The organism is Stenotrophomonas sp. YJH_SMC_20 (assembly GCF_059367845.1).
The window spans coordinates 55,569-112,360 of sequence record NZ_JCAFRG010000001.1 but is presented as its reverse complement, the minus strand read 5'-3'; the positions used below and the strand labels follow the sequence as shown (position 1 = coordinate 112,360).

46 protein-coding genes, 3 tRNA genes and 2 pseudogenes (2 of these 51 cut by a window edge) are annotated in these 56,792 nt (G+C 67.3%); 22 read left to right on the top strand and 29 right to left on the bottom strand.

What is annotated here, in order from left to right:
* The 3 genes in view from AC5P6A_RS00520 to AC5P6A_RS00510 are tightly spaced (at most 7 nt apart) and all read right to left on the bottom strand, a layout consistent with a single transcriptional unit that may run on beyond the window.
* On the bottom strand, positions 1-881 hold the 5' portion of the coding sequence (locus AC5P6A_RS00520) for a fimbria/pilus outer membrane usher protein (RefSeq protein ID WP_346714693.1). Its footprint begins 1,486 nt before the window's first position; only the first 881 of its 2,367 coding nucleotides appear in the window; its start codon is at positions 879-881; its stop codon lies beyond the left edge, outside the window.
* Between the two features lie 7 nt (positions 882-888).
* Positions 889-1,638: a fimbrial biogenesis chaperone gene (locus tag AC5P6A_RS00515; RefSeq protein ID WP_346714694.1), complete on the bottom strand. Its 750-nt coding sequence runs from the start codon at positions 1,636-1,638 to the stop codon at positions 889-891.
* Complete coding sequence (locus tag AC5P6A_RS00510) at positions 1,638-2,168, bottom strand: Csu type fimbrial protein (RefSeq protein WP_019659113.1); 531 nt, start codon at positions 2,166-2,168, stop codon at positions 1,638-1,640. Before AC5P6A_RS00510 ends, AC5P6A_RS00515 begins: the two co-directional genes overlap by 1 nt.
* A gap of 242 nt (positions 2,169-2,410) precedes the next feature.
* Here AC5P6A_RS00510 and map point away from each other — a divergent pair, with 242 nt between their 5' ends.
* From map to AC5P6A_RS00475, 7 genes are all read left to right on the top strand, one after another.
* A complete protein-coding gene (map, locus tag AC5P6A_RS00505) occupies positions 2,411-3,196 on the top strand; it encodes a type I methionyl aminopeptidase (RefSeq protein WP_032955117.1) in 786 nt (261 codons plus the stop codon).
* 20 nt (positions 3,197-3,216) lie between these two features.
* A complete protein-coding gene (locus AC5P6A_RS00500; RefSeq protein ID WP_026346923.1) occupies positions 3,217-5,826 on the top strand; it encodes a [protein-PII] uridylyltransferase in 2,610 nt (869 codons plus the stop codon).
* Complete coding sequence (gene dapD / locus AC5P6A_RS00495; protein WP_233653056.1) at positions 5,826-6,887, top strand: 2,3,4,5-tetrahydropyridine-2,6-dicarboxylate N-succinyltransferase; 1,062 nt, start codon at positions 5,826-5,828, stop codon at positions 6,885-6,887. The genes AC5P6A_RS00500 and dapD overlap by 1 nt, the downstream gene beginning before the upstream one ends.
* 191 nt (positions 6,888-7,078) lie before the next feature.
* Complete coding sequence (locus tag AC5P6A_RS00490) at positions 7,079-7,450, top strand: arsenate reductase (RefSeq protein ID WP_021204138.1); 372 nt, start codon at positions 7,079-7,081, stop codon at positions 7,448-7,450.
* Positions 7,447-8,574, top strand: a complete 1,128-nt coding sequence (gene dapE / locus AC5P6A_RS00485; RefSeq protein ID WP_021204137.1) for a succinyl-diaminopimelate desuccinylase — start codon at positions 7,447-7,449, stop codon at positions 8,572-8,574. The genes AC5P6A_RS00490 and dapE overlap by 4 nt, the downstream gene beginning before the upstream one ends.
* A 379-nt stretch (positions 8,575-8,953) precedes the next feature.
* Positions 8,954-10,645 (top strand): asparagine synthase B, encoded by a 1,692-nt coding sequence (gene asnB, locus AC5P6A_RS00480; protein ID WP_164143962.1) that lies wholly within the window; start codon positions 8,954-8,956, stop codon positions 10,643-10,645.
* Positions 10,646-10,768: 123 nt separating this feature from the next.
* Positions 10,769-12,157 carry a cation:proton antiporter domain-containing protein gene (locus AC5P6A_RS00475; RefSeq protein WP_429001261.1) on the top strand — a complete coding sequence of 463 codons (1,389 nt, stop codon included), beginning with the start codon at positions 10,769-10,771 and terminating at the stop codon, positions 12,155-12,157.
* 123 nt (positions 12,158-12,280) lie between these two features.
* Here the strand turns inward: AC5P6A_RS00475 and AC5P6A_RS00470 are convergent, their stop codons facing one another.
* Positions 12,281-14,608: a penicillin acylase family protein gene (locus AC5P6A_RS00470; RefSeq protein WP_171952257.1), complete on the bottom strand. Its 2,328-nt coding sequence runs from the start codon at positions 14,606-14,608 to the stop codon at positions 12,281-12,283.
* 123 nt (positions 14,609-14,731) lie between these two features.
* On the opposite strand from AC5P6A_RS00470, the gene bfr reads away from it, so the two are divergent.
* Positions 14,732-15,220 (top strand): bacterioferritin, encoded by a 489-nt coding sequence (bfr, locus tag AC5P6A_RS00465; RefSeq protein WP_171952256.1) that lies wholly within the window; start codon positions 14,732-14,734, stop codon positions 15,218-15,220.
* A 331-nt stretch (positions 15,221-15,551) separates the two neighbouring features.
* On the opposite strand, the gene parC is transcribed toward bfr, so the two are convergent.
* Positions 15,552-17,795: a DNA topoisomerase IV subunit A gene (parC, locus tag AC5P6A_RS00460; protein WP_021204132.1), complete on the bottom strand. Its 2,244-nt coding sequence runs from the start codon at positions 17,793-17,795 to the stop codon at positions 15,552-15,554.
* 59 nt (positions 17,796-17,854) lie between these two features.
* Positions 17,855-18,736 carry a helix-turn-helix domain-containing protein gene (locus AC5P6A_RS00455; RefSeq protein ID WP_346714695.1) on the bottom strand — a complete coding sequence of 294 codons (882 nt, stop codon included), beginning with the start codon at positions 18,734-18,736 and terminating at the stop codon, positions 17,855-17,857.
* A gap of 172 nt (positions 18,737-18,908) precedes the next feature.
* On the opposite strand from AC5P6A_RS00455, the gene emrR reads away from it, so the two are divergent.
* Genes emrR through emrB form a run of 4 tightly spaced genes read left to right on the top strand, consistent with a single transcriptional unit; the run spans position 18,909 to position 23,629 of the window.
* Positions 18,909-19,352 (top strand): multidrug efflux system transcriptional regulator EmrR, encoded by a 444-nt coding sequence (gene emrR / locus AC5P6A_RS00450; protein WP_019659100.1) that lies wholly within the window; start codon positions 18,909-18,911, stop codon positions 19,350-19,352.
* The gene (emrC, locus tag AC5P6A_RS00445) at positions 19,349-20,842 is read left to right on the top strand and encodes a multidrug efflux transporter outer membrane subunit EmrC (protein ID WP_019659099.1); all 1,494 of its coding nucleotides are present in this window, start codon (positions 19,349-19,351) and stop codon (positions 20,840-20,842) included. The genes emrR and emrC overlap by 4 nt, the downstream gene beginning before the upstream one ends.
* 11 nt (positions 20,843-20,853) lie before the next feature.
* Positions 20,854-22,035, top strand: coding sequence for a multidrug efflux MFS transporter periplasmic adaptor subunit EmrA (emrA, locus tag AC5P6A_RS00440; RefSeq protein WP_021204129.1), 1,182 nt, complete (start codon positions 20,854-20,856; stop codon positions 22,033-22,035).
* A 7-nt stretch (positions 22,036-22,042) separates the two neighbouring features.
* The gene (gene emrB / locus AC5P6A_RS00435; protein ID WP_019659097.1) at positions 22,043-23,629 is read left to right on the top strand and encodes a multidrug efflux MFS transporter permease subunit EmrB; all 1,587 of its coding nucleotides are present in this window, start codon (positions 22,043-22,045) and stop codon (positions 23,627-23,629) included.
* A gap of 111 nt (positions 23,630-23,740) precedes the next feature.
* Here the strand turns inward: emrB and AC5P6A_RS00430 are convergent, their stop codons facing one another.
* The 3 genes from AC5P6A_RS00430 to AC5P6A_RS00420 all read right to left on the bottom strand — a co-directional run bounded on the left by AC5P6A_RS00430 (position 23,741) and on the right by AC5P6A_RS00420 (position 25,376).
* A complete protein-coding gene (locus tag AC5P6A_RS00430; protein ID WP_019659096.1) occupies positions 23,741-24,019 on the bottom strand; it encodes a hypothetical protein in 279 nt (92 codons plus the stop codon).
* Between the two features lie 322 nt (positions 24,020-24,341).
* Positions 24,342-24,426: transfer RNA gene (locus AC5P6A_RS00425), tRNA-Leu, on the bottom strand.
* Between the two features lie 50 nt (positions 24,427-24,476).
* Positions 24,477-25,376, bottom strand: coding sequence for a LysR family transcriptional regulator (locus AC5P6A_RS00420; RefSeq protein ID WP_308305096.1), 900 nt, complete (start codon positions 25,374-25,376; stop codon positions 24,477-24,479).
* Between the two features lie 99 nt (positions 25,377-25,475).
* Between AC5P6A_RS00420 and AC5P6A_RS00415 the strand changes: the two genes are divergently transcribed.
* The gene (locus tag AC5P6A_RS00415) at positions 25,476-26,222 is read left to right on the top strand and encodes a sulfite exporter TauE/SafE family protein (protein WP_021204127.1); all 747 of its coding nucleotides are present in this window, start codon (positions 25,476-25,478) and stop codon (positions 26,220-26,222) included.
* A 56-nt stretch (positions 26,223-26,278) separates the two neighbouring features.
* On the opposite strand, the gene AC5P6A_RS00410 is transcribed toward AC5P6A_RS00415, so the two are convergent.
* Together AC5P6A_RS00410 and AC5P6A_RS00405 are read right to left on the bottom strand one after the other, a co-directional pair.
* A tRNA-Leu gene (locus AC5P6A_RS00410) sits at positions 26,279-26,363 on the bottom strand.
* A gap of 204 nt (positions 26,364-26,567) precedes the next feature.
* Positions 26,568-26,652 (bottom strand) — tRNA-Leu (locus tag AC5P6A_RS00405).
* Between the two features lie 359 nt (positions 26,653-27,011).
* Here AC5P6A_RS00405 and rnr point away from each other — a divergent pair.
* The 3 genes and pseudogenes from rnr to rlmB form a co-directional block, all read left to right on the top strand.
* Positions 27,012-29,240 (top strand): annotated as a pseudogene (rnr, locus tag AC5P6A_RS00400) (ribonuclease R); the annotation flags it as partial.
* Positions 29,241-29,325: 85 nt separating this feature from the next.
* Complete coding sequence (locus tag AC5P6A_RS00395; protein ID WP_019659092.1) at positions 29,326-29,820, top strand: GFA family protein; 495 nt, start codon at positions 29,326-29,328, stop codon at positions 29,818-29,820.
* Between the two features lie 93 nt (positions 29,821-29,913).
* Complete coding sequence (gene rlmB, locus AC5P6A_RS00390; RefSeq protein WP_019659091.1) at positions 29,914-30,657, top strand: 23S rRNA (guanosine(2251)-2'-O)-methyltransferase RlmB; 744 nt, start codon at positions 29,914-29,916, stop codon at positions 30,655-30,657.
* 82 nt (positions 30,658-30,739) lie between these two features.
* On the opposite strand, the gene AC5P6A_RS00385 is transcribed toward rlmB, so the two are convergent.
* From AC5P6A_RS00385 to AC5P6A_RS00375, 3 genes and pseudogenes are all read right to left on the bottom strand, one after another.
* Positions 30,740-32,179, bottom strand: coding sequence for an efflux transporter outer membrane subunit (locus AC5P6A_RS00385; protein WP_346714697.1), 1,440 nt, complete (start codon positions 32,177-32,179; stop codon positions 30,740-30,742).
* Positions 32,176-34,134 (bottom strand): MacB family efflux pump subunit, encoded by a 1,959-nt coding sequence (locus AC5P6A_RS00380; protein WP_134729469.1) that lies wholly within the window; start codon positions 34,132-34,134, stop codon positions 32,176-32,178. The genes AC5P6A_RS00385 and AC5P6A_RS00380 overlap by 4 nt, the downstream gene beginning before the upstream one ends.
* Positions 34,131-35,375, bottom strand: a pseudogene (locus AC5P6A_RS00375) (efflux RND transporter periplasmic adaptor subunit). The gene AC5P6A_RS00380 and the pseudogene AC5P6A_RS00375 overlap by 4 nt, the downstream one beginning before the upstream one ends.
* Before the next feature lie 204 nt (positions 35,376-35,579).
* On the opposite strand from AC5P6A_RS00375, the gene AC5P6A_RS00370 reads away from it, so the two are divergent.
* The 3 genes from AC5P6A_RS00370 to AC5P6A_RS00360 all read left to right on the top strand — a co-directional run bounded on the left by AC5P6A_RS00370 (position 35,580) and on the right by AC5P6A_RS00360 (position 40,925).
* On the top strand, positions 35,580-36,308 hold the full coding sequence (locus tag AC5P6A_RS00370; protein WP_134729471.1) for a response regulator: 729 nt from the start codon (positions 35,580-35,582) through the stop codon (positions 36,306-36,308).
* Between the two features lie 6 nt (positions 36,309-36,314).
* On the top strand, positions 36,315-37,721 hold the full coding sequence (locus AC5P6A_RS00365; RefSeq protein WP_495222195.1) for an ATP-binding protein: 1,407 nt from the start codon (positions 36,315-36,317) through the stop codon (positions 37,719-37,721).
* Positions 37,722-37,898: 177 nt separating this feature from the next.
* Complete coding sequence (locus AC5P6A_RS00360) at positions 37,899-40,925, top strand: two-component regulator propeller domain-containing protein (RefSeq protein ID WP_180877514.1); 3,027 nt, start codon at positions 37,899-37,901, stop codon at positions 40,923-40,925.
* Between the two features lie 95 nt (positions 40,926-41,020).
* Here the strand turns inward: AC5P6A_RS00360 and rnt are convergent, their stop codons facing one another.
* The 15 genes from rnt to AC5P6A_RS00285 form a co-directional block, all read right to left on the bottom strand.
* A complete protein-coding gene (gene rnt / locus AC5P6A_RS00355) occupies positions 41,021-41,605 on the bottom strand; it encodes a ribonuclease T (protein ID WP_005408782.1) in 585 nt (194 codons plus the stop codon).
* 185 nt (positions 41,606-41,790) lie between these two features.
* Positions 41,791-42,312, bottom strand: a complete 522-nt coding sequence (locus AC5P6A_RS00350) for an HvfX family Cu-binding RiPP maturation protein (RefSeq protein WP_021204120.1) — start codon at positions 42,310-42,312, stop codon at positions 41,791-41,793.
* A gap of 31 nt (positions 42,313-42,343) precedes the next feature.
* Positions 42,344-43,099, bottom strand: coding sequence for an HvfC family RiPP maturation protein (locus AC5P6A_RS00345; RefSeq protein ID WP_134734947.1), 756 nt, complete (start codon positions 43,097-43,099; stop codon positions 42,344-42,346).
* Positions 43,092-43,967, bottom strand: a complete 876-nt coding sequence (locus AC5P6A_RS00340) for an HvfB family MNIO-type RiPP peptide maturase (RefSeq protein ID WP_164143956.1) — start codon at positions 43,965-43,967, stop codon at positions 43,092-43,094. Before AC5P6A_RS00340 ends, AC5P6A_RS00345 begins: the two co-directional genes overlap by 8 nt.
* Positions 43,954-44,310 (bottom strand): HvfA family oxazolone/thioamide-modified RiPP metallophore, encoded by a 357-nt coding sequence (locus AC5P6A_RS00335; RefSeq protein ID WP_058979473.1) that lies wholly within the window; start codon positions 44,308-44,310, stop codon positions 43,954-43,956. The genes AC5P6A_RS00340 and AC5P6A_RS00335 overlap by 14 nt, the downstream gene beginning before the upstream one ends.
* 259 nt (positions 44,311-44,569) lie before the next feature.
* Entirely contained in the window at positions 44,570-45,277 is a 708-nt protein-coding gene (gene phoU / locus AC5P6A_RS00330; RefSeq protein WP_005408787.1) for a phosphate signaling complex protein PhoU, read from the bottom strand.
* 65 nt (positions 45,278-45,342) lie between these two features.
* The gene (gene pstB, locus AC5P6A_RS00325; RefSeq protein WP_005408788.1) at positions 45,343-46,173 is read right to left on the bottom strand and encodes a phosphate ABC transporter ATP-binding protein PstB; all 831 of its coding nucleotides are present in this window, start codon (positions 46,171-46,173) and stop codon (positions 45,343-45,345) included.
* 19 nt (positions 46,174-46,192) lie between these two features.
* On the bottom strand, positions 46,193-47,056 hold the full coding sequence (pstA, locus tag AC5P6A_RS00320; protein WP_005415894.1) for a phosphate ABC transporter permease PstA: 864 nt from the start codon (positions 47,054-47,056) through the stop codon (positions 46,193-46,195).
* Entirely contained in the window at positions 47,056-48,024 is a 969-nt protein-coding gene (gene pstC / locus AC5P6A_RS00315; protein WP_019659079.1) for a phosphate ABC transporter permease subunit PstC, read from the bottom strand. Before pstC ends, pstA begins: the two co-directional genes overlap by 1 nt.
* An 82-nt stretch (positions 48,025-48,106) precedes the next feature.
* The gene (gene pstS / locus AC5P6A_RS00310; RefSeq protein WP_180877515.1) at positions 48,107-49,195 is read right to left on the bottom strand and encodes a phosphate ABC transporter substrate-binding protein PstS; all 1,089 of its coding nucleotides are present in this window, start codon (positions 49,193-49,195) and stop codon (positions 48,107-48,109) included.
* A gap of 409 nt (positions 49,196-49,604) precedes the next feature.
* On the bottom strand, positions 49,605-50,621 hold the full coding sequence (pstS, locus tag AC5P6A_RS00305; RefSeq protein WP_005415897.1) for a phosphate ABC transporter substrate-binding protein PstS: 1,017 nt from the start codon (positions 50,619-50,621) through the stop codon (positions 49,605-49,607).
* A gap of 222 nt (positions 50,622-50,843) precedes the next feature.
* Entirely contained in the window at positions 50,844-52,055 is a 1,212-nt protein-coding gene (locus AC5P6A_RS00300; protein ID WP_049411264.1) for an OprO/OprP family phosphate-selective porin, read from the bottom strand.
* 196 nt (positions 52,056-52,251) lie between these two features.
* Positions 52,252-52,941, bottom strand: coding sequence for an endonuclease III (gene nth / locus AC5P6A_RS00295; protein WP_155029213.1), 690 nt, complete (start codon positions 52,939-52,941; stop codon positions 52,252-52,254).
* Positions 52,941-53,294, bottom strand: coding sequence for a hypothetical protein (locus tag AC5P6A_RS00290; RefSeq protein ID WP_005408795.1), 354 nt, complete (start codon positions 53,292-53,294; stop codon positions 52,941-52,943). The genes nth and AC5P6A_RS00290 overlap by 1 nt, the downstream gene beginning before the upstream one ends.
* Positions 53,295-53,298: 4 nt before the next feature.
* Complete coding sequence (locus AC5P6A_RS00285; protein ID WP_346714698.1) at positions 53,299-54,081, bottom strand: enoyl-CoA hydratase/isomerase family protein; 783 nt, start codon at positions 54,079-54,081, stop codon at positions 53,299-53,301.
* 168 nt (positions 54,082-54,249) lie between these two features.
* Here AC5P6A_RS00285 and AC5P6A_RS00280 point away from each other — a divergent pair, with 168 nt between their 5' ends.
* The 3 genes from AC5P6A_RS00280 to AC5P6A_RS00270 all read left to right on the top strand — a co-directional run.
* Positions 54,250-54,951 carry an FKBP-type peptidyl-prolyl cis-trans isomerase gene (locus AC5P6A_RS00280; protein ID WP_005408797.1) on the top strand — a complete coding sequence of 234 codons (702 nt, stop codon included), beginning with the start codon at positions 54,250-54,252 and terminating at the stop codon, positions 54,949-54,951.
* A gap of 177 nt (positions 54,952-55,128) precedes the next feature.
* Entirely contained in the window at positions 55,129-55,932 is an 804-nt protein-coding gene (locus AC5P6A_RS00275; RefSeq protein WP_134734943.1) for a CoA pyrophosphatase, read from the top strand.
* Positions 55,929-56,792 carry the 5' portion of a sulfurtransferase gene (locus AC5P6A_RS00270; protein WP_346714699.1) on the top strand. It continues 39 nt past the right edge of the window, so the window shows 864 of its 903 coding nt (coding positions 1-864); its start codon is at positions 55,929-55,931; its stop codon lies off the right edge, out of view. The genes AC5P6A_RS00275 and AC5P6A_RS00270 overlap by 4 nt, the downstream gene beginning before the upstream one ends.

Here is a 56,792-nt window from a genome sequence, read left to right as displayed (position 1 = left end):
CCGGTGCCGCTGATACCAGGCTGTGCCGCCAGCTGGAAGGGACCGACCGGGACCTGTCCGCTGTACTGGCGCAGGCCATCCACGTACAGCTCGACCGTGGAGGGCACCACGGCCTGGCCGAGGAAGCTCGGCGTGGGCGTCAGTACGCGATAGGGCTGCAGCCCGTAGTTGCGACCGATCTGCACGCCACCCAGGCGCACTGGCCGGGTCCAGTCGACGAAGCCGCTGTAGAAGTCGCCGACCTCCAGCGTCGTTGCGCTGTCGGGGAAGTCCAGGCTCCAGCGGGTGTCCAGGCGCACGCTTTCGCCGCGCCAACGGCGATCACCGGGTTGCTGGTAGCGGCGGCTGATGGCGGTGTTCTCAAAAGTCCCGTTGCCGATGCCGAACACGCGCAGCTCCGAGCTCAGGCTGAGGTTGCCGAGCGTGTCCACCCGGCTGCCGTATACGTCGTAGTTGAGCAGCACGCCCGGCGAGGCAGTGCCAGTCGGCGCACGCGCCTGCGGCCGGCTGAGCACCGTGGTCGGCAGGGTCAGCTGGTCCAGCGGCACATCCAGCGCCAGGGTCTGCATGTGCGCGTCGTAGCGCACCACCGCGCCACTGATCTGGTCCAGGTAGACCGGTACCTCGCCGCTGGCATTGAAGCCGAGCTGGCGCAACACCTCGGGGCTGGCCTGAAGCCGGCCGCGGTTCTCGATGAACGGCAGCAGGCCGCGTGGCGTGCTGTTGAGCGACACATCCAGGTACAGCGTCTGGCTGGCGGTCAGTGGGGTCGGGGGCGGCAGGGTGGCATCGGCCGACACGCCGGAGACATCAACGGCCGCGCCGGACGCATCGGCGGCCTCGGTCGCCGCGGGAGCCAGGGCAGCCAGCAACGCGCCCATCAAGGCCTCAGCGAGCCGGTGGGGGCGACAGTGGCGTCTGTTCCGACTCGCCATTGAGCTTGGCCGTGATCTGGTCGTTGTCGCGGTCGATCGCCACGCGCTCGATCGGCCAGCGCATCACCTGGCCCGGCAGCACGTAGCCCAGCAATCCGGGATGGACGATGCGCGGACGCGTGGCGCTGCCCAGCGCAAGATCGGCGATCTGCGCGTAGCTGTCACTCGTATTGGCCACCTCCACGCCATTGCGGCCATCCGCCAGTGTCACCAGGCGAGCCTGCAACTGTGGGGCGAGGGCGCCGGCCGAAGGCTGCACGAACACGGGGATCGAATAGCGCAGGACGAACTGCATGCCCTCGGCACGCGTGGCCAGGTCCGGGATCTGGTCCACGATCAATCGGTAGTGCCGTTGTGCAGGCGGTGGCTCGTTGTCCGGACGCATCACCCGCACCAGTTGCTGCTGGCCCGCAGCCAGTTCCTGCATGGGCGGTGTGGCCATCAGCTCATCGGTGGGCAGCAGCCGTTCCTGGCCGTCCTGCTGCACCCAGCGGAACACGCGCACCTGCAGCTTCACCGGCGCGGTGCCGCTGTTGGTCAGCCATAGCTCAGCCGCACGCTGGCGCGCCTCCAGCTGCAGGCTGGTCGGCGCGACCTGCAGGCTGGTGGCGCCGGCGGTGGCGGTGGCCAGCAGGCACAGGGCGAGCAGCGCCACGCCGGTGGCGCGCCACGGGCGGAGTCCGGCCATGCGGGCGTGCTCCATCAATAGGTGATCGTGGCGGTAACCGTATCCAGGTAGCTGCCGGTGGCCGGGTTGTTGGTGCTCAGGTTCAGGATCTGGCCGTAGACGACGTACGGCACGGCCAGGCCGGTGCCGATGCCGGCCTGGGTATTGGTGCCGGTTGTGGATCCCCAGACCAGGGTATGCGCGGCATCCTGGTAGAGCTGGTAGCCGACATAGTTGTTGGCGGTCACGGCGGCATTGGTGTTCTTCATGCGCCGCGTGGTGACGTCGTTGGCGGTGCCCGCGTTGGCGCCCGCATTCAGCGCGATCGTGTACGGCGTCAGCGCCGAACACTGCGCGGTGACCGTGCCCTGGCCGAGGGTGGGCGTGGCGGTGGTCGACGCCGCCGTGCCGAAGTCGACGTTGGTAGCGGCCGCGGCCGTGATGGTGCAGGCCTTGGTGACCACCAGCGTGACGTTGAAGGTGGTGGTATCTGCGGCCAGGGCCGGGCTGGACAGCAGGAGGCCGGCGAAGGCCCAGGCAAGCGGAGAACGAAGCGCGGATCGCATGGACAACCTCCCTGACCCGAAGGTCCGTTGAACAAGGCGAAGGCGGCACGATCGGCACCGCTTCGGCGACGGTGACCCCAGCTTAGGTGGCGTAAGTGTCTGTAATCTGTGATAAACAGGCGGGCGAAAGGGTGGAGGGCATCACGCTTTCATTTTCCTTGCCGAAAGCGTGCATGGCCCGGTGCATGGCCCGGAATGCCAGTTGGGTGGCGTTCGTTCAGATTGCGGCCGGATCGGCGATAATGGGTGCCATGAGCGTGAATCTGAAAACCCCGCAGGAAATCGAGATGATGCGCATCGCCGGCCGCTTGGCCAGCGAAGTGCTGGACATCGTCACCCCCCACGTCAAGCCCGGTGTCACCACCGAGGAGCTGGACCGCATCTGCCACGACCACATCGTCAACGTGCAGGGCGCCATTCCGGCCAACGTCGGCTACCGCGGCTTCCCGAAGACCGTGTGCACCTCGGTCAACAATGTCATCTGCCACGGCATCCCCAGTGAAGGGAAGGTGCTCAAGGATGGCGACATCATCAATATCGATGTCACCGTCATCAAGGACGGTTGGCACGGCGACACCAGCCGCATGTACTTCGTCGGCACGCCGTCGGTGATGGCCCGCCGCCTGGTGGAAACCACCTACGAAGCCATGTGGCGCGGCATCCGCGCCGTGCGTCCGGGCGCCACCCTGGGCGACATCGGCCATGCCATCCAGAGCTATGCCGAAGGCGAGCGTTTCAGCGTGGTGCGCGAGTACTGCGGCCACGGCATCGGCAAGGTCTACCACGATGAGCCGCAGGTGGTGCATTACGGCCGCCCGGGCCAGGGCCTGGTGCTGCAGCCGGGCATGACCTTCACCATCGAACCGATGATCAACGAGGGCACCCGCTACAACAAGGTGCTGCCGGATGGCTGGACCGTGGTGACCAAGGACCGCAAGCTGTCGGCGCAGTGGGAGCACATGGTCGCGGTCACCGAGACCGGCGTCGACGTGCTGACCCTGTCGCCGGGCGAGTCGCAGGTTTCCTGACGATGCTGCCGGCGAGTTCGCTGCTGGACACGCCGGCCGCGTCGCTCAACGACCCGGACTGGGCCGCTGCGGCGCGGCAGGCGCTGCAGCAGGCCGACGCACGCCTGTACCGCCGCTTCGACCAGGGCGACAACATCGAGCGCCTGCTGGCGTTGCGTGCGCGCGCTGCCGACCACTTGATCCGCCTGGCGTGGCAGCGTTGCCTGCCGGCCGGCAGCGGCCTGTCGCTGTTCGCGGTAGGCGGCTATGGCCGCGGTGAACTGTTCCCGCGATCGGACATCGACCTGCTGGTGTTCGGCGATCCGCCGGCGCAACTGGCGCACGAAGCGGCCCTGGCGCGGCTGTTCGCGCTGCTGTGGGACTGCGGGTTGGCGGTCAGCCATGCGGTGCGTTCTGCATTGCAGTGCCGCGAGGCGGCGGCTGACCAGACCGTGCTGACCGCGCTGATCGAGGCGCGTCCGATCCTGGCCGATGACGCCGCCCGCCGCGCGCTGCGCGAGGCCATCGACGATCGCGAACTGTGGCCGGCACGCACTTTCTTCCTGGCCAAGCTGGAAGAGCTGCGCAACCGTCACCAGCGCTTCGGTGATACCGCCGACAACCTGGAGCCGGACCTGAAGGATGGCCCCGGTGGCCTGCGCGATCTCAACACGCTGGGCTGGATGGCACTGCGCGCGTTCGGCGTGCGCGACCTGGAAGCCCTGGTCGGGCTCGGCCATCTGGGTGCCGACGAAGCCGCAGCGCTCAAGCGCGAACGTGCCGTGCTGGCGCGACTGAGGTTTGGCCTGCACCTGGTAGCACGTCGCCCGGAAGAGCGCCTGCGTTTCGATTACCAGAAGACCCTCGCCGCGCGCCTGGGCTTCGAAGACGACGCCGAGAGCCTCGGTGTCGAGAAAATGATGCAGGGCTTCTACCGCGCCGCGCTGGTGGTGCGGCGGATCAGCGACCGCCTGCTGCAGCGCTTCGAGGAGCAGTTCGACGGCGAGGCGCAGCCGGAGCCGCTGACCGTGGGCTTTTCCCTGCGTCGTGGCTACCTGGCCGCCAACGAGGCCGACTGGCCGCAGGGCGACATTGGCCAAGTGTTCGCGCTGTTTTCCAGCTGGGCCAACAACCCGCAGGTGCGCGGCCTGCACTCGCTGACCGCGCGTGCGCTGGCCGAGTCGCTGCCGCTGCTGCCGGCCTATGACCAGGCCGACGCCGACGCACGCGAGCACTTCCTTGCCCTGCTGCGTGGCCAGCGCCCGGTCGACACGCTTTCGCGCATGGCGCGGCTGGGCGTGCTTGGCCAGTGGATTCCCGCGTTCGCCCAAGTCAGCGGGCGCATGCAGTTCGACCTGTTCCATGTCTACACCGTCGACCAGCACACGCTGATGGTCCTGCGCAACATCGGCCTGTTCGCCAGCAGCCGTGCCGACGAGCGCTTCTCGATCGCGCACGAAGTGTGGCCGCGCCTGCGCAAGCCGGAGCTGCTGCTGCTGGCCGGCCTGTTCCATGACATTGCCAAGGGCCGCGGCGGCGACCACTCCGAGCTGGGTGCGGTGGACGCGCGCGCGTTCTGCCAGGCACATGCGCTCAGTGGCACCGATACCGAACTGGTCGCCTGGCTGGTCGAACAGCACCTGCGCATGTCGGTGACCGCGCAGAAGCAGGACATTGCCGACCCGGTGGTGATCCATCGCTTCGCCACCCTGGTCGGCAGCCGCGACCGCCTGGACTACCTGTATCTGCTGACCTGTGCCGATATTGCCGGCACCAGCCCGAAACTGTGGAACGCCTGGAAGGATCGCCTGCTGGCCGACCTTTACTTCGCCACCCGGCGCGCGTTGCGCGAAGGGCTGGAGCATCCGGTGCCCGCCGCCGAGCGTGTGGCCGAGGCGCGTGACAGCGTGCGCGCACTGGTGCGCGAGCAGGGTTACGACGATGCCACCATCGACCGCCAGTTCGCGGTGATGCCCGATGAGGGCTTCATCCGCCTGCGCCCCGAGCAGCTGGCCTGGCAGGCCGCTGCGCTGGTGCCGGTGAAGCAGGGCCAGACCCTGGTCAAGGTCCGCCGGATCAGTGTCGACGACCCCGCGCTGGAAGTGTTCGTGCACTCGCCCGACCGCGACGGCCTGTTCGCCGCGATCGTGATGACCCTGGACCGCAAGGGCTACGGGATCCACCGTGCACGCGTGCTGGACGGCCCGGCCGACACCATCTTCGATACCTTCGAAGTGAACCCGGCCGACACGTTTGCCGATGGCAACAGTGCCAATCTGGAAGCGGCGCTGCGCGAGGCCCTGAGTGGCGACCTTGCGCGGCTTCGGCCGTCACGCCGGGTGGTGCCGCGGCAACTGCGTCATTTCCGTTTTGCGCCGCGCATCGAATTCCGCGATGAACCGGGCGCAACCCGTTTTGCCCTGGTCGCCCCCGACCGTCCCGGCCTGCTGGCCGATGTGGCGTTCGTGCTGCGCAACCAGGGCCTGCGCGTGCATGATGCGCGCATTGCGACATTCGGCGAACGCGCCGAAGACACCTTCGTGATCAGTGACGAACACGACCTCCCCCTGACTGAACCTGCCCGGCAGCAGCTGCATGACGCGATGCTGGCCTGCCTGGACCCTGATCGAAACGCCGGAGACCCCGCCTGATGGCCACCAAGCCTGTTAAGAAGACTGCTGCCACCGCCAAGAGCGCAGCGGCCAAGAAAACTGCCGCCGTGCCGGCCGCGAAGAAGGCTGCCGCGCCGAAGAAAGCCGCGGTGGTGAAGGCGCCGGCGAGGAAGGTGGCGGCACCGAAGAAGGCCCCGGCCAAGAGCGCAGAAGCCGCACGCGCCGAAACCATCGCCCGCAAGTCGCTGCGCAAGCCGGTCGCGCCGGGCGTGGAAGAACTGAAGTTCGGCATCGAAAGTGCCTTCGAACGCCGCGCAACGCTGACCCTGCACGAACTGGAAGGCTCGACCAGGCCGCTGGTCAACCGTGTGATCGACGGCCTGGAGAGCGGTGAATTCCGCGTCGCCGAGCCGGACGGCCAGGGCGGCTGGAAGGTCAACGAGTGGCTGAAGAAGGCGGTGCTGCTGTATTTCCGTGTCAACGACATGGCGGTGGTCGATGCACGCCCGGCACCGTTCTGGGACAAGGTCGAATCGCGCTTCGCAGGCTATGACGAAGCGAAGTTCCGCCGAGGCGGCGTGCGCGTGGTGCCGGGCGCGATTGCTCGCCGTGGCACGTATTTCGGCAAGGATGTGGTGCTGATGCCGAGCTTCACCAACATCGGCGCCTATGTCGGCGAAGGCACCATGGTGGACACCTGGGCCACCGTCGGTTCCTGCGCGCAGATCGGCCAGCACTGTCATCTGTCCGGCGGTGCCGGCATCGGCGGCGTGCTGGAGCCGCTGCAGGCCAGCCCGACCATCATCGAGGACCATTGCTTCATCGGTGCCCGCTCGGAAGTGGTTGAGGGTGTGGTGGTCGGCCACCACAGCGTGATCGGCATGGGCGTGTTCCTCAGCCAGAGCACCCGCATCTACAACCGCGCCACCGGTGAGATCAGCTACGGCTACATCCCGCCGTACAGCGTGGTGGTGTCCGGCTCGCTGCCGAGCAAGGACGGTACCCATTCGCTGTACTGCGCGGTGATCGTCAAGCAGGTCGATGCCAGGACCCGCAGCAAGACCAGCGTCAACGACCTGCTGCGCGGCCTGGCCGACTGAAGGTGACTGCGCCGGAGGATCCGGCGCAGTACGCGAGCTACCGGCATCCTCCCGACGTCCTGTTCGGGCGGATGCTGCCGCGCCTGCCGCGTGCGCCGCGCTGTGGCAGGCGACCCACCGTGCCGCGCCGTTCCGGGTCGTGTCCGAGCGCCTGTTGTGAGATTCTGGCCCTCTGTTTTCCAGCATCACAGATGGCCATGAGCACCACTGTCTACGGTTTGAAGAACTGCGATACCTGCAAGAAGGCGACCAAGTGGCTGGACCGCTTCGGCGTGCCGTACACCTTCGTCGACTACCGCGACAACAAGCCCAGCCCGGAAACGCTTCTGGAATGGGCCGCGCAGCTGGGGGGGCTGGCGGCGATGGTGAACAAGTCCTCCACCACCTGGCGGCAGCTGCCGGACAACCGCAAGGCCGCGGACTCCGAGGCCGAATGGAAGCTGCTGCTGCGTGAGTACCCGCAGCTGATCAAGCGCCCGCTGGTGGTCACGGCCGACGGCAAGGCCAGCCAGGGTTTCAGTGACAACGGCTTCAAGGCCCGCTTCGGCGTGGGCCAGTCATGAGTGCCGTCCTCGACCTGGCCTGCGAGCTGATCGCGCGCCCCTCGGTTACCCCGGACGACGCCGGCTGCCAGGCACTGCTGGCGGCGCGGTTGAAGCAGGCAGGGTTCCACTGTGACCAGCTGCGTCTGGGTGAGGTCGACAACCTGTGGGCGACCCACGGCCAGGGTGCGCCGGTGCTGGTGCTGCTGGGCCATACCGACGTGGTGCCCACCGGCCCGCGCGAGGCCTGGACCAGCGATCCGTTCACGCCGCAGATCCGCGATGGCGTGCTGTATGGCCGTGGCGCCGCCGACATGAAGGGCAGCGTGGCCGCGTTCGTGGTGGCCGCCGAGCAGTTCGTCGCCGCGCATCCCGATCACCCCGGCACGCTGGCGGTGCTGCTGACCAGCGACGAGGAAGGCGACGCGATCGATGGCGTGCGCCACGTCGCGCGCCTGTTCGCCGAGCGCGGCCAGCGCATCGACTGGTGCATTACCGGCGAGCCATCATCGACAGCGGCGCTGGGCGACCTGCTGCGCGTCGGGCGTCGCGGCAGCCTGTCGGCCAAGCTGCGCGTGCAGGGCGTGCAGGGTCACGTGGCGTATCCGGAGAAGGCACGCAACCCGATCCACCAGGCGGCGCCGGCCCTGGCCGAGCTGACGGCGCGACGCTGGGACGAGGGGTACGAGAGTTTCCCGCCGACCAGCCTGCAGATCTCCAACATCCGTGCCGGCACCGGCGCCAACAACGTGATTCCCGGGGAGCTGGAGGTCGATTTCAACATCCGCTACAACCCGCACTGGGATGCACCGAAGCTGGAAACGGAGATCACCGCGCTGCTGGACCGGCACGGCCTGCAGTACGCGCTGAAGTGGCATCGCAGCGGCGAGCCGTTCTACACCCCGGAAGGCACGCTGCGCGCCACCGCGCGCGCGGTGCTGGCCGAGCACATCGGTCGTGCCCCTGAGGAAAGCACCGGTGGCGGCACCTCCGATGCACGCTTCATCGCGCCGCTGGGTGCGCAGTGCATCGAAGTGGGGCCAGTCAACGCCAGCATCCACCAGGTGGATGAGAACGTGCGCGTGGATGATCTGGAAGCGTTGCCGGGGCTTTACCAGCGCCTGGTGGAACGGCTGCTGGCGTGAGGCATGGCGCCGGGCACGGCCCGGCGCTCCCCCTGTGAGTGCCGACTGCTGGGTGCCGACCGTTGGTCGGCACACCTTCACCTGGTTGCCAATGCAACGGTTGCGCAGCGCCGGAATCCGGGGTAGGGTCGATGCCATGTCGATCCGCCTGGCCACCGCCGTCAATAACAACAACCGCAATAATCTGCGCGCGAATAATCGTGCGCGGCCGATGCGGGACTGCGCCCTGGGTAGATAGACAGCAACACACGCCCGGACACCAGAAAACCCGCATCGGTCGATGCGGGTTTTTTTGTGCCCGGGCGCAGCCCCACCCGGGCCTGGATGGCCGGTCGAACACCCTCCCACCCGTGAAATTCCCCCAACAGGAGCTCCCCCCATGTGTTCGATATTCGGAATCTTCGGCCTGCAGGCCGGTGACGATCTTCCGGCTCTGCGCCGCCATGCGCTGGAACTGTCGCAGCGCCAACGCCACCGCGGCCCGGACTGGAGCGGCGTGTATCTTGACGAAGGTGCGCTGCTGGTCCACGAGCGGCTGGCCATCGTCGACCCGGCCGGTGGCTCGCAGCCGCTGCTGTCGGACGATGGCCAGCTGGCGCTGGCGGTGAACGGCGAGATCTACAACCACCAGCAGTTGAAGGCCACGCTGACCACCGCCTACGACTTCCAGACGGGTTCGGACTGCGAGGTGATCAACGCGCTTTACCGCCAAGGCGGATCGCCGGCGCAGTGGCTGGAGCAGCTCAACGGCATCTTCGCCTTCGCGCTGTGGGACCGTGATGCCGGCCGCGTGCTGGTGGCGCGCGATCCGATCGGCGTGGTGCCGTTGTACTGGGGCCACGATGCCCAGGGACGCCTGCGCGTGGCCTCGGAAATGAAGGCACTGGTCGATACCTGTGCCGACGTCGCGCAGTTCCCGCCGGGCCACTATTTCGACAGTGCCAGTGGTGAGCTGGTGCGCTACTACCAGCAGCCGTGGCGCGCCTACGCTGGCGTGCACGGTCGCCAGGCCGATCTGGCCGAGCTGCGCCAGGCCTTCGAGCATGCGGTGGAACGCCAGCTGATGAGCGATGTGCCGTACGGCGTGCTGCTGTCCGGTGGCCTGGATTCGTCGCTGGTGGCGGCAGTTGCCGCACGCTACGCGCGTCGCCGCATCGAGGATGGTGGGCAGACCGAAGCATGGTGGCCGCGGCTGCATTCGTTCGCGATCGGTTTGAAGGGCTCGCCTGATCTGGCCGCCGCCGCGATCGCCGCCGAGGCACTTGGCACCGTGCATCACGGCTTCGAGTACACCTTCGAGGAAGGCCTCGATGCGTTGCCGGAAGTGATCCGCCACATCGAAACCTACGACGTCACCACCATCCGCGCCTCGACGCCGATGTTCCTGCTGGCGCGGCGGATCAAGGCGATGGGGGTGAAGATGGTGCTGTCCGGCGAGGGCAGCGACGAGATCTTCGGTGGCTACCTGTATTTCCACAAGGCACCGGATGCGCGTGAATTCCACGAGGAGCTGGTGCGCAAGCTCGACGCCCTGCACAACTACGACTGCCTGCGTGCCAACAAGTCGATGATGGCCTGGGGCGTGGAGCCACGCGTGCCGTTCCTCGACCGCGAATTCCTCGACGTGGCGATGCGCTTCGATGCCGCGCACAAGATGGTGGGCGCCGGCTTTGGCGGTCGCCGCATCGAAAAGGCGGTGCTGCGCGAGGCGTTCGACGGCTACCTGCCGGACAGCATCCTGTGGCGGCAGAAGGAACAGTTCAGCGATGGCGTCGGCTACGGCTGGATCGACGGGCTGAAGGCACATGCCGAGGCGCAGGTGAGCGACCGTGTACTGGCTGCGGCCGACAAGCGCTTCCCGCACAACCCGCCACAGACCAAGGAGGCGTACTACTACCGCCACCTGTTCGAGCAGTTCTTCCCCAGCCGCGCAGCCGCAGAGACCGTGCCGGGTGGCAAGTCGATCGCCTGTTCGTCGCCGGCGGCCATTGCCTGGGACGCCAGCTTCGCCGCGGCTGCAGATCCGTCGGGTCGCGCGATCGCCGGGGTGCACGCGCAGGCACTGGCGTAATGCTTCCGCCGGGCACGGCCCGGTGCTACCGAGCGATGGTAGCGCCGGGCCATGCCCGGCGGGCACAAACGACTTAATCCCCTCCGTCCCCTTTTTGTATGATCGCCCCCTGCGCATTGGGGAATGTTCATGGACGTACAGGCGAGCGGCGGCATGCGGCCCACGAAATGGGGATGGCGTTATCTGGCCTGGGCCGGTGTCCCGCTGCTGGCCGGCGTGCTGCTGGCGCGCTATGCCGGGCCGGCCGCCCCCGAGGCGGTTGCGCGTACCACGGTCGCTGCCGAAGGCAGCTGGGCACGGCATCTGGCGTCACCGCTGGGCCTGTTCCTGCTGCAGCTGCTGGTGCTGTTGCTGGTAGCCAAGGGCGCCGGTGCGCTGCTGAAGCGGCTGGGGCAGCCGGCGGTGATCGGCGAGATGGCGGCCGGCCTGATGATGGGGCCGCTGGTGCTCGGCAGCCTGCTGCCGCAGCTGCAGGGTGCGCTGTTCCCGGCCAGTTCGCTGGGCCCTCTGGGCATGCTCAGCCAGCTGGGCGTGCTGATGTTTCTGCTGGTGGCCGGTGCCGAACTGGACCTGGCGGCACTGCGCGGCCGCCGGCGTTTCGCCTTCACGGTCAGCCATGCCGGCATCGCGGTGCCGTTCGTGCTCGGCGTCGCGTTGGCGATCTGGCTGTACCCGCAGCACGGCCCGCAGGGCGTGGGCTTCACCGCATTCGCGCTTTTCGTTGGCATATCGATGAGCATCACCGCGTTCCCGGTGCTGCTGCGCATCCTCGCCGACCGTGGCATCACGCAGACGCCGCTGGGCCAGACCGCCATCGCCTGCGCGGCTTTGGGCGATGCCACCGCATGGTGCCTGCTGGCACTGATCGTGGCGGCGGCACAGGCCAGCGGCTGGCTGCCGGCCAGTCTCAATCTGCTGTGCGTGGTCGCCTTCGTGGTGCTGATGCTGGGGCTGGTGAAGCCGTGGTTCGCTCGCCAGGAGATCGTGCCGGGGCGTGAGGGGCGCTGGCTGCTCGGCATCCTGCTGCTGTCGCTGGGTAGTGCCCTGATCACCGAAATGCTGGGCATCCACGCGCTGTTCGGTGCGTTCGCTGCGGGCGTGGCGGTGTCGTCCAACGCGCAGCTGCGCGGCCTGTTGATGGCCCGCGTCGAACCGTTCGCGGTGACCCTGCTGCTGCCGCTGTTCTTCGCCATGACCGGCCTTCGCATGCGCGCCGACGCGCTGCAGGCCAGCGACATCGTGCTGTGTGGTGTGGTGATCGCAGTGGCCACGACCGGCAAGCTGCTGGGTACCTTCAGCGCCGCGCGCAGTGCCGGCATGCCCACCCGTGAGGCGTGGCGGCTGGGTGCACTGATGAACACCCGTGGCCTGATGGAGCTGATCGTGCTCAACCTGGGTTACGAACTTGGCCTGCTCGGTGACCGCCTGTTCGCGGTGCTGGTGATCATGGCGCTGGTGACAACGGCGATGACCGGGCCACTGCTGAACCTGATCGAGCGGCGCAGGGGCTGACCCGGTAGCGCCGCGCCGACATTCTGTGGAGCCGAGTCCATGCTCGGCTCGGCGCCAGAAGCAGCCGAGCATGGGCTCGGCTCTACAGCGTGCAGCGCACCCTTGGGCATGTGGGTGCCGCCGTCAGCGCGCTGGCACCAGCGTCATCGTGTGCTGCGCCTTGCCGGGCAGGAACGGCGTCGGCCGCCCATGCACCCAGTCTTCGTGGCCGGCGCCCCAGTACGGCGACAGCGGGTGCCCGCTCTGGCCGCCGGGCATATGCACGATGCCGTCGGCCTCGTGCCCGGGCGAAACCACCATGCGTTCGGAAGCACCGAAGCCCGGCGTCTGCACGCGCGGCATGTCGCGGTCGCCGGGCAGGCGGTCGGCCGGCATGCACAGCCAGTGTTTGGCGATGTCCGGCAGCGCCCGTGCGATGGGGTGGCAGATCGCCGCCGTATTGCGTTCGCCCCAGCTGCGCTTGGCCAGTGGGCCCTGCCTGGCCAGCTCGCTCTCGGTGCGGCGTGCGGCGTCGATCAGCAGCGCATCCCAGCTGTCGAAGGCCGGTGGCAGCAGATTGGCCGGACGCTGCTGCAGCATCGGCCAGGCCACGCCTTCCAGCTGCGCCAGGCGCGGCTCCAGATAGTCATCGCCCAGCTGCGCATTGGCCGGTGCCAGCAGTGCATCGGACAGTGTTGTCATCACCTGCGTACGGAACTCGCGCACCACCCGGTAGCTGACCGAGCTGGCCGAGGCACGGCCGTCCCATTGATGGCTGGCCTCCTTCAAACGCTTCAGTGCAGGGTCGTCACTGCGCTCGATGACGTCGTGCAGCAGGGCCCACCAGCGCTGCAGGAACACCGCGCGATCGTCGAGCTGGATCGCCAGCAGGTCGTGCTCGTCGAAGCGCTCCTGGATCGCCAGCAGGTCACGGATCTGCCGCGCCCGTGCTCCCAGGTCATAGCCACCGTTGCCGACGCTGGCCAGTGCCTCGCCGTCGAGGACGCGGCCGTTGGCGGTCCACAGGCGGTGGTTGGGAGGATCGATCAATGCCGGTGAAGCATCGCTGCGGATCGGCCACGGCGCACAGTCCTGGTTGTTGCCGGCACTGAAGCCGGCCGGCGCGCAGCCCGGACCGCGATCCGGGCGGGCGCCGATCAGCCGCCATGCGATGCGTCCGCTGCGGTCGCCGACCACCAGGTTCTGTGCGGGAATGCCGGCGTGGTCGGCGAACTTCAGTGCAGCGTCCAGATCGCCAGCGCGGGCCAGGTCACCGAAGTCCAGCCGCACCGCGCCGGGCAGGTGGGCGACCCAACGCAGCGCGTCACCGCTGCCATCGGCATGGGCGTGCAGGATCGGGCCCCAGGCGGTTTCGCGTACCGGGAACAGCACGTCGGCCTGGCCGGCCACCGCAATCCGCTCTTCATGCACGGTCACCTCGGCATTGGCCGGTTCCGAGCGGTAATCGGCGGTGTCGATGTAGCTGTTGGTGAAGCCCCAGGCCACGTGCCCGTTGCTGCCGACGATCACCGCCGGCAGGCCGGGCAGCGAGAAGCCGGTGACATCGACCTGGCCGCCGGCAGCCTGTGGATCGGGGTAGCGCAGGCGCACGCGGAACCACAGGCCGGGGGCACGCAGGCCCAGGTGCATGTCGTCGGCGACGATCGCGCGCCCGTCGGCGGTAAGCGCCCCGGCCACCGCGAAGTTGTTGCTGCCGACGACGTCGGCTTCTTCCTGCTCGGTGCCCGACTTTCCCTTCAATGTGCGCAGGTCGAGCTGGCTGGCGTCGGGCAGGGCAGCATTGCCGCTCGGTTCGCCGAACAGCGGTGCATCCCATTCGGTACCGTCGTGGGCAATCAGCGCGTAGAGCGCTGGCGGCACCACGGCGCGGATGCGGCTCAGCGCAAGCTCGGTCTGATTGCCCGGATCCTGCAGGTCGGCATACATGGCCAGCCCGGCCAGCACGCTGTCGCTGGCCTGCCAGGGTTGTGGCGATTGCCGCAGCAGCAGGTAGGCCCACGGGCGCACGGAGAGATCGGCCAGGCCCTGATTGACCCCACCGACATAGGCGCTCACCGCTTCGATGTTGTCGCCCAGCGCAGCCTGCATGTTCGCCTCGGTGCGCGCGCGCAGCCGATGCACGCGCATGCGCTTGTCGGCGTCGATGGCCTTCGGCCCGAACAGCGCCGACAGCTCCCCGGCGGCACTGCGGCGCATCAGGTCCATTTCGAAATAACGTTCCTGCGCGTGCACGCGGCCGAGTGCGCGCATCGCATCGGCCTGGCTGCCCGCAGTGATGGTGACCACGCCCAGCGCATCGCGCTCGATGGTGACCGGCTTGGCCAGCCCCGGCAGCGCATGCTCGCCGTCCAGATCTGCCAGGCTGCCGCGCAGCAGCAGCCACAGGACCAGTGCGGTGACCAGCACGATGGCGACCAACACGCCCAGCACCCAACGCCATGTACGTCGCATCGCACGTCCTTTCCGAACTCGTGGGCCGATTGTAGCCGCAGGCGCAACTGCGACTGATTCCGATTAGATCACCGTATTTTGAAATGCGGCACCCTATGCCGCATCGATTCACAGGAGCCCCCCATGAAAGGCAACCCGGACGTCATCGCCTGCCTGAAGGAACTGCTGCGCGGCGAGCTCGCTGCCCGCGACCAGTACTTCATCCATTCCCGCCGCTACGAGGACCAGGGCCTGTTCGCGCTGTACGAACGCCTGAACCACGAGATGGAAGAGGAAACCCAGCATGCCGATGCGCTGCTCCGCCGGATCCTGTTCCTGGGGGGCGACCCGGACATGCGCCCGCATGCCACCGAGCCGGGCAAGACCGTGGAGGAGATGCTGCAGAAGGATCTCGACACTGAATACGCGGTTCGGAACAATCTCGCCGCCGGCATGAAGCTATGCGAGGAGCAGGGCGATTACGTGAGCCGCGACATCCTGCTGGCGCAGCTGAAGGACACCGAGGAAGACCACGCCTGGTGGCTGGAGCAGCAGCTGGGCCTGATCAAGCGCATCGGCCTGGAGCTGTACCAGCTGAGCAAGATCGACGGCAGCGGCGCCCCGGCGCACTGACCGGCACCGCTTTTTGTAGAGCCGAGCCAATGCTCGGCTGCCTTCCGGTAGAGCAGACCGCTGGTCGGCCGCTTTTCGGTAAAGCAGCCGACTGACAGTCGGCTCTACCAAGAGCAAAGAGCAGCCGTCCAGCAATCGGCTCTACCAGAAGCACGGCGTTCTGTCGCCCGCCAGCACCGGAGCATCGCCAGCCAGCCTTCGCCAGCCAGCTGCTCCACCGCCCGCCAGCCGACAACGAAAAAGCCGGGGAATGCCCCGGCTTTTTCGTGTCTGATCTCCGGCAAGGCGTGTCAACCAAGGTTGACACCCGCCAGGGGCAGGGCCCCAGCTCTCACTCCACCGACAGGCCTTCCACCTTCTGCCAGCCGCGCGGCAGCAGGTGGCCGCGGGTGGCGCGGGCGCCGAGGTAGGCATCCAGCTCGTTGAACTTCAGGCCCATGGTGCGCTGGCCGCTGCGCACCTGCAGGGTCTGCCCCGGGCTGATCGCCACGATGGCGACCACGCGTTCGGTGGCGAGCTTGGCCTTCGGGATCTCGATGATCTTGTTGCCCTTGCCCTTGTCCAGTTCCGGCAGGTCGTTGGCGGCGATCGCCAACAGGTTGCCCGAACTGGTCACCGCCACGATGCGGTCGGTGGCGACGTTGGCGACCACCGACGGGGTCAGCACCGACGAGCCGGCCGACAGGTTCAGCATCGCCTTGCCGGCCTTGTTGCGGCCGATCAGGTTCTCGAAGCGGGTGACGAAGCCATAGCCGTGGCTGGAGGCCAGCACGAAGCGGGTGTCCGGCTCGGCGCTGGCCAGGGTCACGAAGCTGGTGCCCGGTGCCGGCGAGAAGCGGCCGGTCAGCGGTTCGCCATTGCCACGCGCGGAGGGCAGGGTGTGCACCGGCGTCGAGTAGGCGCGGCCTTCGCTGTCGAGGAACGCGACCTGCTGGGTGCTGCGTGCGCGCACCGCGCCCTGCAGCCCGTCGCCTTCACGGTACGACAGTGCGGATGCATCGACGTCGTGGCCCTTGGCGGCGCGGATCCAGCCCTTCTCCGACAGCACCACGGTCATCGGTTCGCTCGGCACCAGCTCGGTCTCGTCGATGGCCTGCGCCGCCTGGCGCTGCACCAGCGGCGAACGGCGTGCGTCGCCGAACTTCCTGGCGTCGGCGGTCAGTTCATCGCGGATCAGCTTCTTCAGCTTGGCCTTGCTGTCCAGGATGCCGAGGATCTTCTCGCGCTCCTTGGCCAGTTCATCCTGCTCGCCGCGGATCTTCATTTCCTCCAGGCGGGCCAGCTGCTTCAGCTTGGTTTCCAGGATGTACTCGGCCTGTTCCTCGGACAGGCCGAAGCGCGCGATCAGCGCGGCCTTCGGCTCGTCTTCGGTACGGATGATGTGGATCACCTCGTCCAGGTTGAGGAAGGCGACCAGCAGGCCTTCCAGCAGGTGCAGGCGACGCTCGACCTTCTGCAGGCGGTGCTGCAGGCGGCGGGTGACGGTGTTGCTGCGGAAGGTCAGCCATTCGCTGAGCAGCATCTTTAGGTTCTTCACCTGCGGACGGCCGTCCAGCCCGATCACGTTGAGGTTGACGCGGTAGCTGCGCTCCAGGTCCGTGGTGGCGAACAGGTGGCCCATCAACTGGTCGGCGTCGACGCGGTTGGAACGCGGCACCAGCACCACGCGCACCGGATTGGCGTGGTCGGATTCATCACGGATGTCCTCCAGCCACGGCAGCTTCTTGGCGCGCATCTGCGCGGCGATCTGCTCGATCACCTTCGACGGCGACACCTGGAACGGCAGCGCCGTGATCACGATGTTGCTGGCTTCCTTGGTGAAGGTCGCGCGTGCACGCACGCTGCCGTTGCCAGTCTCGTAGATGTTGCGCAGGTCATTGGCCGCGGTGATGATCTCGGCGCTGGACGGGTAGTCCGGGCCCTGCACGTGTTCGCACAGGTCGCGCACGGTGGCGTCGGGGTTGTCCAGCAGGTGCAGCAGCGCACTGACGATCTCGTTGAGATTGTGCGGCGGCACGTCGGTGGCCATGCCCACGGCGATGCCGGTGGTGCCGTTGAGCAGCAGGTGCGGGAGCCGCGCCGGCATCCAGGTCGGTTCCTGCAGGGTGCCGTCGAAGTTCGGTGCCCAGTCGGTGGTGCCCTGGCCCAGTTCGCCCAGCAGCACTTCGGCGATCGGGGTCAGCTTGGATTCGGTGTAACGCATCGCCGCGAACGACTTGGGGTCGTCGCTGGAGCCGAAGTTGCCCTGGCCCTCGATCAGTGGGTAGCGGTACGAGAACGGCTGGGCCATCAGCACCAGCGCCTCGTAGCACGCGCTGTCGCCGTGCGGGTGGTACTTACCGATGACGTCGCCGACGGTGCGCGCGGACTTCTTCGGCTTGGACGCGGCATTCAGGCCCAGCTCGCTCATCGAATAGATGATGCGGCGCTGCACCGGCTTCAGGCCGTCGCCGATGAACGGCAGGGCGCGGTCCAGGACCACGTACATCGAGTAGTCGAGGTAGGCGCGTTCGGCGTACTCGCGCAGCGGCAGTTGTTCGAATCCGTGGAACACGGGACGGGCAAGTTCGGTCATGCGGCGTTGTTACCTATGTCGGGAGGCGGCGACGGCGGTCGCCGCTCGCAATCCTGTGATTATCCGGATGCGGCGGGGGATGCCAAGCCGCGTGCAGGGTCCAGCCCGGTTTCCAGGCCATGCCCGGCCCGCGCCAGGTAGCGCCCAGGCGGCAACCCGAAGTGACGGCGGAACACGGTGACGAACGCGCTGGCGCTGCTGAAGCCCAGTGCGTGGGCGATGTCGGCCACGCTGCGGCCCTCGGTCAGCTGGCGCAACGCCTCGGACAGGCGGGCCTGTTGCCGCCACTGGGCGAAGCTGAGCGTGGTCTCGTCGCGGAAGTGACGGGTCAGGCTGCGCGGCGACAGGCCGGCCCAGTGGGCCCATTCGGCCAGGCTGCGCTCGTCGGACGGGTCGGCCAGCAGCTGCGAGGCGATCTTCAGCAGGCGCCGGTCGTGGGGCATCGGCAGATGCATGCGCTGACGCGGCGCGGTGCGGATCTCGTCCAGCAGCACCTCGATGATGTGCTGGCGCTCGGGCGTGGTGGCATAGCCCAGCGGCCATTCGCAGATGCGCTCGGCCAGCGCCTGCGCCAGCTTGGACAGGCCCAGCACGCAGGGGTCGGCGGGCAGGGTGGCACAGGCGGGTGCGGCCAGCGCCATGCCCCAGCCACGCAGCGGCCCGTCGAGGGTGACCGTGTGCGGCTCCAGCGGCGGCATCCAGCCGGCCGAACCCGGCGCCAACGACCAGGTGCCGTGCGAGGTGCGGGTGGTCAGCAGGCCACGCTCCACGTAGATCAGTTGCGCGCGCTGGTGATGGTGCCAGTCCACCTCACGGACCAGTCCCTGCGGGCTGTCGAAGCGGTAGGCGACCACCGATGGGCCGTCGTTGCGCTCGAACCAGTCCAGCGCGTCGTCGCGCAGCAGGCGCTTGGGAGGGGGAATTTCTGCCTTGTTCATCATATCCGCTGGCTGAAATGTGTCATCCATTGGCTGAATTGTACTACCGGGCCAGCTGACCAGGTCATTAAGGTAGGCGCCTTCACCGATCCAGCCCATTGCTGCAACACAGCATTCGATGCCAGATCGAATATTTCCATTGAGAAATATTTTTTTTGGAAGAGAATGCTCCCCCATGATCTGTCCTGCAACCACTCCCCCCAGCTTCGGCCTGCTGCTGCGCCAAGTGCGCGACGGGTTGGTCCGCCAACTCGACGCGTCCATGGCGGAAGAAGACCTGGGCATCGGCTTCACCCACTACATCGGGTTGAAGGTGCTTTCCAACATGGCGCCGTGCACCGCCAACGAACTGGCCCAGGCCATCGACCAGGTGCCCAGCGCCGTGACCCGGCTGCTGGACAAGCTGGAGGCACTGGGCTGCGTCCGTCGCCAACCGCATGCCCAGGACCGTCGTGCGCTGCAGATCGTGCTGACCGATGAAGGCCGCGCGTTGTGGGCGCGGCTGAAGCTGCGCGGCGACGCGGTGATGGATTACGCCCTGCGTGATCTCTCAACCGACGAGCGCACGCTGCTGCTGTCCCTCCTTACCCGAATCCGCGATTCCTTGACGACCCCATGAACCCGATCCCGCATTTCACTTTCCGCCGGTCCGGGCGCACGCTGCTGGTGTCAGCGCTGGCCCTGGCCCTGGCCGCCTGTGCCAGCAGTCGTGGCCTCAATCCGCAGGGCCACGTGCTGGATGTGGACAGCCTGCACAGCGAACGCACCCTGGCCGACACCGACCTGAGCGCCACCGGCTTCCCGGCGCAGGACTGGTGGAAGGCGCTGGGCGATGCGCAGCTGGACGCGCTGGTCGCCGAGGGCCTGGCCGGCCACCCGAGCCTGGACGCCGCCGACGCGCGCCTGCGCCAGGCCCAGGCCCAGGTCGGCACTGCGCGTGCCGACGAACTGCCGAGCCTGTCGGTGTCTGGTGGCTACACCGGCCTGCGCCTGCCTGAGTCGATGGCAGGCAGCGAGATCGGTGGCCATTACGCCGGCAGCAGCCAGGTCGCCTTCGACTTCAGCTACGGCGTGGACCTGTGGGGCGGCAAGCGCGCCGCCTGGGAAGCCGCCGTGGACGGTGCGCACGCCGCCACCGTTGAAGCGCAGGCCGCCCGCCTGAACCTGTCCACTGGCATCACCCAGGCCTATGCCGACCTGGCCTACGCGTGGCAGCTCAACGACGTGGCCGAGGAAGAGCTGAGCCGTTCGCAGAAGTCACTTGAGCTGACCCGCCAGCGCCGCCGCGCCGGCATCGACAGTGATCTGCAGGTGCGCCAGGCCGAGGCCCGCGTGCCGGCCGCGCAGCAGCAGGTGCAGGCCGCCCAGCAGCGTATCGACGCCGCCCGCACCGCACTGGCCGCGCTGGTCGGCAAGGGCCCGGACCGTGGCCTGTCGATCCAGCGCCCGCAGCCGTTGAACCCGGTGGCGCTGCAGCTGCCTGGGGTGCTGCCCAGCGAGCTGCTGGGCCGTCGCCCCGACATCGTGGCCGCACGCTGGCGCGTTGAAGCGGCCGACAAGCAGATCAAGGTCGCGAAGACGAAGTTCTACCCGAGCTTCAACCTGACCGCGCTGGCCGGCGTGGTCGCCCCGAATGTGAGCGACCTGCTGAAGAGCAGTTCCACCTTCGCCTACATCGGCCCTGCGCTGAGCCTGCCGATCTTCGAAGGCGGCAAGCTGCGCGCCAACCTGGCCAATACCGATGCGCAGTACGACCTGGCGGTGGCCAACTACAACCAGACCGTGCTCGATGCGCTGCGTGATGTGGCCGACCAGGTCAATGCGGTGCGCTCGCTGGCACAGCAGGCGCAGTCGCAGCAGCAGGCGGTGGACACCGCACGCGCTGCCTTCGACCTGGCCCAGCAGCGCTACCGCGCCGGCATCGGCAGCTACCTGGACGTGCTGACCGCGCAGTCCACCCTGCTGCAGTCGCAGCAGCAGCTGGCCGGCCTGCAGTCGCAGCAGGTGCAGTCCTCGGTGCGCCTGAGCAAGGCGCTGGGTGGTGGTTTCCAGCCCACTGACGCCGACCGCGCACCGATCGCCTCCCATTCCGATTCCTCGCATTCCTGAAGATCTCCGACATGAGCCAGACCCAAGACACCGCGGCCCCGGCCGCCCCCAACCGCCGCGGCAACCTGCTGCGCGGCCTGTTCGTGATCGTCGTGCTGCTGCTTGCCGCTTTGGCGCTGTGGTACTTCATGTTCGGCCGTTGGTTCGAAGAGACCGACGATGCCTACGTGCAGGGCAACCAGGTGCAGATCACCCCGCTGGTGGCCGGCACCGTGGTCGCCATCAATGCCGATGACGGCATGCGCGTGGAGCGCGGCCAGCTGCTGGTGCAGCTGGACCCGTCCGACACCGCAGTGGCGCTGCAGCAGGCCGAAGCCAACCTGGCCAAGACGGTGCGCCAGACCCGCGGCCTGTACCGCAGCGTGGAAGGCGCGCAGGCGGACCTGAACGCCCGCCAGGTGACCCTGAAGCGCGTGCGCGAAGACTACGCCCGCCGCAAGGACCTGGCCGCCACCGGCGCCATCTCCAACGAAGAACTGGCCCACGCCCGCGACGAGCTGGCCGCGGCCGAAGCGGCCGTGGCCGGTTCGCGCGAGACCGTCGAGCGCAACCGCGCGCTGGTCGACGACACCGTGATCGCCACCCAGCCGGATGTGCAGGCCGCCGCCGCACAGCTGCGCCAGGCCTTCCTCAACAACGCCCGCGCCGGCATCGTCGCGCCGGTCTCCGGCTACGTCGCCCGTCGTTCGGTGCAGGTCGGCCAGCGCGTGCAGCCGGGCAATGCCCTGATGGCCGTGGTGCCGACCGAACAGATGTGGGTCGAGGCCAACTTCAAGGAAACCCAGCTGCGCCACATGCGCCTGGGCCAGGAAGTGGAGCTGAAGTCGGACCTGTACGCCGGCGACGTGAAGTACAAGGGCCGCATCCAGAGCCTGGGCCTGGGCACCGGCTCGGCGTTCTCGCTGCTGCCGGCGCAGAACGCCAGTGGCAACTGGATCAAGATCGTGCAGCGCGTGCCGGTGCGCATCGCCATCGATGCCAAGCAGCTGGCCGAACACCCGCTGCGCATCGGCCTGTCGATGAAGGCCGAAGTGAGCCTGCGCGACCAGAAGGGCGAAGTGCTGCCGAGTACCCCGGCCAAGGGCACGGTGTTCGACACTGACGTGTATGCCAAGCAGCTGCATGATGCCGATGAGGTGATCCACACGATCATCCAGGGCAACCTGCCGCAGCAGCAGGCGAAGGTGGGCTGAGGTCGCCATGTCCGCACAAGCTCCAGCCGCGCCCGGCGCTCCGGGCGCACCGGCGGCGCCGGGTGCGGCCTCCGGGTTCCTGCCGCCCAGCGTCGCCCTGTGCACGGTGGGCCTGGCGATGGCGTCGTTCATGCAGGTGCTCGACACCACCATCGCCAACGTCTCGCTGCCGACCATCGCCGGTAACCTCGGTGCCAGTTCGCAGCAGGCGACCTGGGTCATCACCTCGTTCGCGGTCAGCACGGCCATCGCGCTGCCGCTGACCGGCTGGCTCAGCCGCCGCTTCGGCGAACGCAAGCTGTTCGTCTGGGCCACGCTGGCCTTCGTCATCACCTCGCTGCTGTGCGGCCTGGCGCAGAGCATGGGCATGCTGGTGGTGTCGCGTGCACTGCAGGGCTTCGTGGCCGGCCCGATGTACCCGATCACGCAGTCGCTGCTGGTTTCGATCTACCCGCGCGAGAAACGCGGGCAGGCATTGGCGCTGCTGGCGATGATCACGGTGGTTGCGCCGATCTGCGGGCCGATCCTCGGTGGCTGGATCACCGACAACTACAGCTGGGAATGGATCTTCCTGATCAACGTGCCGCTGGGCATCTTCGCTGCGCTGGTGGTGGGCAACCAGCTGAAGGGGCGGCCGGAGCAGATCGAGAAGCCGAAGATGGACTACGTCGGCCTGATCACCCTCGTGATCGGCGTCGGTGCGCTGCAGCTGGTGCTCGACCTGGGCAACGACGAGGACTGGTTCGCGTCGATGAAGATCGTGGTGCTGGCCTGCGTGGCCGTGGTGACGCTGACGGTGTTCCTGATCTGGGAGCTGACCGACAAGGATCCGATTGTCGACCTGAAGCTGTTCCGGCACCGCAACTTCCGCGCCGGCACGCTGGCGATGGTGGTGGCCTACGCGGCGTTCTTCAGCGTGGCGCTGCTGATCCCGCAGTGGCTGCAGCGTGACATGGGCTACACCGCGATCTGGGCGGGCCTGGCAACGGCGCCAATCGGCATCCTGCCGGTGATCATGACCCCGTTCGTGGGCAAGTATGCATCGCGCTTCGACATGCGCATGCTGGCCACGATCGCCTTCATCGTGCTGTCGATGACCAGTTTCCTGCGCTCGAACTTCAACCTGCAGGTGGACTACATGCACGTGGCCGGCGTACAGCTGATCATGGGCATCGGCGTCGCGCTGTTCTTCATGCCGGTGCTGCAGATCCTGCTGTCGGACCTGGATGGGCGCGAGATCGCGGCGGGCTCCGGCCTGGCCACGTTCCTGCGTACGCTGGGCGGCAGCTTCGCGGCGTCGCTGACGACGTGGCTGTGGGCGCGGCGCACCCAGGTGCACCATGCCGACCTGACCGAGCATATCTCGGCCTATCAGCCGGGCATGCAGGACCAGGTCACGGCGATGGGGCAGGGCGACCTGCAGCACGGCGCAGCGGTACTGAACAACATGATCAACCACCAGGCATCGCAGATGGGCTTCAACGACATCTTCTTCCTGCTGGGCTGGATCTTCCTGGCGATCATTACGTTCCTGTGGCTGGCCAAGCCGCCATTCGGCGCAGGTGCGGGTGCGGCCGCCGGTGGTGGGCACTGAAAACTCCCTGGAAACACCTGCTGTATTTTGACCCCGCCGCAAGGCGGGGTTTTTGTTTGTGCAACGTGGGTCGCACGGGCCCTGCCGTTGGGGGAGTGCAGCGGCGCAGGTTCAGCGCGTGCGATAGACGCGCTTGAACACCACCCGATCACGGAACAATCGGGAAATGGCCCACATTCCCGCCACAAGTACGGCGCCGCACGTGATCCAGCCGGCAGTGGCCTGCAATCGGCTGCCGACCAGTGCGCCGCAGATGATGGCGGCGACAAAGACGAACATTACGGCCTCCTTCGATGCGCCGTAGTGGACCTCGGCCTGGCATCCCACGCATACGCGTACGCCGTGGTTCGAGCCGGTGTGGCAGTGAGGGCAGATGATGCTGCGCTGCATTGGGGCGTCCTTTGGGGAAAGGGGGGCGCTGGTCCGGTCGTGTCGATAGACCTGCAACCGGCTCCGGTAAATCTGCCTCCCACCGAAAAGGAATCGGGTGGATCTCGACTAGGAAAAGTACGAATTGAACGGGGAACGTGAAATGCGCCCCAAAAGGGGGGCGTTCAAGGTCTGGTGACGGCGCGCCGGGGGGAGGTATACACCCGCAGGCGACGCCCGGGTGGTGCGAGATACGACAGTCCGAGTGGCGGTTGCGATGCCACGCTCGCCAGGCCCCGGAAACGAAAAAACCCGCTTTCGCGGGTTTGATCATCTTGAGTCGTGGTGCCCAGGAGAGGACTCGAACCTCCACGGTTTTACCCGCTAGTACCTGAAACTAGTGCGTCTACCAATTCCGCCACCTGGGCGACTCAGGAGATGAATTGTGCGGGACGGCAGAGGATGTGTCAACAACATTTCACAGCTTTTTCTGCGGCTGCACGCCCAGGTGAAGCAGCAGGCTGCGCATTGCCGATGACAACTGCGCCCACTCGGCAAAACAGGCGCACAGGCGACGCTGTGCCCACGCATCGGCGAGCGGTACGGCGACGGTATGCGTGCTGCGCCGGTGCTGGCGGGCGATGGTCCGCGGCACGATGCCGATACCAATGTCGTGGCCGACCATGATGCACACCCCTTCGAAGGTCTTCATGCGGATGCGCACGTCCAGGCGCCGCCCGATGTCGCGCGCCTGGTCTTCGATGTAGGCCTGCAGTGCATTGCCGTCGGCCAGCGCGACGAAGGTCTCGCCGGCAACATCGGCGAAGGCCAGGCTGCGCCGCGATGCGAGGCGATGGTCTGCGGGCAGCAGCATCACCAGTGGATCTTCGGCGACCACGTGCTGCTGCAGGCTGGCAGCGTCGACCGCATCACTGATGATGCCGGCCTCGGCCTGGCCAGCGTTGATCGCACGCACGACTTCGGGGCTGGTGCGCTCCAGCAGTTCCACGTGCAGGCGCGGGCGTTCGGCCAGCCACGGTGCCAGCCGCGAAGGCAGGTAGTTGGTCAGTGCTGCGGTGTTGGCATACAGATGCAGTGTGCCGCGCGCGCCGTGCGCGAACGCCTGCAGTTCACCGCGCAGCTGCGCCTGCTGCTGCAGGATCAATCGTGCATGGTGGGCGAGGGCGGCGCCGGCTTCGGTCAGGCTGACGCCGCGGGGGTGCCGGTTCAACAACGCGGTGCCGGCATCGGCTTCGATCGTGCGCAGGCGTTCGCTGGCCGACGCCAGTGCCAGGTTTGCCTGCGCTGCGCCGGCCGTGATGCTGCCCGCCTCGGCAATCGCCAGGAACAGGCGCAGGTCGGCGATATCCATCCGCATGTGATGCCCTCATCGCAACGGCTGCGCCTTCGGATCAGCCGAAGGCAAGGCCGGAAACACCGCATTGTGCGCCGAGCGGCCGGCCGATCCAATGAAGGCATGAATGAATCGATGTACTTCTACGTGCTGCTGGTGGTGGTGTTCGTGCTGGCCGGTGTGGTCAAGGGTGTGACTGGGATGGGGTTGCCGACGGTGGCGATGGGGCTGCTGGGCAGCACGCTGTCGCCGGTGTCGGCGGCGTCGATGCTGTTCATTCCCACTTTCGTCACCAATGCGTGGCAGCTGTTGTCCGGGCCGTCACTGGAGCGCATCGTGCGGCGCCTGTGGCCGATGATGCTGGCCGTGGTGGTGGTGACGCTGGGCTCGGCGGCGCTGCTGGTGCGGGTCGATCGCACTTGGTCGCGCGTTGCGCTGGGCGTGGCATTGGTGGTCTATGCCGCCTATGCGTTGCTTGCGCCGGTGTTCCGCGTGCAGCAGCGGCGCGAGCGTTGGCTGGGGCCGCTGGTGGGGGCGTTGTCGGGCGTGGTGACCGGCGCCACCGGCGTGTTCGTGATGCCGGCGGTTCCATACCTGCAGTCGCTGGGGTTGCAGCGCGAGGAGCTGGTGCAGGCGCTGGGGCTGGCGTTCACGGTGTCAACGATTTCGCTGACCGCCGGCCTGGTGCTGCACGGCGCATTCGGCATCCAGCAGCTGGGGCTGAGTGCGCTGGCGGTGCTGCCGGCATTGCTGGGCATGTGGCTGGGGCAGGTGATCCGGCAGCGCATCAGTGCGCGGGTGTTCCGGGGCTGCTTCCTGGGTTTCCTGCTGTTGCTCGGGCTGGAGCTGGTGCTGCGGCCGCTGCTCTGATGCCGGATTCCGGGCATGAAAAAACCCGCTCTCGCGGGTTTTTCTCATTCTCGACGTGGTGCCCAGGAGAGGACTCGAACCTCCACGGTTTTACCCGCTAGTACCTGAAACTAGTGCGTCTACCAATTCCGCCACCTGGGCGTCGAGGAGCGAGATTATGGGGTGTTGTTATGGGGGTGTCAACACTTTTTCTGGATCCGGTGTCGGACCCCGTTTCGCGTGCGGAGCGGGCTCTGACCCCATCTCAATCGCTTGGGTCGGAGCCCTTTCCTTCGGAAAGGAATTCGACCCCGCTGCTGGATTGCAGGCAAAAAAAATCCCCGCCGAAGCGAGGAGTTTTTTCGTTGGTGCCCAGGAGAGGACTCGAACCTCCACGGTTTTACCCGCTAGTACCTGAAACTAGTGCGTCTACCAATTCCGCCACCTGGGCGTTCCAGAGGCGCAATTGTGAAGATGAATTCGCAGGCTGTCAACGACTTCCTGAATATTTTTCACGCAAGGCCTTCAAGACGGCCACTGACCCGTTCTGCACGCCGTCAACGGCTACCATGTAGGGCGATGACTACCAAAAAATCAAGCAAGGGCGGGAGCACCTCCCGCAGCCAGGCCCCGAAGAAGGGCGCCAAGGCGGGCACGGCCCGCGCCACCAAGCCGGGCAAGCCGTTGCCGGGCTGGTTCCCCGAATTGAGTGAAGGCGGCGCACCGCCGCGTGGCCGCAAGGTCCGCAGCAGCGACGTACCGGGCCCGGCCCCGGGCCGCAAGTTGCCGCCGACCGGCAAGGTGATCGACGATCCCTATGCCGCCCGCGAAGCCGAGAAGTACGAACAGCCCATCGCCAGCCGCGAAGCCATCCTGGCCCTGCTGGAGCGTTGCGAAGGGCCGCAGACGGCAGAGGAACTGGGCGCACGCTTGGGCCTGACCGCACCGGACCGGGCCGAGGCGCTGTCGCGCCGGCTCGGTGCCATGGTCCGTGATGGCCAGCTGGTGCAGAACCGCCGTGGCGGTTTCGCCCCGATCCAGACCCTGAACCTGGTCACCGGCGTGGTGATCGCCAACCCGGAAGGATTTGGCTTCCTGCGCCCGGTCGAGGGTGGCGACGACCTGTTCCTGCCACCGTATGAAATGCGCAAGGTCATGCATGGTGACAAGGTGCTGGCCCGTGTGACCGGCATCGACCACCGTGGCCGCCGCGAGGGCAGCATCGCCCGCGTGCTTGAGCGCGGCATGACCCGCCTGATCGGCCGTTTCAGTGTCGAGATGGGCATCAACTACGTGGTGCCCGATGACAAGCGCGTGCAGCGCAACGTACAGGTGCCGCCGGACCAGACCGGTGGTGCGCGCGACGGCCAGCTGGTGGTCTGCGAACTGACCCAGGCGCCGGACAGCCGCCGTCCGCCGATCGGCCGCATCATTGCCGTGCTCGGCGACAAGCTGACCGCCTCGCTGGTGGTGGAGACCGCCATCCACGGCCATGAACTGCCGTTCGAATTCCCGCAGGAAGTGCTGGACGAAGCGGCGTCGGTGCCGCTGGTGGTCGAACCGGCGATGATCGGCGACCGCGTCGATTTGCGCAGCATGCCGCTGGTCACCATCGACGGTGAAGATGCCAAGGACTTCGACGACGCGGTGTACTGCGAGCCGAACGTCGATGGCTTCCGGCTGGTGGTGGCGATTGCCGATGTCTCCAACTACGTCCGGCCCGGCACGCCACTGGACGAAGAAGCGCAGAAGCGCGCCACCTCGGTGTACTTCCCGGGCTTCGTGGTGCCGATGCTGCCGGAGACGCTGTCCAACGGCATCTGTTCGCTGATGCCGAAGGTCGACCGCATGTGCTTCGTCTGCGACATGCAGATCGACCGCGACGGCCTGGTCACGCATTCGCGCTTCTACGAAGCGGTGATGAACTCGCATGCGCGCCTGACCTACACCCAGGTGCGGAAGGCGGTGGGTGAGGACGATGCCGATACCAAGGCCTGGATGGGTGACCTGCTGCCGCAGGTGCAGCGCCTGCACCAGCTGTACAAGGTGCTGTCCAAGGCACGCGCCAAGCGCGGTGCCATCGAATTCGAAAGCAGTGAAGTGCGCTTCGTGCTGGACAACCGCGGTGAAGTGACCCAGGCCGGCATGCTGGTGCGCAACGACGCGCACAAGCTGATCGAGGAATGCATGATCGCGGCCAATGTGGAGGCGGCGAAGTATCTGCTGTCGCGCCATGTGCCGGCCCCGTACCGCATCCACGAGAAGCCGCCGGAAACCAAGTACGCCGACCTGCTCGAATTCCTCAAGGAGTTCAAGCTGAGCCTGCCGCCGTGGTCGAAGGTGCGCCCGGGCGATTACACCAAGCTGCTGAAGAAGATCCGCGACCGCCCCGATGCCACGCTGCTGGAATCGGTGCTGCTGCGCAGCCAGAGCCTGGCGATCTACAGCCCGGAAAACCACGGTCATTTCGGCCTGGCACTGGAGGCGTACGCGCACTTCACCTCGCCGATCCGCCGTTACCCCGACCTGCTGGTACACCGCGCGATCAAGCACGCGTTGTCCGGCAAGCCGCTGGACAAGTTCACCTACAACGCGCGCGAAATGGCTGCGCTGGCGCTGCAGTGTTCCGAGCGTGAGCGCCGTGCCGACGAGGCCGAGCGCGAGGTCGACGAGCGTTACCGCGCGGCGTGGATGGAAAAGCACGTGGGCGGCCAGTTCGACGGCGTGATCAGCGGCGTGACCAGCTTCGGCCTGTTCGTGGAGCTGGATGAGTCGAAGGTGCAGGGCCTGGTGCACGTGACCCAGCTGCCGCAGGACTATTACAAGTTCGACGCGACCCGCAAGACGTTGACCGGCGAGCGCCGCGGCGGCAGCTACCGGTTGGGCGACCGCGTGCGCATCCTGGTGCTGAAGGCCAGCATGGAAGAGCGCAAGATCGACTTCCGCCTGGTCGAGCACAAGGGTGAGGACGAGGGCGATGGCCTGCCGCCGCTGCCGGAGCGTGGCAAGCCGGCCAAGCGTACGAAAAAGCAGTATTGAGAGACGTGCCGACCAACGGTCGGCACCCCACGTTACCTGGTAGGTGCCAACCGTTGGTTGGCACGACGCTTTGGAGGAACGCACCATGCAGGGCCAACCCGAATACAGCGGCGGCTGCCAGTGCGGTGCGATCCGCTTCCAGGCCCGTGGCGAGCTGACCCACAGCTCGATCTGCCACTGCCGCATGTGCCAGAAGGCCTTTGGTGCGTACTACGCGCCCTTGGTGTCGGTGCGGGGCGTGCAGTTCAGCTGGACCCGCGGCCAGCCGCGCTATTTCCAGTCCTCCAACGTGGTGCGGCGCGGGTTCTGCGCCGACTGCGGCACGCCGTTGACCTACGAAGCGCCCGATGGCGTGGCGGTGGCTGCCGGTGCGTTTGACGAACCCGAACGCCTGCCGCCGACGATCCAGTACGGAGTCGAGCGCAAGCTGCCCTTCGTCGACAGCCTGGCCAGCCTGCCGGCGCGACGTACCGAGGAAGACATCGCCGCGCTGGATTTCCTGGCCACGATCGTGTCCCACCAGCACCCCGACCACGACACCCCGCACTGGCCGCCGCGCAGCCGTTCAGCCGGGGGATGAACGGCCGGTAGCGCCGGGCCATGCCCGGCGAGCGCGAAGCGCGGCCGCCGCCGATGCTCTACCATAGCCACCCCCTTTCCGGTCCCCGCCCGCATGAGCAAGAACAGCCAGTGGATTGTCGGCGTCAACGCCGTCGCCTCCTCCATCGAGAACGACGCCGAGAACGTCCGCGAAGTGCTGGTCGAGGCCGGTGCGAAGAACCCGCGCCTGACCGAGATCGAGGAAAACGCCCGCCGCAAGGGCATCGACGTGCGCAAGGTGAACAGCCAGGCGCTGGACGGTGTCGGCGGTTCGGTACGCCACCAGGGCGTGGCCGCGCGCTATGCCGCCGCCCGCACTTACAGCGAGAACGAGCTGGAAGGCCTGGTCACCGCAGCCGAGGGCAAGGCCCTGCTGCTGGTGCTGGACGAAGTGCAGGACCCGCACAACCTTGGCGCCTGCCTGCGCTCGGCCGCTGCGGCCGGTGCAACCGCAGTGATCATCCCCAAGGACAAGTCGGCCACGGTGAACGCGACCGTACGCAAGACTTCGGCCGGTGCCGCCGATCTGATCCCGGTGGTGGCGGTGACCAACCTGTCGCGCTGCCTGAAGGACCTGCAGAGGCAGGGCGTGTGGATCTATGGCCTGGCCGGCGAAGCCACCGCTTCGCTGTACCAGCTGGACCTGAAGGGCAACATCGCCCTGGTGCTGGGGGGCGAGGCCGATGGCCTGCGCCGCCTGACCCGCGAGAACTGCGATGGCCTGGTCAAGATCCCGATGCCGGGTGAGATCGAGAGCCTGAATGTCTCCGTCGCCGCCGGCGTCAGCCTGTTCGAGGCCGTGCGCCAGCGCGGCTGATCTGTAGAGCCGAGCCCACGCTCGGCGATCGCATACCCGATCAAGGAAGCAGCCGAGCATGGGCTCGGCTCCACAGTAGCCGCTATCCCGCGCTGCCGCCCAGCGCCTTGAACAGGGTCACATCGTTGTTCAGCTGGCCCTGCCGCGCGCGCGCCAGTGACAGCTCGGCATCGCGCCGGGTCTGCTGCGCTTCCAGCCAGGTGCGCAGGTCGGTCGCGCCCACGCGGTAACGCACTTCCTGCGCGCGTTCCACTTCCACCGCTTCGTCATACGACGCCTGCGAGGCCGCCACCTGCCGCGCCAGCTGCTCGCGTGCCGACAGCGCGTTGTCCACTTCCGAGAGCGCGGTGTACAGCGTCTTGCGGAAGTTGGCCGCGGCGATCTGGTAGGCGGTGCCGGCGATGTCGGTATCCAGCTGCGCGCGCTGCAGGTTGAGGAACGGCAGTGACAGGCCCGCGCCCAGCGTGGCCACCGGATTGCGCAGCACATTGCCTAGCGAGGTGGCGCTGGAACCGAGGCTGCCGGTCAGGCTCAACGCCGGGTAATACTGGGTTGCCGTGACCTTGATCGTCTTCAGGCTGTTGCGCAGGCGCAGCTCGGCCGCGCGCAGGTCGGGACGGCGGCCCAGCAGGTCGGCCGGCAACCCCTCGACGATGTCCGGGCTGCGTGCGCCCAGCAGGTCCTGCGGTTCGTCCTGCTGCGGCCAGGGCGTGCCATCCAGCAGTACGGTCAGTGCATTGCGCACTTCCACCCGCTGCTGTTCCAGCCCGCTCTGCGCCGAGCGCTGCGACTGCAGGTTCTGCAGCGCCTGGCGCACTTCCAGGCGCGATACCGCGCCGGCGTCGAAGCGGGCCTGCACCAGTTCGCGGGTACGTTCCAACCGCTCCAGGTTGGCCTGGCCGGTGGCGATGGACTGGTTGAGATAGGCCAGGTTCCAGTACTGGGTGATGGTGTCGCCGATCACCAGCAGCGCGGTGTTCTGCCGGTCTTCCTCGCTGGCTTCGGCTTCCCAGCGGGCGATGTCGCGCTGGGTGCGCAGGCGCCCCCACAGGTCCACTTCCCAGCCCAGCGAGACGCCGGTGGAATAGCTGCGGCGCCAGTCATCGGCCTGGTCGGTGGCGCGGCTGGCACTGCCGCTGACGCCCGATGACGAAGGCTGCGGCCACAGCGCATTGCTGGCCAGGCCGGCCTGCAGGCGTGAACGCTGCACGGCCAGGCCGGCGGCGGCCAGATCGCTGTTGGCGGCCAGCGCCTGCGCCACCAGACGGTCGAGGCGTTCATCGCCGAAGCCGGTCCACCAGGTGTCCTGCCGGATGTCGCGGCCGGGTGTATCCAGGCTGCTGCGCGGGCCGTCGGCCGGTGCATTGAGGGTGGCATCGCCACGCCCATACTGCGCCGCCACGGCCGGATCATGCACCGGATAGCGGCCGACGGAGGCGCAGCCGGACAGGGCGAGTACAACCGCACCGGCCGGCAGCAGCTGCCGGGGAGCGGGGAAGGGCAGTCGGATCATCTTCTTCATTCGCGGGCCAGGGCCTCCACCGGATCGAGTTGCGCGGCGTTGCGTGCGGGCAGGAAGCCGAACGCCACGCCGATCAAGGTCGAGCAGGCGAACGCGGCAACGATCGAGGCGGTGGAGAACAGCACCTGGAAATCGCTGGCGAAGCGGCCGATCATCGAGCCCAGCAGCAGCGCCAGGCCGATGCCGAGCACGCCGCCGAGCAGGCACACCAGCACTGCCTCGATCAGGAACTGCTGGCGGATATCACTCTGCCGTGCACCCACCGCCATGCGCACCCCGATCTCACGGGTGCGCTCGGTCACCGACACCAGCATGATGTTCATCACGCCGATGCCACCGACCAGCAGTGCGATGGCGGCGATGGCACCGATCAGCAGGGTCATCGTGCGCGTGGTCTGCTCGATGGTCTGGCGGATCTCCGCGCTGTTGCTGAGGAAGAAGTCCTCGGTGCCATGGCGCAGGGTCAGCAGGCGGGTGATTGCTTCCTGCGCCGCATCCATCGGTGTGTCGTCGTCCACGCGTACGGTGATGCTGGAGACGTGGCTCTGGCCGAGCATGCGCGACATCACCGTGGTGTACGGCACCCACACGCTGAGGCTGGTACTGCCACCGAAGCCGAAACTCTGGCGCTTGGCCACGCCGACCACGCGTGCCGGCACGTTGCCGAGCAGGATCACCTGTCCGACCGGGTCGACATCGGGGAAGAACTGGGCCTGGGTGTTCTCGTCGATCACCGCCACCTGGCCCAGGCCCTTGACTGCATCGGCATCGAAGAAGCTGCCGCTGAGCAGAGTCACGCCCTTGACCCGGAAGAACTGCTCGCCGACGCCGCTGACCTGGGCGGTCGACGACTGGTTGCGATAACGCGCGGTGACCGAGGTCGATACGCTGGGGGTGGCGCTGTCCACGTAGCTCTGCTTTGCCAGTGCATCGGCATCGCTGGCCTTGAGCGTCTGCACCCGGGCCGAGCGCATGTCGCCGAAACCACGGCCGGGATAGACGTCGATGGTGTTGGTGCCGAGCGCGCTGATGTTCTGCAGGATCTGCTGCTGCGAGCCGTTGCCCAGCGCCACCACCGACACTACCGAGGCGATGCCGATGATGATGCCGAGCATGGTCAGGAAGGTCCGCAGCCGATGGGCGTTCATCGCCAGCAGCGCCATGCGGAACGCTTCGGAGAAGCGGTCTCGGGCCGCCCGCCAGCTGTTGCCGTGGGCGGCCCCGGTACTGGCTTCGCGCTGCGCACGGTAGGCCGGCGCATTCGGGTTGGCGCGGTCGGCGATGATCTCGCCATCGCGGATCTCGATGATGCGCTGTGCGTGCTGGGCCACGCTCATGTCGTGGGTGACGATGATGATGGTGTGGCCTTCGGCATGCAGTTCGCCGAGGATCGCCATCACTTCCTCACCGGATTTCGTATCGAGCGCGCCTGTGGGTTCGTCGGCCAGGATCACCTCGCCGCCGTTCATCAGCGCGCGTGCGATCGACACGCGCTGCTGCTGGCCACCTGACAGCTGGCCGGGCTTGTGATGCATGCGGTCGCCCAGGCCCAGGCGTTGCAGCAGCTGCTCGGCACGCGCATTGCGCACTGCGCCCGGGCTGCCGGCGTACACCGCCGGCACTTCCACATTGCCGCGCGCGTCGAGGTCGCCGAGCAGGTGGTAGCGCTGGAAGATGAAACCGAAATATTCGCGGCGCAGTTCGGCCAGTTCGTCCGGCGCCATCTTTCCGGTCTCGCGGCCGGCCACCTGGTAGCTGCCGCGGGTGGGGCGGTCGAGGCAGCCGAGGATGTTCATCAGTGTCGACTTGCCCGAGCCGGACTGGCCGACGATGGCCACCATCTCGCCAGCATGGATGTCGAGATTGACGTCGCGCAGCACGGCGATCACATCATCACCGGCCGGGAACTCGCGTCGCAGGTCGCGCAGGCGCAGCAGCGGCGCCGTCGTGCTCATCGGCGCGGCCCCATGCCCGGGCCGCCGACCCGCATCTGCATGCCGCCTCGGTTCCCGCCACCGGCACCGGCACCGGCGGCGCTGGCTTCGCCGACCACCACGCGCTCGCCTTCCTTCAACCCGGACAGGATCTCGGCGGAGGCGCCATTGTTGATGCCCACCGTGACCTTGCGCGGCTGCGGCTGGCCCTTGTCGTCCAGCACCCGCACCATGCGCTCGTCGCCACGGCGCTTCGGCCCCAGCGCCACCGCCGGCACCATCAGCACGCCCTTGGCCTGCTTGAGCAGTACCGAGACCTGCGCGGTCATGTCGATGCGCAACGTGCCGTCCGGATTCTCCACGTCGAACAGCGCGTTGTAGTAGACCGCGCTGCTGGAACTGGAACTGGACGAACTGCTGGAGCTGGAGGAGCTTTCGTTGGCGATCGAGGCCGGCGCCGGATTGATCTGGCGCAGCGTGGCGTGGTACTTGCGGTCCGGGTCACCCAGCGTGGTGAAGTACACCGGCATGCCGGGCTTGATCTTGACCACGTCGGCCTCGGAGATCTCGGCATTGACGGTGACCACGTCCAGCCGCGCCAGCATCACGATGGTCGGTGCGGTCTGGTTGGCGTTCACGGTGCGGCCTTCCTCCGCCACCACCGCCACCACGGTGCCGTCCATCGGCGCGGTGATGCGGGTGTAGGCCAGGTTGGCGCGGGCGGTGCCCAGTTCTGTTTCGCGGCCCTTGATCTGCGCCTCTTAGGACTGCAGCTGGGCACGGGCGGTCTTCAACTGCGCCTCGGCGGCATCATATTCCTGGCGCGAGGTGGCTTCGGCAGCCAGCATCTGCTGCTGGCGCGCGAATTCCAGTTCGGCCTGGCGCAGGGTGGCCTGCTGCACGGCGCGCTGCGCGGTGACCTGGTCCAGCGAGGCCTGCGCGTTGAGCACCTGGTTCTGCTGGGTGGTGGCATCGATCTCGGCGATCAGGTCGCCTTCCTTCACGGTGTCGCCCAGCTGTACCTTCAGCGACTTGATCTGGCCCGAGGCCTGGGCGCCGACGCTGACCAGCTTGTAGGCGTCGATCACACCGGTGGCCTCCACTGTCTGCTCGATGTCACCACGGCTGACGGGCGCGGTCGCCACCGCCGGGACGGCCGGCTTGCGCAGCAGCCACCAGGCGGCTGCAACGACGGCAAGGGCAAGCAGGGCGACCAGTATCAGGCGACCCCGGCGGGTCGCGGGCAGCAGGCGGAACGTCACGTCGTGGCTTCACTCTCGGGGCCGCGCGGGCGGCGTTGGTGGGCATTGTGAAGACCGGGCGACAGGCGGCTCAATCCTCGGGGTATGTCTCTATGTAACACTGTCGGCAAACAGGCGTAACCACAGGTATCCCGACCATCGGTGGATACACTGGTACGCATTGCCCCGGATGCGGTTCAGCTGCCGACACGGGATGATCGCGACATGGAGACTGAAAACACGATGCATCGACTGCTGATCGTCGACGACGACAATGACATCCGCACCCTGCTGGCCGAGCAGCTCGGCCGCGCCGGCTACCAGGTGAGCATGGCGGCTGATGGCACCGCCATGCGCCAGCTGCTGGACCGTGAGCACGTGGACCTGATCGTGCTCGACCTCAACCTGCCGCGTGAGGATGGCTTGACCCTGTGCCGCGACCTGCGCGCGCGCTCGAACACGCCGGTGATCATGCTGACGGCTCGTGCCGAGCCGATTGACCGCGTGCTGGGCCTGGAGATGGGCGCCGATGACTACCTGGCCAAGCCGTTCGAGCCGCGCGAGCTGCTGGCGCGCATCCGCAATGTGCTGCGCCGGACCGAGGCGCTGCCGGCCAACCTGGAGCCATTGGCGATTCGCCGTGCGCGCTTCTCGCGCTGGGTGTTCGACCTGGAACACCGCCATCTGGTTGACCCGGACAACCGCGTGGTGGTGCTGTCCGGCGCCGAGTTCCGGCTGCTGCGGGTGTTCATTGCCCATGCCAACAAAGTGCTGTCGCGCGAGCAGCTGGTCGCGCTCAGCAGCGGGCGCAATTACGAGGCACAGGACCGTGCCATCGATCTGCAGGTCAGCCGGCTGCGCAACAAGCTGGGCGACGACGGTGGCCCGGATGGGCTGATCAAGACCGTTCGCAACGAAGGCTATGTACTGGCCTCCTCGGTGAACCTGGAATAGGCCGCGATGAAACGCCTGCGCCATTTCCTGTCCTCGATGGTCGGGCGGTTGTTCGTGATCCTGCTGCTGGGCATGAGCGTGGCCGCGATCGGCGCGACCATGCTCGCCACCTCCAAGCGGCAGCAGGAGTTCGAGCGGCAGAACCTGAACCGCATCGCCGACCGCCTGCAGGGTTACGTCAACCTGCTGGACGGCAATCCGGAACTGCGCGAGCGCCTGCTCGAGATCGGTGGGCCCAGCGTCCGCGCCCTGCAACCCGGCGCGCGCCTGGGGCGGGCCGATACAGCTCTGATGGAAGTGCTGGATGACCGGCCAGGCCCGGTCGCACGCGCGCACGTGCACTTCGCTTCATTCCGCTCCTGCATCCCCAAGCTGCAGGAACTGCTGCCGCCGCCGCCCGGGCATCGCAAGCACCCGCGCGAGCGTGATCCGGCGTTCATTCCGCCCAAGTGCCGCGCGGTGGACGTAACGCTCACCGATGGCACGCTGCTGAAGCTGGCGCTGGATTCGCCGGCGGTAGCGCACAACGGCATCCTCGCCGTTGACCCGTGGTTCCTGACCCTGCTGGTGTTGGCGATCGCGGTGCTGGCCTATATCGTCGCGCGCATTGCAAGCGCGCCGCTGCAGGAGTTGGCCGCTGCCGCCGAAGACCTGGGCGACGACCTGCAGCGCGATCCCTTGCCGCTGCGCGGGCCGCGCGAAGTGCAGCGCGCCGCCGAAGCCTTCAACGCCATGCAGCACCGGCTGCAGCGGCACCTGGCCGAGCGCACGCAGATGCTGGCAGCGATCACCCACGATCTGCAGACGCCGCTGACGCGGCTGCGGCTGCGGCTGGAGAATGTCAGCGACGAGGCCCTGCGTGAGCGCCTGATTGGCGATCTGGCCGCGATGCAGGCACTGGTGCGCGAGGGCCTGGAGCTGGCCCGCAGTGCCGAGAGTGCCGAGCAGCGTGCAGCACTGGACCTGGATTCGCTGCTGGAGAGCATTGTCGAGGACACCGCCGAAGGCGGCGCCGATGTGGTCTTCGAAGGCGGCAGCGGGGCGGTGCTGATGCTGCGCCCGCTGGCCATGCACCGCCTGTTCTCCAACCTGGTGGACAATGCGGTGATGTATGCGCAACGGGCGCGGGTACGGGTCGAGCGCAGTGGGGGTGCGATCACCGTGGTGGTGGCCGATGATGGCCCGGGCCTGGCCGAGGAGCAGCTGGAGGCGGTGTTTGATCCCTTCGTGCGGGTGGAAACCTCGCGTTCGCGCCAGACCGGCGGGGCCGGGCTGGGCTTGACCATCGCCCGCGCCCTGGCCGAGAAGGATGGGGCGCGGCTGTGGCTGCGCAACCGTGCCGAAGGCGGGCTGGAGGCGGTGGTGCAGTGGCCGGCCAGCGCCCAGGTGACGCCGCCGGGGCGCGCCGGCTGAGCCTTCGCAGCTGGCGATGGTGACGCGGTGGGCCGGCTTTGGCCTATCATCTGCCCAACTTCCCAGTTCCCCCCCGATGAGCCAGCCCGTTCCCGCCGGCATGCCGCTCCGCGCTGCCCGGCCGTTCCCGCACGCTGCCAGGCACGGCAGCCCTGCCTGGCCGCCGCCGCTGCACTGATGGCCGCACAGGGGGACATCCGGCGCTGGGCGGAGCGCCGCGGATCAGATATCGGTCGATGGCTGCGACAGGGCCTGCTGTGCCTGCTGCTGGCCCTCGCGCTGCCGGTGGCTGCGCAGGAAGGGGCGCCGCCGCTGCGCGACTATGCCATTGATGTATGGACCTCGCGCAATGGCCTGCCGCACAACTCGCTGCGTGACATCGCGCAGACCCCCGAAGGCCACCTGTGGTTCGCGACCTGGGAAGGCCTGGTGCGCTACAACGGCCTGGATTTCACCGTGTTCGACCGCAGCACCCGCCCGGGCCTGCGCGACAACGGCATCGGTGCGCTGTTCGTCGACCGCCAGGGTGGCTTGTGGATCAGTGATTCGCGCGGCAACGTCAGCCACCGTGGCAGCGATGGCCAGTGGCGCGTCTGGGAGCACCAGGCCGATACGCCGCAGGTGTTGATACAGTCCATGCAGATGGACAGCCAGGGCCGGCTGTGGCTGCTGTACGAGGGCAAGGGCATCGGCTATCTGACACCGGACAATGGCATCGTCTACCAGGCGCCGGCGGCCGACCTTCCGATGGCGATGAGTTTCACCAAGCTGGTGGTCGATGCGCAGGACCGGGTCTGGGTCGGTACGCTGGACGGGCTGGTGCTGCGCGACAACGACGGCGTGCTCAAACGCGCGCCCGCAGCCTGGGGACTGGGGGCCGGCAGTGGTCTTTCATGGCCCTACCGTGCGCCGGATGGTGCGCTGTGGATCGTCGCCGGCGAGCGCCTGTACCGGGTGGAAGATGACCAGCTGGTGCTGATGCACCGTCTGCCGGGGCAGCTGCACATGACCTCGATGCTGCAGGATCGCCATGGTGACCTGTGGCTGGGCACCGAGAACCAGGGCCTGCTGCGCATCTCCGCACATGGCCTGGAGCGGCTGCCGGCAGGCCTGAACCTGCCGGGCGGACGCGTGGTCAGCCTGCGCGAGGACGCCGAGGGCAGCATCTGGGTGGGCGCCAACGGCGGGCTGTACCGCCTGCGCGAAACGCTGTTCAGCAGTTACACCGAGCGCGATGGGCTCAGTGGCGACTATGTGCGCACCGTGTTCGAGGACCGCGACCGCCAGCTCTGGGTGGGCAGCGCCAGCGGCCTCGATCTGCAGACGGCCGACGGCCGCTTCCGTGCGATGCCCCTGCACAACCGCGGTGGCAAGGCACCTTCGGTGCTCAGCCTGGCGCAGGGACCGGGCGGTGACCTGTGGGTCGGCACGTTCGGCGATGGCGTCTACCGTCTTGGTCCCGACGGCCGGCTGCGGCACAACTACGCCGCTGCCGATGGCATGCCGGGCGGCAACATCCGCGCGATCAGCGTAGACCCGCAGGGCGTGGTCTGGGCCGGCACGCAGAAGGGCGTGGTCCGCATCGACGGCGACCGTGTGCAGGTATCAAGCATGGCGGGCATGCCCGGCGGCCTGATCACCGCGCTTGAGCACGATCATCAGGGCAACCTGTGGATCGGCACCATCGAGGGAATCCGCGTGCTGCGCGGCGACCACGTGCAGTCGATCGACCTCGCGCCGATGGGCGGTGGCCGCAGCGTGTTCGGCTTCCACCAGCTGGGCGACGCGATGTGGATCAGCAGCGACCGTGGCCTGTACCGCTGGCGGAACGGGATGCTGGCGCGGGTGGGGCTCGAGCAGGGTATGCCGGTGGACGCGGTGTTCCAGCTGGTGCCTGATCGTCTTGGCAACGTGTGGGTCAGCAGCAACCGAGGCGTGCTGCGCACCGACATGGCTACCCTGAACGCGGTGGCCGATGGCCGAGCACCCCGGGTGATGGTGGAGCGCTACAACGAGATCGACGGCATGGCCAATGCGCAGGCCAACGGCAGCTCGGGGCCTTCGGCGATCCTGCGCCAGGACGGCACGTTCTGGGTGGTGACTGCCGGTGGCCTGAGCACGGTTGATCCGCAGCGCCTGCAGCGCTTCCGCGAGCGGCCATCGCCGCCCGCCGCGATCGAGAGCGTGCAGGTGGATGGCGCGCCGGTGCATTGGGAAGGACCGGATCGCAACGCCATTCCCGGTGGCCGCCGCCTGGCGGTCAGCTATGTCGGCCTGAGCTACCTGATGTCTGACCGGATCCGTTACCGCACGCGGTTGGATGGGCTTGATGCCGGCTGGGTCGAGCGCGGCCCGCAGCGCAGCGTGGAGTTCGTCGGCCTGCCGCCGGGCGAATACACCCTGCACGTGGCGGCGGCACATCCCGGTGGCAGCTGGGGCCAGCAGGAGGCGGTGTGGAGCTTCACCGTGGAGCCGTTCTGGTGGCAGCGACGCAGCGTGCAGGTGCTGGGGGCACTGGTGCTGCTGACCGGGCTGGTGGCGCTGTACCGCTTGCTGCTGCAGCAGTTGAAGGCCAGCAACCTGCGCCTGGCACGTCGGGTGGACGAAGCAACTTTCGACCTGCAGGCCAAGACCGTGCACCTGCAGGCGTTGAACCAGGAAAAGACCGAACTGGCCGAGCGCCTGGCACGCCAGGCTGAGGCATTTGAACGGCAGGCCCGCGAGGATGCACTGACCGGCCTGCCCAATCGCCGCGCCTTCGACGAAACCCTTGCCCGCGACTTCGCCCGTTCGCAGCGCAGTGGTCATCCACTGTGCCTGGTGGTGCTGGATATCGACCACTTCAAGGACGTCAACGACCGCCACAGCCACAGCATCGGCGATGCCGTGCTGGTGCAGGTGGCGCGCTTGATCGCTGCGGCCTGCCGCGATTCGGACCTACCGGCGCGCACCGGCGGTGAAGAGTTCGCGCTGCTGCTCAACGACACCCGCCTGGAAGAGGCCGCACAGCTGTGCGCACGCCTGCGCGGCCTGTTCCATGACCACCCGGACTGGGCCGGTGTGGAAGGCCTGCGCGTGACCTTCAGCGCGGGCCTGGTGGAGCTGGATGCCGACGACCGCACCCCGGCGCTGCTGTACCAGCGCGCAGACCGCGCACTGTACCGCGCCAAGAGCGATGGCCGCGATCGTACGAGTATTGGTTGATCGGATCCAGGCGTGGCGTGGATCTACCGTGCGGTGAGTGGTGGGTGCGGACCGTTGGTCCGCACTGCGTGGATGCGGTTGCGCCGTTGGCTGCCTTACCGCGGCCAGGCGTTGGCGATGGTGCAGAACAGCCGCGCGGTCTGTTCGGTGTCATACACCGCGCTGTGTGCCTCGTTGGCATCCCAGCCCAGCCCGGCGGCCGTGGCGGCGCGCGCCAGCACGGTCTGCCCGTAGGCGATGCCGGCCAGGGTGACCGTGTCGAACACGCTGAACGGATGGAACGGGTTGCGCTTGTGACCGGTGCGGGCCACGGCGGCGTTGACGAAGCCAAGGTCGAAATGGGCGTTGTGGCCGACCAGGATCGCGCGCTGGCAGCCGTACTTCTTCATTGCTGCGCGCACCGGGGTGAAGATGTGGTCCAGTGCGGCCTTTTCTTCCTTGGCCAGCCGGAACGGATGGTCGAGGATGATGCCGGTCACTTCCAGCGACTTCGGGTCGATCTCCAGGCCTTCGGCCGGCACTACATGGGCGCTGGCGGTCTGGCCCGGGTACAGCAGGCCGTTCTCGTCCATCTCGATCGGCACTGCGGCTATTTCCAGCAGCGCGTTGCGCTGGCTGTCGAAGCCGCCGGTTTCCACATCCACCACCACCGGCAGGAAACCGCGGAAGCGTTGTGACATCGCGCGCTGCGCCTGGGATACTGCGGAATCGGGAGCGGCGGCAGGTGCGGGAATGGGGTCGGTCATGCGTGAATTCTAGCAGAGCGACCCTGAGCGCCCGGCCACGCAGCCCATGCCCGCCACCGTGGCAGAACCCGGTAGGTGCCAGCCTTGGTTGGCACGCGATGCGCCGACCAAGGTCGGATCTACCGGACCGCGGGACGTGCCGTCGTACCCGACGGATGCCACGGCCACAGCAACGCATCCACGCTCAGCCTGCCTGCGCCGGTGAAGACCAGCGGCAGCAGCATCGCCATGAACAGCACCGGCAGCTTGAAGTTGCCGTAGCCCTGGTCGCTGATCGCATACCCCATCGCGAGGTCGCCCAGCGAGTTCCATTGCATCGGCCAGTGCACGGCGTAGGTGGCCACCACGGTCAGCACCAGCAGGCTGGCAGCGGCAAAGCGGGTACCAAAACCGAACAGCAGGCAGGCTGCGCCGAGCAGTTCAAACCAGGTGGCCAGTTGCCAGTTCAGGGCAGCGGGCAGCTGGTTGAACGGAAACGGGAAGGCGTCCTGCAGATCGGCGAACCAGTTCTGGCCTTGCAGTTTCTCGCGGCCGGATTCGAAGTATTCCCAGGCCAGCAGCAGCCGCAGGCCGAGCGGGGCCAACCAGGGGGCGAGACGGTCCAGCTGGCCACGCGCGGTGGCCAGGGGCGGGAGCTTCATCGGTGCATCTCCGGGGCGGGGAAGGGAGGTGTCAGGCAGGTGCGGTCAAAGGGCCGATCACGCCGGCCCGCAGGAACTGCTGCAGCAGCGCGGCACCGGGTTCGGCCAGCGCCTGTTCGGCCAGGCCATGCGCGGCGGCCAGTTGCTTCAGATAGGCATGTCCATCGAGGCCGGGCTGCTCCCCGATGCTGGACAGCAGGTACACCGCCAGCGGGCTGAGTACGGCGAAGCGCACCTCGCCATCGGCCTCGCGACGCACCAGCAGGCCGGTCGGCTCGGCCGGCAACTGGGTAGGTGCGTCCTCGGCGCCGAGGCGGTGCACCGGCCATTGGTACAGCAGCGGCCACGCCAGCGGTGAGCGCTGCAGCGGCACCCGCAGCGGGTCGATGTCCGCTACGACCGGCAGCGGTTCGGCGTCCAGTTGGTACAGCGCGGTTTCCACCCACTCGTAGTGGGCCAGTTCGGCCAGCGCAGGGTGTGGCAGCTGCGGCTGTGCCTGCAGCCACTGCACGAATTCGGCGGCCAGTTCGGTGAACAGCGGCGTCTGGCAGCGATGGGTTGCGAAGTAGTGGCGCACCAGTCCGCTCCAGGCTGATACGCCGAGCAGGCGCACGCAGACCGGAAAGCCGTTGCTCAACAGGCCGAGCAGGTTGTTGAACAGCAGCCGCTGGTAGACCGCGACGCGCCGTGGCTCCAGCCCGCCCGGTGGCGGCACGCCCTGGGGATCTCGCAGATAGGCGGTGAATGCGTGCTGCTGCGCACGCAGCGTGGCGGGGGTATCAGCCATATGCCGCCTCCGCGTGCACGGCCTGCAGGCGGCGGATGGTCTGCAGTTCGCCGCGCAGTTCGGCATAGGGCGGGAAATTGAAATCGCGTTCGAGCAGGGTGGGGCGAGCGCCGATGCGCGCATAGGTGCGTGCCAGCAGCTCCCAGACCGGGTCGATCACCGCGCTGCCGTGGGTATCGATCTTCAGGTCCGGTGCCTCGTCCAGGTGCCCGGCCACGTGCAGGCAGACGATGCGGTCTGCGGGCAGGCCAGCGATGAACGCGTCGGCGTCGTAACCGTGGTTGCAGGCGTTGACGTAGACGTTGTTGACGTCCAGCAGCAGGTCGCAGTCGGCTTCGGCAAGCACGGCGTTGGTGAAGGCCAGTTCGTCCATCGCCGGTTCCGGTGCCAGGTAGTAGGACACGTTTTCCACCGCGATGCGGCGACCCAGCACGTCCTGCACGCGGGCGATGCGTGCGGCGGTATGGCGCACCGCTTCATCGGTGAAGGGGATCGGCAGCAGGTCGTACAGGTGGCCGTCGTCGCTGCAGTAGCTCAGGTGTTCGCTGTACAGCGGCACGCGGTGTTTTTCCAGGAACTGGCCAACATGCTCCAACAGCTGCGTATCCAGTGGCGCAGTGCCGCCCAGCGACAGGGACAGGCCGTGGCAGCTCAGCGGATGGCGCTGTGCCAGCTCGGCCAGTGCGTCACCGGCGGGGCCGCCGACATGGATCCAGTTCTCCGGCGCGCATTCGAGGAAATCGAAATCGCTAGCCGGTGCATCGCGCAGCTCCTGCAACAGCGCCCGGCGCAGCCCCAACCCGACGGCCGCCGCACGAAGCGGCGACCGCAGGTTGGCGATGCTGGCGCGGACCTCAGTGCTTGCCACCGCACTTGCCTTCGCCACACTTGCCTTCGGCGGCCTTCTTGTCGCCGGCCTGAGCCTTGGCGCCTGCTGCCGCACCGGCAGCCTTGCCCTTGTCGGCGCCGCACTTGCCTTCGGCGGACTTGCCATCTGCGCCACACTTGCCTTCTGCATGCTTGGCGGCCTCTGCGGAGGTCTTGGCTTCGGCGCCCTTGGCATCGGTGCTGGCCTTGGCAGCCTGGCCAGCCACCAGATAGCCCTGGGCGAGGTCGCTCATGCTCAGCGCCGAGGCATTGGCGGTGATGCCAAGGCCGGCGGCCAGGGCGGTAGCAGTCAGCAGGGACAGGGTCTTGTTGGAACTGCTCATCGGTCGTGCTCCTGGGTGGTGTGGGCGGGTGCCCGGGTGGCCGGCAGGGATGCCGGTGGAAACGATGGTGCAGCGATCCTACTCAACGAATCCTCGCCAAGACCTCAAATTTTCGTGAGGTTTGTTACAGAAGGGGAACACGGTTCCCGGTGGATCCACGCCATGCGTGGATGAATCGCCGGAACGCCCAGAAACAAGAAGGCCGCTGTCACCAGGACAGCGGCCACCTTGGAGTCGACTCCGGTGTTGCAGTGCAGCGTCAGGGCTGGCCGGTGCTGGAGGTCTCGTCGCGCTTCTCGCGCGGCGGCAGCGGCTGCTCCCCGTGCACCAGGAACCATACGTTTTCGGCGATGTTGGTGGCGTGGTCGCCCACGCGCTCCAGGTTCTTGGCCATGAACAGCAGGTGCGTGCACGGGGTGATGTTGCGCGGGTCTTCCATCATGTAGGTCAGCAGCTCGCGGAACAGCGCGGTGTACTGCGCGTCCAGGCGGGCGTCGTCCTCGCGCAGTTCCAGTGCGGCGTCGGCGTCGTTGTCGCGGTAGGCGGCAATGGCACGACGGACCTGCTGCGCCGCCAGGCGGCCCAGCGCACGCAGGCCCTGGATCTGCGGCAGCGGCGGCACCTTGCCCAGCGCGATCGAACGCTTGGCCACGTTCGCTGCATAGTCGCCGATGCGTTCGATGTCGGCCGGGATGCGCAGGCCAGCGAGGATTTCGCGCAGGTCGCGCGCCATCGGGCCACGCAGGGCCAGGCGCATCACGTCATGGCTGATCTGCTGCTCCAGCGCATCAATGGCTTCGTCGTTGGCGATGATGCGATGGGCGGCGTTCTCGTCGCGCTTCTCGATCACGTCCATCGACGCTTCGAGCTGGGCGACGGCCATCTCGCCCATGCGCACGATTTCGGCCACCAGGCGCTGCTGCTCTTCGTCGTAGCTCTTGACGATGTGGTCGTTGGGAAGGTTCATGGTCTGAAATCCGGGTGGAGCCAGGCCGTGCCTGGCTGGGACATGTGGCGAAGGATAAGCGTCGATCAGCCGAAGCGACCGGTGATGTAGTCCTCGGTCTGCCGCTGCGACGGCTGCGAGAAGATCACTTCGGTGCGGTCGTGCTCGATCAGGTCGCCCAGGTACATGAAGGCGGTGTAGTCGGAAACGCGCGCGGCCTGCTGCATGTTGTGGGTGACGATGACGATGGTGTACTCGTGCTTGAGCTCTTCCACCAGCTGCTCGATGCGGCTGGTCGAGATCGGATCCAGCGCCGAGGTCGGCTCGTCCAGCAGCAGCACCGACGGGCGCAGCGCCACGGCACGGGCGATGCACAGGCGCTGCTGCTGGCCACCGGACAGGCCCAGCGCGCTCTGCCCCAGCTTGTCCTTCACTTCGTCCCACAGTGCACCCTGGCGCAGTGCCTGCTCGACGCGGTCGGCCATGTCGGCCTTGCTCAGCTTCTCGTGGTGGCGGATGCCATAGGCCACGTTCTCGAAGATGGTCATCGGGAACGGCACCGGCTTCTGGAACACCATGCCGACCTTGCTGCGCAGGCGGTTCATCGGGTACTTCGGCGACAGGATGTTCTCGCCGTCCAGCAGCACTTCACCGCGCGCTTCCAGCTTCGGGTACAGCGCGTAGATGCGGTTGAAGATGCGCAGCAGGGTCGATTTGCCGCAACCGGAAGGACCGATCAGCGCGGTCACGCGCTTTTCCGGGATTTCCAGGTTGATGCCCTTCAGGGCGTGGAACTTGTCGTAGTAGAAGTCCAGTCCACGCGCAGCCAGCTTCACCGGCGACGGCGTGTGCAGGCTCTCGTGCGAGGACGGCACGGCGATGCGCTGCATCGGCACGGCGTTGGAAAGGTCGTTCATGGCGTTGTCCACGGAAAGGTCAGTCATGGGAGATACGGTTGCGCAGCAGGATGCCGCGGGCGGCAAGGCTGACCAGCAGCACGAAGACAGTCAGCACCAGGGCACCGGCCCAGGCCAGTACCTGCCAGGATTCGTACGGGCTGCCGGCGAACTGGTTCATCACCACCGGCACCGAAGCCATCGGCTGGAAGATGTTGTTGTTCCAGTACTGGTTGCCGAAGGCGGTGAACAGCAGCGGAGCGGTCTCGCCGGAGATGCGGGCCAGCGCCAGCAGGATGCCGGTGATGATGCCGGCCGAGGCACTGCGGTACAGCACCTGCACGATCACCTTCCACTGCGGGATGCCCAGCGACAGGGCCGCTTCGCGCATCTGCGAGGGCACCAGGCGCAGCATCTCGTCGGTGGTGCGCACCACCACCGGCAGCACGATGAAGGCCAGCGACAGGGCGCCGGCGAACGCCGAGAAATTGCCGCCGGTCTGCATTACATACAGCGTGTAGACGAACAGGCCCAGCACGATGGACGGCGCCGACAGCAGGATGTCGTTGACGAAGCGGACCACGGTGCCGGCCTTGCGGGCGTTGCCATACTCGGCCAGCCAGGTGCCGGCCAGCACGCCCAGCGGGGTGCCGATGCCGATGGCCAGTGCACACATCACGGCACTGCCGAAGAAGGCGTTGGCGAGGCCGCCGTCCTGCATCGGCGGTGGCGTCATCTTGGTGAACAGATCCCAGTTGATGCCGGCCAGGCCCTTGGCAGCCAGGGTGAACAGGATCCAGCCCAGGAAAAACAGGCCGAACAGGGCGGTGGCGCAGGACGCAGTGATCGCAACGACGTTGCCGATGCGGCGGCGCAGGTACAGCGAATCAGCGGTGGTGGACATCAGTTGCCCTCCTTGCGGGACAGGCGCATCAGCATCAGGCGGGCGATGGCCAGCACCACGAAGGTGACGATGAAGAGGACGAAGCCGAGCAGCAGCAGTGCCGAACGGTAGGTCTCAGTGGCTTCGCCGAAATCATTGGCGATCAGCGCAGCGATGGTGGTGCCCGGTTCCAGCAGCGACGGCGACAGGCGCACGCTGTTGCCGATCACGAAGGCCACCGCCATAGTTTCGCCCAGCGCGCGGCCCAGGCCGAGGAAGATGCCGCCGATGACCGCCGAACGGGTGTAGGGCAGGACGATGTCCCAGCTCACTTCCCACTTGGTGGAGCCCAGCGCATAGGCCGATTCCTTCAGGCGGGTCGGCACGGTCAGGAACACTTCGCGCATCACCGAGGAGATGAACGGAATGACCATGATGGCCAGCACGAAACCGGCGGTGAGCATGCCGATGCCCAGCGGCGGGCCCTGGAACATCGGGCCGATCACCGGCCATTCGCCCAGGGTCTCGTTGAGGAACGGGGTGACGTACTCGGTCATCACCGGCACCAGCACGAACAGGCCCCACATGCCGTAGATGATCGAAGGGATGCCGGCCAGCAGTTCGATGGCGGTTCCGACCGGGCCACGCAGCCAGCGCGGCGCGACTTCGGTGAGGAAGAAGGCGATGCCGAAGCTGACCGGCACGGCGATGACCATCGCGATGACGGCGGTGACCAGGGTGCCGTAGATCGGAGCCAGAGCGCCGAACTTGTTTTCGACCGGATTCCAGTCGGCGGAGAAGAAGAAGCTCAGTCCCTGCATCTGCAGGGCATGGCGACCGCCCCACAGCATCGACAGCGCGGCGCAGGCCAGGGCGATCAGGACGAAGATGACGGTGCCGACCAGCACCCATCGGAACAGTGTGTCGTTGCGGGCATCACGCGCATCACGCGTGGACGGGGCGGCTACAGGCTGGGCGATGGCATTCATGGGGACGGCTGGGCCAGGAAGGGGCGGGGCGGCACGGCGTGGAACAAGCGGTGCCCGCGCGGGGCGGGCACCGTCGAGTCCCTCACTTCAGTTCGGTCGCCCAGTAGGCCTCGATCTGCTTGACCAGTTCGGCCGGCAGCGGCACGTAGTGCAGCTCGTTGGCCTGCGCCTGGCCGTTCTCGAAGGCCCACTTGAAGAAGGCCAGGGTGTCCTGGTTGCGCTTGGCATCCTTCGGCTTCTTCTGCATCAGCATGAAGTTGGTGGCGGTGATCGGCCACGCCTGCTCGCCCGGGGCATTGGTGATGACCAGGTTGAAGTCCTTGGCGCTGGCCCAGTCGGCGCTGGCGGCCGCGGCGGCGAAGGTTTCCGCGCTCGGCTCGACCCAGTTGCCGGCCGCGTTCTGCATGGCGGTGTACGGCATGCCGTTCTGCAGCGCGTAGGCCAGTTCGACGTAGCCGATCGAGCCCTTGATCTGCTTCACATAGGAAGCGACGCCTTCATTGCCCTTGCCACCGACGCCGTCCGGCCACTGCACCGAGGTGCCTTCGCCGACCTTGCTCTTCCACTCCGGGCTGACCTTGGACAGGTAGTTGGAGAAGTTGAAGGTGGTGCCCGAACCGTCCGAACGGTGGACCAGGGTGATCTTGCCGTCTGGCAGCTTCACGCCCGGGTTGGCGGCGACGATGGCCGGGTCGTTCCAGGTCTTGACCTTGCCCAGGAAGATGTCGGCCAGCAGGGCGCCGCTCAGGCGCAGCTTGCCGGCTTCCAGGCCTTCGATGTTGACCACCGGCACCACGCCGCCGATGGCCGACGGGAACTGCGCCAGGCCGGCCTGGGCCAGCTCCTCGCTGCTCAGCGGCTTGTCGGACGAACCAAAGTCGACGGTGCCGGCCTTGATCTGGGCGATACCGCCGCCGGAGCCGATCGACTGGTAGTTGATCTTGGCGCCGGTGCTGGCGTTGTAGTCAGCCGACCACTTGGAGACCAGCGGGAAGATGAAGGACGCGCCCGCGCCGGACACTTCGGCGGTCACCTTGGCACCGGCAGCGGCGGGGGCAGCGGCAGCGTCAGTGGCCGGCTGCTGCGCGGCCTGCTTGTCGCCACCGCAGGCCGACAGGCCCAGGGCGATGGCCAGGGAAAGGGCGGCAAGGCCGGCCGAGTGCAGTTTCATGGTCACTCCATAGCGGGGAAGAGCCGACGTGGTCGGCGGATGCGGCTATGAAATGATGTTTTTGTTACAGCCGTATTACGACCATGACAGAGGTGCCCTGGATCACGTTCTGACAAGGGTTTCACAGGATTGGCGCCGATCCGGCAGGTGCCCGGAAACCCCGGATCTGCGCACTGATATGACGGCCGGTGCAAGGTAGAGCCGAGCCCGCGCTCGGCTGTTCCCTGCCCTCGGTAGCTGCGGACCGTTGGTCCGCACGCTCCAGAGCGCAGCCGAGCGTGGCTCGGCTCTACAGAGTCAGGCGCATCCCCAAGAACAAGAAGAGCGCGAGATCTCGAGGATCTCGCGCCCGGGTGGGAGCGGCGGGGGAGAGAGGACCCGCCGCCCCCGTTCCTGCGGGGGAACGCGCTTACTTCAGGTTCTGCGACCAGTAGGTCTCGATCTGGCGCACCAGGCTGTCCGGCAGCGGCACGTAGTCCAGCTGGCGGGCCTGGGCATCGCCGTTCTTGTAGACCCAGCGGAAGAATTCCTGGGTCGCCTTGCCATTGGCAGCATTCTTCGGCGTCTTCTGCACCAGGATGAAGTTGGTGGCGGTGATCGGCCAGGACTCGGCGCCCGGCGCATTGGTCATCACCAGGTAGAAGTCGCGGGCGTTGGCCCAGTCGGCACTGGCGGCAGCGGCAGCGAACGAGGTGTCGCTCGGTTGCACGAACTTGCCGGCGGCGTTCTTCATCGCGGTGTACGACAGCTTGTTCTGCAGCGCGTAGGACAGTTCGACATAGCCGATGCCGCCCTTGATCTGCTTCACATAGGCGGCAACACCTTCGTTGCCCTTGCCGCCGATGCCGGCCGGCCACTGCACCGAGGTGCCTTCACCGACCGAGCTCTTCCATTCCGGGCTGACCTTGGACAGGTAGTTGACGAAGTTGAAGGTGGTGCCCGAGCCGTCCGAACGATGCACGACGGTGACCTTGGCGTTGGGCAGGGTCACGCCCGGGTTCAGCGCGGCGATGGCCGGGTCGTTCCAGGTCTTGATCTTGCCCAGGAAGATGTTGGCCAGCACCGCGCCGTCCAGCTTCAGCGCGCCCGGCGCGATGCCGGCCACGTTGACCACCGGCACCACGCCGCCGATCACCGACGGGAACTGCGCCAGGCCCGCAGCAGCCAGGTCTTCCGGCTTCAGCGGCGCGTCGGAGGAGCCGAAATCAACGGTCTTGGCCTTGATCTGGGCAATGCCGCCGCCGGAACCGATGGACTGGTAGTTGACCTTGTTGCCGGTTGCGGCGCTGTAGTCGGCCGACCACTTGGACATGACCGGGTAGATGAACGATGCGCCCGCGCCGGTGATATCGGCGGCGTTGGCGGCGAACACGGACGATGCAGCCAGGATGGCGACAGCGGCGCGCGACTTGAAGGCGTGGATCACGGGGAGACTCCTGGGGTGGTGGTCGAAGGGCGGTTGCCCGACGTTTCGGTGCACATTCCATAACGGTTGCGTGACACGCCCGCGTCTGTCATATGACGCGGGCGTGACATGCGTCATGAGGGATGTCACGTCCGCTGCGCCGGCTGGGCAGCGCGGGTGCCGATGCAACGACGAAGGCACGGCCGGTGCCGTGCCTTCGCGGTTCAATGCAGGTGGCGGGACTTACCAGAAGAACTGCGCGCGGGCTTCCAGGATGTTGGGATCGTCGTTGACGAAACCGCGCGCCGTGGAGCTGTACTTCTTGCTGTCGACCATCACGTAGTTGAGCATCAGCTTGAAGTTGGAACGCAGGTACCAGTTCGCGCCCACGGTCCAGATGTCCATCTTGCCACCCAGCACGCCATCGACGATCGGCGGGCGACCGGCGACCGGATTGGCGGCGAGGTTGCCGTCATTGAGGTCCATGTGGTCGTAGCGCACGCCCAGCTGCCACTGGCCGCCGGCCGGGTTGTTCGGCAGGCCGGTGCCCGGAGTGCCGCCCTTGTAGCTCCAGGTCTCGCCGGTGACGTTCCACACGCCGCTGATGTAGTAGCCGTCGCTGGTGTAGTTGTCGTGGTCGTAGCGCTTGGCCTTGCTGGTGTAGTACTCGGCCTGGGCCTTGAACGGGCCCTGGAAGTACATGGCTTCGGCACCGATGGTGCTGACGCGGTCGGTGTCGGTCAGATTGCCGCTGTCGACCAGGCGGGCAGTGGCGAGGTCGGCATTGGGACGTGCACGCACACGCAGGGTGTCGGCGTCGGCGTCGTAGTTGACGTAGCTCAGGCCGAAGTGCAGGACCTGGCCCTTTTCATTGATCGGGGCCCAGGTGCCACGCGCGCCGTAGCCGCTGCCGTGGGCCAGGTTGCGGGTCAGCTCGCGGCCGAAGGCGCTGGCGGTCACCGACCAGTTGTCCTGGCCGTAGCTGTACGCGCCGCCCAGGCGGCGGGCGATGGCATAGGTATTGGTGACCGCTGCCTTGGAAATGAAATCGTTGTTCTTGGTGCTGGACAGTTCTTCCAGGCTGTTGGGCTGCTTGAACTGGCCCAGCTGCAGGAAGTGGTTGGCGTTGCCCAGCAGCTTGTACTTCACGTTGGTGTCGAGGAACTTGTCGGCCTTGGCGTCATAGCCGACCACCCACTCCACATTGCCCGGGCCCTTGCCCTTGAGCACCAGCTCGGCGCGACGCAGTTCGAATTCGCTGTTCTTGCCGTTGCCGGCGTCGCCACCGTTGAGGTCCACCACATCGTTGTGGAACCAGTTGCCGTCGGCCTGGACCAGGCCTTCGAAGGTGATTTCCGAACCGCCGATCACGTCGATGGCGACTTCGGCGTGTGCAGCCGGCACATACAGCGCAGCAGCCACGGCCACCGTCAGGAGTTGGTGATGCAGTTTCATGGAGAGGAGCCTTGCAGGCAGGTGGGAAGATGCGCGCAGGCTAGAAGGTAAAGATTGCGTAAATGTGACAGTTCACGCGCGGCAGACATCCACCGCAGGCCCCGTCACGGCAGGGCCTGCCATTGAAACCGCTTGCGTATGACGCCCGGATTGCGCCTTGGTTGCAGTCGATCCACGCCCTGCATTGATGCGGCCGTCACTCGGCCGCGGTCTTGTCCTTGAACCGGCACAGGTCGGCGATCACGCAGCCCGGGCAGTCCGGCTTGCGCGCCTTGCACACGTAACGTCCGTGCAGGATCAGCCAGTGATGCGCGTCGAGCAGGAACTCGGCGGGGATCACCTTCACCAGCTTGTCTTCCACTTCGCGCACATTCTTTCCCGGGGCCAGGCCGGTACGGTTGGCGACGCGGAAGATGTGCGTGTCCACCGCCATTACCGGCTCGCCGAAGGCGGTGTTGAGCACCACGTTTGCGGTCTTGCGGCCCACGCCCGGTAGCGCTTCCAGTTCTTCGCGATCGCGCGGCACTTCACCGCCATGCTTCTCCAGCAGGATCGCGCAGGTGGCGATCACGTTCTTCGCCTTGGCATTGAACAGCCCGATGGTGGAGATGTACTGCTTCAGCCCGTCCTCACCGAGCGCAAGGATCTTTGCCGGGGTGTTGGCGACCGGGAACAATCGGCGCGTGGCCTTGTTGACGCCGACGTCGGTGGCCTGCGCCGACAGCGCCACCGCCACCAGCAGCTCGAACGGCGAGCTGTACTCCAGTTCGGTCTTCGGGTGCGGGTTGAGTTCGCGCAGGCGGGTGAACATCTCCACCACGTCGGCGCGCGGCATCGTGCCGCCACGCCGCGCCGGGGCGCGTGCGGTTTTCTTCGTGGTCGCCATTACTGCTCCTTGCCGCTGGCGCGGGCCTTGGCCCGGGCGAGGATGGCGGCTGCTGCGGCGGGCAGGGCGGGCTTCACGTCCGGCGCCGGGGCGGGCGTGCGCCGCGCGTCGCGTTCGGCTTCGCGGCGGGCCAGTCTCACCGCACGGGCGCGGTAGCGTTCGCGTGCCGCCCAGGCGGCCTGAAGCTGCTGCTGGGCCTGCTGCAACCGCTGCGGGAGTTCCGGGTGGCCGGGCAGCAACTGCGCGTCGTCGGCGCGGGCGACATAGTCCATCAGCCCGGCTTGCAGGGCGCCATCAAGATCGTCTGCCTGGACCCGGGCGAACAACTGCGCGGGATTGGGTCGGGAAGCCATGGCGTCAGCGGTTCTGGAACGCCGGCGGGCGGCGCTGCAGGAAGGCGCTGGTGCCTTCGCGCATGTCCTCGGTGGCGAACAGCAGGCCGAACTGCGCGCTTTCGTACTCCAGCCCGGCGTCCAGGCTGCATTCGCCGCCCACGTGCACCGCATCGAGCAGGCCACGCAGGGCCAGCGGGGCCGAGCGTGCCAGCTGGCGGGCAATGTCCTGCACGCGATTGTCCAGCGCGTCGGCGGGCACCACTTCGTTGACGATGCCCAGTTCCAGCGCACGCGCGGCGGTGATCGGCGCCCCCAGCAGGCACAGCTCCAGGGTGGTGGCGCGGCCGCACAGGCGCAGCAGGCGCTGGCTGCCGCCGAAGCCGGGGATCAGGCCGAGGTTGACTTCCGGTTGGCCGACCTTGGCGGTATCTGCGGCGATGCGCAGATGGCAGGCCATCGCCAGTTCCAGTCCACCGCCCAGTGCGAAACCATTCACGCGTGCGATGACCGGCTTCGGCATCCGTTCAATCTGGCGCATCAGGGCCTGGCCCAACAGCGAGAAATCACGTCCCTGAACCGCGCTGAGTGTGTTCATCTCGGCGATGTCGGCGCCAGCCACGAACGCCTTCGGACCGGCCCCGGTCAGTACCACGACGCGCACCTCCGGATCGGCGGCGGCGTCGCTGAAAGCGCCGGCAAGGGCCTGCAGGGTCGCGGCGTTGAGGGCGTTGAGCTTGTCCGGGCGCTGGACGGTCACGGCGCGGATGGCGCCGTCGTCGGAGACAGCGATCAGAGCATCGGCCACGGGGAAAACTCCTGAAACGTTAAAAAAAAGTGATATTGAACTCTGCAAACGCAGGCGGGTCATAGCCTGCATCGTGAGTAGCGGTTACACGTTACGCCCGTTATCCTAACCCGTCGCCTCAGGGCGGCGCAGAACGTCCCTGAGTTACCACCCCTGGAGAACTGTTTGATGAAGTTGCGTTCTATCGCGGTCGCCGTCGCGGCCCTGGCCCTGACGGGCAATGCCTTCGCCCAGGACGTCTCGTCCGAAAAGGGCAAGCTGAGCTACTACTTCGGTTACGACTACGGCAACAACCTGGCGGAGCTGACCGGTCGTGGTGAGCAGCTGGACATCAACTCGGTGGTGAAGGGCCTGCAGGATGCCTACGCCAAGAAGCAGCCGGCGATCACCGCCGAGCAGCTGAAGCCGGCCGTTGAAGCGTTCCAGAAGCGCGAGCAGGGCCGTGCCCAGGCTGCCAAGGCCGAGTACGAGAAGGCTGCTGCCGAAAACAAGACCAAGAGCGATCAGTTCATCGCGGCGAACAAGGCCAAGGCCGGCGTGCAGTCGCTGCCGAGCGGCGTCCAGTACCGCGTGATCGAAGCCGGCAAGGGTGCCAAGCCGACCCAGGCCAGCACCGTGCAGCTGGAAGTGGCCGGTCCGTTCCCGTACGGCCAGCGCCCGACCGAAGCCCGCCCGGCCCAGCAGATCCCGTCGATCAAGGTCAGCGAAGTCGAAATGAAGGCCATGCGCGAGACCCTGCTGCAGATGCCGGCAGGCTCGAAGTGGGAAGTCACCCTGCCGCCGGACCAGGCCTACGGTGCCGATCCGCGCACCCCGTTCCCGCCGAACGTGGCTGTGCAGTTCGAGATCAAGCTGGTCAGCGTCAAGTAAATCGAAACAGCAAACGAAACGCGCCGGTGATTCCACCGGCGCGTTTCTGTTTGTGCAGCCCCTGGCGGTGAAACGCCTGCGCTGCGCGCGAGCGTCGACTGCCAGTCGACTCTTCCGTTGGGCCGGGCCACCCGCGCAAATTCAGCCCGATCGCGCTACTGTTGGCGGGTGCAAACAATGGAAGAAACGGCGCGTGTTGTCGCAAGTCCCTGCATCGGAGTGTGCACGCTGGATCCGCACCGGCAATGCGCCGGCTGCGGGCGGCATATCGATGAGATCGCGCGGTGGTCGTCGATGAGCAACGAGGAACGCAGCCGCATCCTGCATCGCGTGCAGCCCCTGCGGCAACAACTGCAGCAGTCCCTGCGCGGATCGCTGGCCGACCACGAGCGCTTGGTGCGCGCGTTGCATCCTTTGGCCGAACCGCCGGCCGGCGACGGCTGGAACCGCAGCGAGCTGATCGACCTGCTGCCACCGGGGTCGCCTGTGGAGGCGGCGGTGCTGGCCGGCATCGTGCCGCGCGCCAACGGCGCGCAGGTCATCCTCACCCGCCGCACTGAAACCCTGCGTACACATGGCGGCCAGGTCGGGTTCCCCGGTGGCCGCACCGAACCCGATGACCGCGACGCGCTGGCGGCCGCCCTGCGCGAGAGCCAGGAAGAAATCGCATTGGCGCCCAGCCAGGTGCAGCCACTTGGCTATCTCGACCCCTTCGTGACGATCACCGGCTACCGGGTCACGCCGGTGGTGGCGGTGGTCGATCCGGAGTTCGTGCCGGTGCCGCAGCCCAGTGAAGTGGCCGAAGTGTTCGAGGTGCCGCTGGACTACCTGATGGCCCCTGACAGCCTGCGCCAGGTCGAAATCAATCATCGCGGCCGCATCCGCCACGTCCTTGAGTATGGCTGGCCCGGCCAGCGCATCTGGGGGGCGACCGCGGCCATCCTCTACAACCTGCGTCGCCGCCTGGAGCAAGTGCAATGAACCCGATCAAGCAGCCGTGGACCACCCTGGTCGATGTCGACACCCTGGCTGCCGCGTTGGGCGAAGGCGTACGCGTGGTCGACGCCCGTGCCACCGCCAGTACCGCCGTGCGCGTGATCGATGCGCGTGCTTCGCTGGCGGACCCGCAGGCTGCGGGCGGCCAGTACCTGGCAGGACACATACCGACTGCGGTGCATGCCGATCTCAACCGTGATCTGTCCGATCTCAGCCGCGTCGGCCATGGTCGCCATCCATTGCCCGACAGCGATGCCTTTGCCGCGAAACTGGGGCAGTGGGGCATCGGCCTCGACACCCAGGTGGTGGTCTACGATGGCAGCGACGGCAGCATGGCCGCCTCGCGCCTGTGGTGGCTGCTGCGCCTGATCGGTCACACCCGGGTGGCTGTGCTCGACGGCGGCATCGCTGCCTGGCAGGCCGCCGGTAACGCGTTGGAAAGCGGCCAGGCTGAAGTGACAGCGCTGCCTGCCTACCCGGGCCGCTTCGACACCACCCAGGTCGCCAGCGCCGATGAAATCACCGCGCGCCTGAAACATGCACCGGGCTGGTTGGTCGACGCACGCGCAGGTGAACGCTTCCGCGGCGAAGTGGAGCCGCTGGACCCGGTCGCTGGCCACGTACCCGGCGCGGTCAACCGCCCGTTCGCATTGAACGTACTCGACGGCCGCCTGCGCGACGCGCAGGAGCTGCGCGCCGAACTGCAGGGCGTGATCGGCAACCGCGATCCGCAGCAGGTGGTGCTGATGTGCGGTTCCGGCGTGACCGCCTGCCATCTGCTGCTGGCGATGGAAAGCGCGGGCCTGAGTGGCGCGCGCATCTACGCCGATTCCTGGAGCGGCTGG

Excerpts from the sequence above, each read along its gene's own strand:
- AC5P6A_RS00415 (WP_021204127.1), top strand. The coding sequence starts at position 25,476 with ATGAATGAATCGATGTACTTCTACGTGCTGCTGGTGGTGGTGTTCGTG.
- AC5P6A_RS00350 (WP_021204120.1), bottom strand. The coding sequence starts at position 42,312 with ATGAAGCTCCCGCCCCTGGCCACCGCGCGTGGCCAGCTGGACCGTCTC.
- AC5P6A_RS00475 (WP_429001261.1), top strand. The coding sequence starts at position 10,769 with ATGTTCATGGACGTACAGGCGAGCGGCGGCATGCGGCCCACGAAATGG.
- AC5P6A_RS00515 (WP_346714694.1), bottom strand. The coding sequence starts at position 1,638 with ATGGAGCACGCCCGCATGGCCGGACTCCGCCCGTGGCGCGCCACCGGC.
- AC5P6A_RS00275 (WP_134734943.1), top strand. The coding sequence starts at position 55,129 with ATGGAAGAAACGGCGCGTGTTGTCGCAAGTCCCTGCATCGGAGTGTGC.
- phoU (WP_005408787.1), bottom strand. The coding sequence starts at position 45,277 with ATGAACCTTCCCAACGACCACATCGTCAAGAGCTACGACGAAGAGCAG.
- AC5P6A_RS00470 (WP_171952257.1), bottom strand. The coding sequence starts at position 14,608 with ATGCGACGTACATGGCGTTGGGTGCTGGGCGTGTTGGTCGCCATCGTG.
- AC5P6A_RS00490 (WP_021204138.1), top strand. The coding sequence starts at position 7,079 with ATGGCCATGAGCACCACTGTCTACGGTTTGAAGAACTGCGATACCTGC.
- rnt (WP_005408782.1), bottom strand. The coding sequence starts at position 41,605 with ATGTCACAACGCTTCCGCGGTTTCCTGCCGGTGGTGGTGGATGTGGAA.
- emrB (WP_019659097.1), top strand. The coding sequence starts at position 22,043 with ATGTCCGCACAAGCTCCAGCCGCGCCCGGCGCTCCGGGCGCACCGGCG.
- AC5P6A_RS00345 (WP_134734947.1), bottom strand. The coding sequence starts at position 43,099 with ATGGCTGATACCCCCGCCACGCTGCGTGCGCAGCAGCACGCATTCACC.
- dapE (WP_021204137.1), top strand. The coding sequence starts at position 7,447 with ATGAGTGCCGTCCTCGACCTGGCCTGCGAGCTGATCGCGCGCCCCTCG.
- AC5P6A_RS00290 (WP_005408795.1), bottom strand. The coding sequence starts at position 53,294 with ATGGCTTCCCGACCCAATCCCGCGCAGTTGTTCGCCCGGGTCCAGGCA.
- AC5P6A_RS00380 (WP_134729469.1), bottom strand. The coding sequence starts at position 34,134 with ATGAGCACGACGGCGCCGCTGCTGCGCCTGCGCGACCTGCGACGCGAG.
- AC5P6A_RS00455 (WP_346714695.1), bottom strand. The coding sequence starts at position 18,736 with ATGATGAACAAGGCAGAAATTCCCCCTCCCAAGCGCCTGCTGCGCGAC.
- AC5P6A_RS00365 (WP_495222195.1), top strand. The coding sequence starts at position 36,315 with ATGAAACGCCTGCGCCATTTCCTGTCCTCGATGGTCGGGCGGTTGTTC.
- parC (WP_021204132.1), bottom strand. The coding sequence starts at position 17,795 with ATGACCGAACTTGCCCGTCCCGTGTTCCACGGATTCGAACAACTGCCG.
- AC5P6A_RS00370 (WP_134729471.1), top strand. The coding sequence starts at position 35,580 with ATGGAGACTGAAAACACGATGCATCGACTGCTGATCGTCGACGACGAC.
- AC5P6A_RS00395 (WP_019659092.1), top strand. The coding sequence starts at position 29,326 with ATGCAGGGCCAACCCGAATACAGCGGCGGCTGCCAGTGCGGTGCGATC.
- AC5P6A_RS00335 (WP_058979473.1), bottom strand. The coding sequence starts at position 44,310 with ATGAGCAGTTCCAACAAGACCCTGTCCCTGCTGACTGCTACCGCCCTG.
- AC5P6A_RS00385 (WP_346714697.1), bottom strand. The coding sequence starts at position 32,179 with ATGAAGAAGATGATCCGACTGCCCTTCCCCGCTCCCCGGCAGCTGCTG.
- AC5P6A_RS00510 (WP_019659113.1), bottom strand. The coding sequence starts at position 2,168 with ATGCGATCCGCGCTTCGTTCTCCGCTTGCCTGGGCCTTCGCCGGCCTC.
- AC5P6A_RS00360 (WP_180877514.1), top strand. The coding sequence starts at position 37,899 with ATGGCCGCACAGGGGGACATCCGGCGCTGGGCGGAGCGCCGCGGATCA.
- emrR (WP_019659100.1), top strand. The coding sequence starts at position 18,909 with ATGATCTGTCCTGCAACCACTCCCCCCAGCTTCGGCCTGCTGCTGCGC.
- pstB (WP_005408788.1), bottom strand. The coding sequence starts at position 46,173 with ATGAACGACCTTTCCAACGCCGTGCCGATGCAGCGCATCGCCGTGCCG.
- AC5P6A_RS00280 (WP_005408797.1), top strand. The coding sequence starts at position 54,250 with ATGAAGTTGCGTTCTATCGCGGTCGCCGTCGCGGCCCTGGCCCTGACG.
- pstC (WP_019659079.1), bottom strand. The coding sequence starts at position 48,024 with ATGAATGCCATCGCCCAGCCTGTAGCCGCCCCGTCCACGCGTGATGCG.
- dapD (WP_233653056.1), top strand. The coding sequence starts at position 5,826 with ATGGCCACCAAGCCTGTTAAGAAGACTGCTGCCACCGCCAAGAGCGCA.
- bfr (WP_171952256.1), top strand. The coding sequence starts at position 14,732 with ATGAAAGGCAACCCGGACGTCATCGCCTGCCTGAAGGAACTGCTGCGC.
- asnB (WP_164143962.1), top strand. The coding sequence starts at position 8,954 with ATGTGTTCGATATTCGGAATCTTCGGCCTGCAGGCCGGTGACGATCTT.
- rlmB (WP_019659091.1), top strand. The coding sequence starts at position 29,914 with ATGAGCAAGAACAGCCAGTGGATTGTCGGCGTCAACGCCGTCGCCTCC.
- AC5P6A_RS00420 (WP_308305096.1), bottom strand. The coding sequence starts at position 25,376 with ATGCGGATGGATATCGCCGACCTGCGCCTGTTCCTGGCGATTGCCGAG.
- AC5P6A_RS00430 (WP_019659096.1), bottom strand. The coding sequence starts at position 24,019 with ATGCAGCGCAGCATCATCTGCCCTCACTGCCACACCGGCTCGAACCAC.
- emrC (WP_019659099.1), top strand. The coding sequence starts at position 19,349 with ATGAACCCGATCCCGCATTTCACTTTCCGCCGGTCCGGGCGCACGCTG.
- AC5P6A_RS00300 (WP_049411264.1), bottom strand. The coding sequence starts at position 52,055 with ATGAAACTGCATCACCAACTCCTGACGGTGGCCGTGGCTGCTGCGCTG.
- emrA (WP_021204129.1), top strand. The coding sequence starts at position 20,854 with ATGAGCCAGACCCAAGACACCGCGGCCCCGGCCGCCCCCAACCGCCGC.
- pstS (WP_180877515.1), bottom strand. The coding sequence starts at position 49,195 with ATGAAACTGCACTCGGCCGGCCTTGCCGCCCTTTCCCTGGCCATCGCC.
- map (WP_032955117.1), top strand. The coding sequence starts at position 2,411 with ATGGGTGCCATGAGCGTGAATCTGAAAACCCCGCAGGAAATCGAGATG.
- nth (WP_155029213.1), bottom strand. The coding sequence starts at position 52,941 with ATGGCGACCACGAAGAAAACCGCACGCGCCCCGGCGCGGCGTGGCGGC.
- pstA (WP_005415894.1), bottom strand. The coding sequence starts at position 47,056 with ATGTCCACCACCGCTGATTCGCTGTACCTGCGCCGCCGCATCGGCAAC.